Origin of the sequence: Geomonas ferrireducens (assembly GCF_004917065.1) — a bacterium.
Taxonomy (GTDB): Bacteria; Desulfobacterota; Desulfuromonadia; order Geobacterales; family Geobacteraceae; genus Geomonas; species Geomonas ferrireducens.
On sequence record NZ_SSYA01000002.1, the window covers coordinates 515,228 to 570,280 of the forward strand.

Annotated in this window: 57 protein-coding genes and 1 other RNA gene (2 of these 58 only partly in view); 32 read left to right on the forward strand and 26 right to left on the reverse strand. The window is 60.7% G+C overall.

Annotation, left to right across the window (positions count from 1 at the left end):
* Positions 1-678, forward strand: partial view of an SDR family oxidoreductase gene (locus tag E8L22_RS11070; protein ID WP_136525237.1) — the 3' portion only. Its footprint begins 171 nt before the window's first position; only the last 678 of its 849 coding nucleotides appear in the window; its start codon lies off the left edge, out of view; it ends in the stop codon at positions 676-678.
* A gap of 73 nt (positions 679-751) precedes the next feature.
* The gene (locus E8L22_RS11075) at positions 752-1,282 is read left to right on the forward strand and encodes an Hsp20/alpha crystallin family protein (RefSeq protein WP_136525238.1); all 531 of its coding nucleotides are present in this window, start codon (positions 752-754) and stop codon (positions 1,280-1,282) included.
* Between the two features lie 492 nt (positions 1,283-1,774).
* On the opposite strand, the gene ssrS is transcribed toward E8L22_RS11075, so the two are convergent.
* The 5 genes from ssrS to E8L22_RS11100 form a co-directional block, all read right to left on the reverse strand.
* Positions 1,775-1,959, reverse strand: a non-coding RNA gene (gene ssrS, locus E8L22_RS11080) — 6S RNA.
* Between the two features lie 309 nt (positions 1,960-2,268).
* The gene (locus E8L22_RS11085; protein WP_136525239.1) at positions 2,269-3,540 is read right to left on the reverse strand and encodes a Ni/Fe hydrogenase subunit alpha; all 1,272 of its coding nucleotides are present in this window, start codon (positions 3,538-3,540) and stop codon (positions 2,269-2,271) included.
* Positions 3,524-4,282 (reverse strand): NADH-quinone oxidoreductase subunit B family protein, encoded by a 759-nt coding sequence (locus E8L22_RS11090; protein ID WP_136525240.1) that lies wholly within the window; start codon positions 4,280-4,282, stop codon positions 3,524-3,526. Before E8L22_RS11090 ends, E8L22_RS11085 begins: the two co-directional genes overlap by 17 nt.
* Positions 4,279-5,127 carry an FAD/NAD(P)-binding protein gene (locus tag E8L22_RS11095; protein WP_136525241.1) on the reverse strand — a complete coding sequence of 283 codons (849 nt, stop codon included), beginning with the start codon at positions 5,125-5,127 and terminating at the stop codon, positions 4,279-4,281. The genes E8L22_RS11090 and E8L22_RS11095 overlap by 4 nt, the downstream gene beginning before the upstream one ends.
* A complete protein-coding gene (locus E8L22_RS11100) occupies positions 5,124-6,098 on the reverse strand; it encodes a 4Fe-4S dicluster domain-containing protein (protein ID WP_136525242.1) in 975 nt (324 codons plus the stop codon). The genes E8L22_RS11095 and E8L22_RS11100 overlap by 4 nt, the downstream gene beginning before the upstream one ends.
* A 158-nt stretch (positions 6,099-6,256) precedes the next feature.
* On the opposite strand from E8L22_RS11100, the gene E8L22_RS11105 reads away from it, so the two are divergent.
* From E8L22_RS11105 to modC, 3 genes are all read left to right on the forward strand, one after another.
* Positions 6,257-7,039, forward strand: a complete 783-nt coding sequence (locus E8L22_RS11105) for a tyrosine-protein phosphatase (RefSeq protein WP_136525243.1) — start codon at positions 6,257-6,259, stop codon at positions 7,037-7,039.
* A gap of 155 nt (positions 7,040-7,194) precedes the next feature.
* Entirely contained in the window at positions 7,195-7,878 is a 684-nt protein-coding gene (gene modB / locus E8L22_RS11110) for a molybdate ABC transporter permease subunit (protein WP_136525244.1), read from the forward strand.
* Positions 7,878-8,936, forward strand: a complete 1,059-nt coding sequence (modC, locus tag E8L22_RS11115) for a molybdenum ABC transporter ATP-binding protein (RefSeq protein WP_136525245.1) — start codon at positions 7,878-7,880, stop codon at positions 8,934-8,936. Before modB ends, modC begins: the two co-directional genes overlap by 1 nt.
* Before the next feature lie 3 nt (positions 8,937-8,939).
* Here modC and mnmA read toward each other — a convergent pair whose 3' ends face one another.
* Genes mnmA through E8L22_RS11150 form a run of 7 tightly spaced genes read right to left on the reverse strand, consistent with a single transcriptional unit; the run spans position 8,940 to position 13,997 of the window.
* On the reverse strand, positions 8,940-10,010 hold the full coding sequence (gene mnmA, locus E8L22_RS11120; protein ID WP_407925351.1) for a tRNA 2-thiouridine(34) synthase MnmA: 1,071 nt from the start codon (positions 10,008-10,010) through the stop codon (positions 8,940-8,942).
* 30 nt (positions 10,011-10,040) lie between these two features.
* The gene (locus tag E8L22_RS11125; protein WP_136525247.1) at positions 10,041-10,265 is read right to left on the reverse strand and encodes a sulfurtransferase TusA family protein; all 225 of its coding nucleotides are present in this window, start codon (positions 10,263-10,265) and stop codon (positions 10,041-10,043) included.
* Positions 10,266-10,286: 21 nt separating this feature from the next.
* Complete coding sequence (locus tag E8L22_RS11130; protein WP_136525248.1) at positions 10,287-11,231, reverse strand: 4Fe-4S dicluster domain-containing protein; 945 nt, start codon at positions 11,229-11,231, stop codon at positions 10,287-10,289.
* 36 nt (positions 11,232-11,267) lie between these two features.
* Positions 11,268-11,669, reverse strand: a complete 402-nt coding sequence (locus E8L22_RS11135) for a M67 family metallopeptidase (protein ID WP_136525249.1) — start codon at positions 11,667-11,669, stop codon at positions 11,268-11,270.
* Between the two features lies 1 nt (position 11,670).
* Positions 11,671-12,483 carry a HesA/MoeB/ThiF family protein gene (locus E8L22_RS11140; RefSeq protein WP_136525250.1) on the reverse strand — a complete coding sequence of 271 codons (813 nt, stop codon included), beginning with the start codon at positions 12,481-12,483 and terminating at the stop codon, positions 11,671-11,673.
* Entirely contained in the window at positions 12,480-12,695 is a 216-nt protein-coding gene (gene thiS / locus E8L22_RS11145; protein ID WP_136525251.1) for a sulfur carrier protein ThiS, read from the reverse strand. The genes E8L22_RS11140 and thiS overlap by 4 nt, the downstream gene beginning before the upstream one ends.
* 48 nt (positions 12,696-12,743) lie before the next feature.
* Complete coding sequence (locus E8L22_RS11150; RefSeq protein WP_136525252.1) at positions 12,744-13,997, reverse strand: O-acetylhomoserine aminocarboxypropyltransferase/cysteine synthase family protein; 1,254 nt, start codon at positions 13,995-13,997, stop codon at positions 12,744-12,746.
* Positions 13,998-14,455: 458 nt separating this feature from the next.
* On the opposite strand from E8L22_RS11150, the gene E8L22_RS11155 reads away from it, so the two are divergent.
* The 7 genes from E8L22_RS11155 (at position 14,456) to E8L22_RS11185 (ending at position 21,403) form a co-directional block, all read left to right on the forward strand.
* Positions 14,456-15,457: a sulfate ABC transporter substrate-binding protein gene (locus E8L22_RS11155; RefSeq protein WP_136525253.1), complete on the forward strand. Its 1,002-nt coding sequence runs from the start codon at positions 14,456-14,458 to the stop codon at positions 15,455-15,457.
* 4 nt (positions 15,458-15,461) lie between these two features.
* Positions 15,462-16,310, forward strand: a complete 849-nt coding sequence (cysT, locus tag E8L22_RS11160) for a sulfate ABC transporter permease subunit CysT (RefSeq protein ID WP_136525254.1) — start codon at positions 15,462-15,464, stop codon at positions 16,308-16,310.
* A gap of 1 nt (position 16,311) precedes the next feature.
* Positions 16,312-17,184 (forward strand): sulfate ABC transporter permease subunit CysW, encoded by an 873-nt coding sequence (gene cysW / locus E8L22_RS11165; protein WP_246044622.1) that lies wholly within the window; start codon positions 16,312-16,314, stop codon positions 17,182-17,184.
* An 11-nt stretch (positions 17,185-17,195) separates the two neighbouring features.
* Positions 17,196-18,263 carry a sulfate/molybdate ABC transporter ATP-binding protein gene (locus E8L22_RS11170; protein ID WP_136525255.1) on the forward strand — a complete coding sequence of 356 codons (1,068 nt, stop codon included), beginning with the start codon at positions 17,196-17,198 and terminating at the stop codon, positions 18,261-18,263.
* Positions 18,264-18,417: 154 nt separating this feature from the next.
* Positions 18,418-19,371 (forward strand): cysteine synthase A, encoded by a 954-nt coding sequence (gene cysK, locus E8L22_RS11175; protein ID WP_136525256.1) that lies wholly within the window; start codon positions 18,418-18,420, stop codon positions 19,369-19,371.
* 204 nt (positions 19,372-19,575) lie between these two features.
* On the forward strand, positions 19,576-20,577 hold the full coding sequence (locus E8L22_RS11180; protein ID WP_136525257.1) for a methyltransferase: 1,002 nt from the start codon (positions 19,576-19,578) through the stop codon (positions 20,575-20,577).
* A gap of 70 nt (positions 20,578-20,647) precedes the next feature.
* Positions 20,648-21,403: a DUF1499 domain-containing protein gene (locus E8L22_RS11185; protein ID WP_136525258.1), complete on the forward strand. Its 756-nt coding sequence runs from the start codon at positions 20,648-20,650 to the stop codon at positions 21,401-21,403.
* A gap of 341 nt (positions 21,404-21,744) precedes the next feature.
* On the opposite strand, the gene E8L22_RS11195 is transcribed toward E8L22_RS11185, so the two are convergent.
* Both E8L22_RS11195 and E8L22_RS11200 read right to left on the reverse strand, forming a co-directional pair.
* Entirely contained in the window at positions 21,745-22,413 is a 669-nt protein-coding gene (locus E8L22_RS11195) for an HAD family acid phosphatase (RefSeq protein WP_136525260.1), read from the reverse strand.
* Between the two features lie 27 nt (positions 22,414-22,440).
* Positions 22,441-22,818 carry a response regulator gene (locus E8L22_RS11200; RefSeq protein WP_136525261.1) on the reverse strand — a complete coding sequence of 126 codons (378 nt, stop codon included), beginning with the start codon at positions 22,816-22,818 and terminating at the stop codon, positions 22,441-22,443.
* 434 nt (positions 22,819-23,252) lie between these two features.
* On the opposite strand from E8L22_RS11200, the gene nifV reads away from it, so the two are divergent.
* The 9 genes from nifV (at position 23,253) to E8L22_RS11245 (ending at position 34,039) form a co-directional block, all read left to right on the forward strand.
* On the forward strand, positions 23,253-24,395 hold the full coding sequence (gene nifV / locus E8L22_RS11205; protein WP_136525262.1) for a homocitrate synthase: 1,143 nt from the start codon (positions 23,253-23,255) through the stop codon (positions 24,393-24,395).
* Positions 24,396-24,942: 547 nt separating this feature from the next.
* Entirely contained in the window at positions 24,943-25,812 is an 870-nt protein-coding gene (gene nifH, locus E8L22_RS11210) for a nitrogenase iron protein (RefSeq protein WP_136525263.1), read from the forward strand.
* Between the two features lie 44 nt (positions 25,813-25,856).
* Positions 25,857-27,299 (forward strand): nitrogenase molybdenum-iron protein alpha chain, encoded by a 1,443-nt coding sequence (gene nifD / locus E8L22_RS11215; protein ID WP_136525264.1) that lies wholly within the window; start codon positions 25,857-25,859, stop codon positions 27,297-27,299.
* Between the two features lie 74 nt (positions 27,300-27,373).
* Positions 27,374-28,837, forward strand: a complete 1,464-nt coding sequence (gene nifK, locus E8L22_RS11220; protein WP_136525265.1) for a nitrogenase molybdenum-iron protein subunit beta — start codon at positions 27,374-27,376, stop codon at positions 28,835-28,837.
* Positions 28,838-29,094: 257 nt separating this feature from the next.
* Complete coding sequence (locus E8L22_RS11225) at positions 29,095-31,851, forward strand: bifunctional nitrogenase iron-molybdenum cofactor biosynthesis protein NifEN (protein ID WP_136525266.1); 2,757 nt, start codon at positions 29,095-29,097, stop codon at positions 31,849-31,851.
* 126 nt (positions 31,852-31,977) lie between these two features.
* Positions 31,978-32,367 (forward strand): nitrogen fixation protein NifX, encoded by a 390-nt coding sequence (nifX, locus tag E8L22_RS11230; protein ID WP_136525267.1) that lies wholly within the window; start codon positions 31,978-31,980, stop codon positions 32,365-32,367.
* A 119-nt stretch (positions 32,368-32,486) separates the two neighbouring features.
* A complete protein-coding gene (gene fdxB, locus E8L22_RS11235; protein WP_136525268.1) occupies positions 32,487-32,750 on the forward strand; it encodes a ferredoxin III, nif-specific in 264 nt (87 codons plus the stop codon).
* A 79-nt stretch (positions 32,751-32,829) separates the two neighbouring features.
* Positions 32,830-33,159, forward strand: a complete 330-nt coding sequence (locus E8L22_RS11240; RefSeq protein WP_136525269.1) for a NifB/NifX family molybdenum-iron cluster-binding protein — start codon at positions 32,830-32,832, stop codon at positions 33,157-33,159.
* 88 nt (positions 33,160-33,247) lie between these two features.
* Positions 33,248-34,039, forward strand: coding sequence for an NAD(+)--dinitrogen-reductase ADP-D-ribosyltransferase (locus E8L22_RS11245; protein WP_136525270.1), 792 nt, complete (start codon positions 33,248-33,250; stop codon positions 34,037-34,039).
* Between the two features lie 25 nt (positions 34,040-34,064).
* Here the strand turns inward: E8L22_RS11245 and E8L22_RS22010 are convergent, their stop codons facing one another.
* Both E8L22_RS22010 and draG read right to left on the reverse strand, forming a co-directional pair.
* A complete protein-coding gene (locus E8L22_RS22010; RefSeq protein ID WP_136526093.1) occupies positions 34,065-34,352 on the reverse strand; it encodes a hypothetical protein in 288 nt (95 codons plus the stop codon).
* 163 nt (positions 34,353-34,515) lie between these two features.
* A complete protein-coding gene (draG, locus tag E8L22_RS11255) occupies positions 34,516-35,421 on the reverse strand; it encodes an ADP-ribosyl-[dinitrogen reductase] hydrolase (protein WP_136525271.1) in 906 nt (301 codons plus the stop codon).
* A gap of 497 nt (positions 35,422-35,918) precedes the next feature.
* Between draG and E8L22_RS11260 the strand changes: the two genes are divergently transcribed.
* The 5 genes from E8L22_RS11260 to E8L22_RS11280 all read left to right on the forward strand — a co-directional run bounded on the left by E8L22_RS11260 (position 35,919) and on the right by E8L22_RS11280 (position 42,091).
* The gene (locus tag E8L22_RS11260; RefSeq protein WP_136525272.1) at positions 35,919-36,773 is read left to right on the forward strand and encodes a radical SAM protein; all 855 of its coding nucleotides are present in this window, start codon (positions 35,919-35,921) and stop codon (positions 36,771-36,773) included.
* A 2-nt stretch (positions 36,774-36,775) separates the two neighbouring features.
* Complete coding sequence (locus E8L22_RS11265; RefSeq protein WP_136525273.1) at positions 36,776-37,579, forward strand: GNAT family N-acetyltransferase; 804 nt, start codon at positions 36,776-36,778, stop codon at positions 37,577-37,579.
* Positions 37,580-37,681: 102 nt separating this feature from the next.
* The gene (locus tag E8L22_RS11270; RefSeq protein WP_136525274.1) at positions 37,682-38,494 is read left to right on the forward strand and encodes an electron transfer flavoprotein subunit beta/FixA family protein; all 813 of its coding nucleotides are present in this window, start codon (positions 37,682-37,684) and stop codon (positions 38,492-38,494) included.
* A 73-nt stretch (positions 38,495-38,567) separates the two neighbouring features.
* A complete protein-coding gene (locus E8L22_RS11275; RefSeq protein ID WP_136525275.1) occupies positions 38,568-39,905 on the forward strand; it encodes an electron transfer flavoprotein subunit alpha in 1,338 nt (445 codons plus the stop codon).
* A 212-nt stretch (positions 39,906-40,117) separates the two neighbouring features.
* The gene (locus tag E8L22_RS11280) at positions 40,118-42,091 is read left to right on the forward strand and encodes a (Fe-S)-binding protein (RefSeq protein ID WP_136525276.1); all 1,974 of its coding nucleotides are present in this window, start codon (positions 40,118-40,120) and stop codon (positions 42,089-42,091) included.
* 12 nt (positions 42,092-42,103) lie between these two features.
* Here the strand turns inward: E8L22_RS11280 and E8L22_RS11285 are convergent, their stop codons facing one another.
* The gene (locus tag E8L22_RS11285) at positions 42,104-42,985 is read right to left on the reverse strand and encodes a hypothetical protein (protein WP_136525277.1); all 882 of its coding nucleotides are present in this window, start codon (positions 42,983-42,985) and stop codon (positions 42,104-42,106) included.
* A 228-nt stretch (positions 42,986-43,213) separates the two neighbouring features.
* On the opposite strand from E8L22_RS11285, the gene E8L22_RS11290 reads away from it, so the two are divergent.
* Both E8L22_RS11290 and E8L22_RS11295 read left to right on the forward strand, forming a co-directional pair.
* Positions 43,214-43,414: a hypothetical protein gene (locus tag E8L22_RS11290; protein ID WP_136525278.1), complete on the forward strand. Its 201-nt coding sequence runs from the start codon at positions 43,214-43,216 to the stop codon at positions 43,412-43,414.
* Positions 43,415-43,493: 79 nt separating this feature from the next.
* On the forward strand, positions 43,494-44,261 hold the full coding sequence (locus tag E8L22_RS11295; protein ID WP_136525279.1) for a DNA/RNA non-specific endonuclease: 768 nt from the start codon (positions 43,494-43,496) through the stop codon (positions 44,259-44,261).
* A gap of 7 nt (positions 44,262-44,268) precedes the next feature.
* Here the strand turns inward: E8L22_RS11295 and E8L22_RS11300 are convergent, their stop codons facing one another.
* From E8L22_RS11300 to E8L22_RS11315, 4 genes are all read right to left on the reverse strand, one after another.
* Positions 44,269-45,792, reverse strand: coding sequence for a S10 family peptidase (locus E8L22_RS11300; RefSeq protein ID WP_136525280.1), 1,524 nt, complete (start codon positions 45,790-45,792; stop codon positions 44,269-44,271).
* A 199-nt stretch (positions 45,793-45,991) separates the two neighbouring features.
* Complete coding sequence (locus E8L22_RS11305) at positions 45,992-47,446, reverse strand: DUF3443 family protein (RefSeq protein WP_136525281.1); 1,455 nt, start codon at positions 47,444-47,446, stop codon at positions 45,992-45,994.
* Positions 47,433-47,900: a DUF2844 domain-containing protein gene (locus E8L22_RS11310; RefSeq protein ID WP_136525282.1), complete on the reverse strand. Its 468-nt coding sequence runs from the start codon at positions 47,898-47,900 to the stop codon at positions 47,433-47,435. Before E8L22_RS11310 ends, E8L22_RS11305 begins: the two co-directional genes overlap by 14 nt.
* Before the next feature lie 201 nt (positions 47,901-48,101).
* The gene (locus tag E8L22_RS11315) at positions 48,102-48,722 is read right to left on the reverse strand and encodes an OmpH family outer membrane protein (protein ID WP_136525283.1); all 621 of its coding nucleotides are present in this window, start codon (positions 48,720-48,722) and stop codon (positions 48,102-48,104) included.
* A 203-nt stretch (positions 48,723-48,925) separates the two neighbouring features.
* On the opposite strand from E8L22_RS11315, the gene E8L22_RS11320 reads away from it, so the two are divergent.
* From E8L22_RS11320 to E8L22_RS11335, 4 genes are read left to right on the forward strand one after another with little or no spacing between them, the layout of a single operon-like run.
* On the forward strand, positions 48,926-49,216 hold the full coding sequence (locus E8L22_RS11320) for a hypothetical protein (RefSeq protein ID WP_136525284.1): 291 nt from the start codon (positions 48,926-48,928) through the stop codon (positions 49,214-49,216).
* A gap of 40 nt (positions 49,217-49,256) precedes the next feature.
* The gene (locus tag E8L22_RS11325; protein WP_129125518.1) at positions 49,257-49,523 is read left to right on the forward strand and encodes a hypothetical protein; all 267 of its coding nucleotides are present in this window, start codon (positions 49,257-49,259) and stop codon (positions 49,521-49,523) included.
* A 7-nt stretch (positions 49,524-49,530) separates the two neighbouring features.
* Entirely contained in the window at positions 49,531-50,397 is an 867-nt protein-coding gene (locus tag E8L22_RS11330) for a hypothetical protein (RefSeq protein WP_136525285.1), read from the forward strand.
* A gap of 1 nt (position 50,398) precedes the next feature.
* Positions 50,399-50,782 carry a type II toxin-antitoxin system YhaV family toxin gene (locus E8L22_RS11335; protein WP_129125516.1) on the forward strand — a complete coding sequence of 128 codons (384 nt, stop codon included), beginning with the start codon at positions 50,399-50,401 and terminating at the stop codon, positions 50,780-50,782.
* Here E8L22_RS11335 and E8L22_RS11340 read toward each other — a convergent pair.
* The 5 genes in view from E8L22_RS11340 to E8L22_RS11360 are tightly spaced (at most 20 nt apart) and all read right to left on the reverse strand, a layout consistent with a single transcriptional unit that may run on beyond the window.
* Positions 50,769-51,476 carry a 4'-phosphopantetheinyl transferase family protein gene (locus E8L22_RS11340; RefSeq protein WP_136525286.1) on the reverse strand — a complete coding sequence of 236 codons (708 nt, stop codon included), beginning with the start codon at positions 51,474-51,476 and terminating at the stop codon, positions 50,769-50,771. The two genes, E8L22_RS11335 and E8L22_RS11340, sit on opposite strands and share 14 nt — an antisense overlap.
* Complete coding sequence (locus E8L22_RS11345) at positions 51,473-52,465, reverse strand: NAD-dependent epimerase/dehydratase family protein (RefSeq protein ID WP_136525287.1); 993 nt, start codon at positions 52,463-52,465, stop codon at positions 51,473-51,475. The genes E8L22_RS11340 and E8L22_RS11345 overlap by 4 nt, the downstream gene beginning before the upstream one ends.
* A complete protein-coding gene (locus E8L22_RS11350) occupies positions 52,453-54,102 on the reverse strand; it encodes a fatty acid CoA ligase family protein (protein ID WP_136525288.1) in 1,650 nt (549 codons plus the stop codon). Before E8L22_RS11350 ends, E8L22_RS11345 begins: the two co-directional genes overlap by 13 nt.
* Positions 54,103-54,122: 20 nt before the next feature.
* On the reverse strand, positions 54,123-55,007 hold the full coding sequence (locus E8L22_RS11355) for an alpha/beta fold hydrolase (RefSeq protein WP_136525289.1): 885 nt from the start codon (positions 55,005-55,007) through the stop codon (positions 54,123-54,125).
* Positions 55,004-55,053 carry the final stretch of a 3-oxoacyl-ACP synthase III gene (locus tag E8L22_RS11360; RefSeq protein ID WP_136525290.1) on the reverse strand. The gene runs 994 nt beyond the window's last position, so 50 of the gene's 1,044 nt are visible here — the last part of the coding sequence; its start codon lies beyond the right edge, outside the window; the stop codon is at positions 55,004-55,006. The genes E8L22_RS11355 and E8L22_RS11360 overlap by 4 nt, the downstream gene beginning before the upstream one ends.

Here is a 55,053-nt window from a genome sequence, read left to right on the forward strand (position 1 = left end):
CTGACCCGCGCTGTCGGCGTCATCTACCTGGCTCCTCCGCCGGGCGGAGGGATCGAGGACACCAGGATGCGTAACTTCCTTGCCGGCATCGGCACCGGCAGCGAGCCGGCGAAGATCGTCTATATAAGCACGAGCGGTGTCTACGGGGACCACGGCAGCGAGGTGGTCACCGAGGAAACCGAGGCGGTGCCGCAGACGGCACGCGGCAAGAGACGGCTGCACGCGGAGCGCATTCTTCAACAGTGGGGCTCGGAGCACGGCGTTCCGGTGGTCGTGCTGCGCGTAACCGGAATCTACGCGCCGGACCGCCTGCCGGTGTCGCAGTTGACCACGGGCCAGCCGGTGCTGCGCGAAGAGGAGGCGCTTCCAAGCAACAGGATCCACGCCGACGATCTCTCCCGCATCTGCCTTGCCGCCCTCGACAGGGGGCCGGATGGCGCGATCTACAACGTAAGCGACGGGGCCCCAAGTTCTATGACCACCTATTTCAACGCTGCCGCCGACAAGCTGGGACTGCCGAGGCCCAGGCAGGTCACCATGGAAGAGGCGCGCAAGGTGATGACGCCGCTCATGATCTCCTATTTCTCCGAAGGGCGCATCGTCGATAACGGGAAGATGTTGAGGGAGCTCGGCATCACCCTGCTTTACCCGGATCTGGAGACGGGGCTCAAGGATTAGGTTGCTGTCTTGACTTTTGAAGCGCCCGTATTAGTGTTTCCCCATTCAAAAATAACCGGTGGGAGGTGCGGGGATGCTTGAAAAGGAAAGGGACCTGCTGAAGCGCGACGAACGTACCCAGACGGAACGGCGCCCGCTGATGGAACGGCGCGAGGACCAGGAAGAGGGGAGGCTTACCCCGATGACGCAGATGGAGCGGCTCTTCGACGAGATGTTCAAGAAGCCCTTTTTCCATCTCTGGACGCAGCGCATGTCAGGCGAGGAGCTGGAGGAACTGAACCCGCCCATCGATATCTACGAGGACGGCGATTCGGTCGTGGTGAAGGCGGAGATACCGGGCATAAGGAGAGAGGATCTCGATGTCCAGCTCTCACCGGTGAGCATCACCATCTCCGGTCAAAAGAGCAAGGAACAGCGGGTCGAGAGGAAGGACTTTTACCGGCTCGAAAGCAGCTACGGTTCCTTTATAAGAACGTGCAGGCTTCCGGTAGCGACTCTTACTGACACCGCCAAGGCGAGTTTCAGGGACGGGATCCTCGAGGGGCGCATCCTGAAGAAGACCGAGGCGACCAGCGATCGTGTGAAGAAACTTACCATCGAGTGATCGTCAAAACCATGTATGGCAAGGACGGCCGCGGCTCAACAGTCGCGGCCGTTTTCATGTCGCAGGCACGGGAAAAGGAGCTGCCTAAAAAACAGGCAAAATGCTATCATTAGCGACGGTAACGCCACTTTTTAACCTTTGGTGCAGGTTTTCCCACAGAGTTTTCCACAGGTTTTGTGGAATATCGGCAACGGCAATTGTGTTGATAATATAACTACTTATATTTATGATGCGTTGTTGCGGGGGGTGACGCATATCTTTGATTTATAAGGACTTAATAAGGAAGGCCCATGGGATCTCCATGGGCCTTTTCGTACATTGGCGTTAAAGCGGAACACTTTCTTCCGATCCGTCGGTGAAGCGTCGCGGTTGTTGCTGCGTGGTCGGTGCCGCCGCGCAGCAGGTTTCCGTTTGGCAACCCTTTTTCAAGCGGCGAACCGCCTGGCGGATGAGATAAGTCGCTTTCAGCGTTGTTCCCAGTAACGCCAATTTGGTTGCTCCGGAACACCGTGCGGGAAGACTTGGATTACTGACCTCTGTCGCAACATTCCCCGGTGAGACGCTTCAGGCTTCCCTCTGCTTGTGAGGGCTTGCTCACCACGTCTGAAACCAGAGACAGTGTGATGAAAAGGTAGTCAGGGACCCAAATGGATGCGCTACGAGTATTCCAGAGCGGCTCGCACTCTCATGCTAAAGCTTGATGGTATTGTAGCAATGCTCCAGAGAGTGTCAACACGGAGATGAAATTAATTTCATCTGATGTAAATGGCTGAAAAACTGCATTTTTTTGGGTTATGCCTGTTCCGTAAACCGGCAATTATTTCGCCGTCTTTTCCCTTTCGTCATAGCGGCTAGAGGGACCTGTCTGACCAGTTTTATTGCTTGTTGGTATGACAGTTGCCCTTTGCCGGGAAGTCAGGTTACGTGTCAGGGTGCAACAAAAGTTGCATTTTTGCAGCGCCCAGAGTCAGCACCGGTTCCCTCAGCTAGGGTGGGAAGGTGTGAACCGAACACGAGATACATGGATCGTAACAGCGGATCAGCCGTTCGAGCGCAGCGGTCATGCGCGCCGTTTCTTCACCCTCCATGCCGCGCGCGAGCGCCAATAAGTCACGAGCTAGCGCACCCTGGTTCAGGGCGGTTGGGGTGATCACATCGGCCTGCGTGCAAATGCCTGCGTCGTCGAAGGTATAGCTGTGAATCAGCACCCCGCGTGGTGCTTCGCAGGCCGCGGTTCCTGTGCCGCTGCGCGGCGCCGCAGCGACGCCTGCTTCTGGGCCAGGTTCCAGCTCCAATAGACGCTCGACGAGTTGAAGGGCGCGCTCGGCAGCGTCGTAGAGTTCGATGGCCTGGGCCAGGTTGTTGCCCCGTATGTCCTTCCCGATCAGTTCATGCCTGTGTGCCTTGAAAATCTCACCTGCGCCTTCGCTCAAGGTGGGCGCATGATGCAAGCGGGCCAAGGCCCCCACGGTCGCCTCCACCCCCATCACCTTTGAAAGCTTCGCGTTTGAGTACGCAAGAAACGTTTCCTCGACATGTTCCCGGTATTCCCCTACGGCGAAGGATCGGTCACGACTGAGGCGCAAGCGCCGCGAGCCCAGCGGGACCGACGACGGCTCAAGGGCGAGAAAGGCGGGCTCCGGGAGTTTGGGGAAGGGAAACGGGGTACAGAAGAGCCGGCAGACGTCCTGGCAGGCGGGAAGCGCCAGGCGCAGCTCGTCTCTCAGTTGCGTAAGTTCAGGCTTTGGGATCACGCGTCCAAGCCCGCCAAGGCGGATGTTCACCGGATGGATCAGGCGCCCCCCAACCGTCTCCTGGATGAGGCTCCCGACCTTCTTGATGGCAAGCCCCTGCTTGACGAGTTCCGGCGCGACGCCGGCAAGCTCCGCGACGCCCTGAACGCCGAGCAGGTCGGGGAGCACCAGGAAATACAGGTGCAGCGCATGGTCCTGGACCGTGGCGCCGTTCAGCATGAGCTCCCTCGTGAGCGAGGTCCGCTCGGAGACCTCGATGCCGAGGACGTCCTCGACGGCGAGCAGCGCCGTGACCTTGTGCACCGTCGAGCAAAGCGAGCAGATGCGGCACACGATGTCGGGTACCTCTGCGTAGCTCTTCCCGACCAGGAGGGCCTCGAAGAGGCGAGGGGACTCGCTCAGGTGCAGCTCCACCCGCTCGACGCGGGCACCATCAAGGAAGACCTTGACGCTGCCGTGCCCTTCGAGTCTCGTCAACGGGTTTATCTCAACGACGCTGCTCATAGTCCCACCCCGGCTTGAACCTGTTCATCCTGCGGTCGATCTCCTCGCGGCCGAAGCCGCGCTCGAGCAGAAGCTCCAGTTCCTGTGCCACGTTCGCCTCTCGCACCGGGCCGCGGCACCCTTCGCAGGCTATGCCCGTTGCCGGGCAGCGCGCGTTGCATCCCCCCTGTATGACCGGCCCAAGGCACAACTCACCTTTTTCCAGAAGGAGGCAGAGGTTTTCCCTGCTGCGGCACTCGGTGCAGACCGGGTAGGACCGGACCGGCGGGAGGGTCCCGGCAAGAAGAGCGGCGAGCAGTTCTACGACCTCCTCCTTCTCGGGAGGACAGCCGCGTATGGTCCAGTCAACACTCACGAAATTGCCGAAGGGGGCCGGCGCGAAGCTCTCAGGCAGGCTCTCATGGCCCCCGTACACGGTCCGGAGCAGTTCCTGTCTCTGTGACTGGCCGTTGTTCATGGCTGCAACGCCGCCGAAAGCTGCGCAGGTTCCGACCGCAACGAGAAGGCGGCTCGCGTTTCTCAGGCTGAAGAGCATATCAAGATCTGCCGGTGTTGAAACGGCACCCTCGACGAGGGCGGCGTCGAACGGCCCTTCGCGGTGGCCGCCGCTTTGTGCCATCGGGAAATAAACGAGCTCGAAACGCCGCAGCACATCCGGGAGTTCGTCCTCGCAGTTAAGTAGGGTGAGCTGACAACCGGAGCAGGCGGTGAGCCCAGCTATGGCAAGCCTTACAGGTTTCACAGCGCCTCCGGTATGTCTTTTAATTCACCGGCCCGAAAGACCGGACCGTCCACGCAGCAGAGTTTCTGGCCGATGGCGCAGTGGCAACAGCGCCCCACGCCGCAGCGCATCCTGCGTTCGAGACTCAGCATGATACGCCCCGGCGCCACCCCAGCCTGCTCGAGATCGGCGATTAGGCAGCGATACAGGGGAGGGGGACCGCACACCGCAGCGTAGGTCGCCGGTGCGTCGAAACGGAATCCTTTCAGGAGATCCGGCAGCAGCCCCACCGCACAAGACTGGATGCCGTTCGTTTCCGGTGCGAAATCGACGGTGAGGTACAGTCGCATCTCCCCGCGTGCGGCGAGCGCCGCCATCTCCTCGCGAAACAGCATGAGCTTTGGCTGGCGGGCTCCGTACATCAGGGTGATCTCGCCGAAACGGTCGCGGTGCCTGAGAAGATGCATGAGGAGGGAGCGCAGCGGAGCAATGCCGAGCCCACCGGCGAGCAAGAGAACGGGATGGTCGGACATTTCCTCCATAGGAAATCCGTTGCCGAAAGGACCGCGGATGCCGAGCGGTGCACCCGGGAGCTGTTGGTGCAACAGCTCGGTCACGTGTCCCACGCGGCGCACGCATAGTTCAAGCGCTCCGTCTCCTCCCGGGAGGTCGGCTGGCGAAATCGGGACTTCTCCCGCGCCGGGAACGGAGATCTGAACGAACTGACCCGGGACGAAACGGGACAGCTGCGGGAGGGCCGCCTCCTCGGGGGCGATGCGGAAGAGTGCCGTATCCTCGGTGAGCTCATGCCGCTCCAAAAGCCGCGCAGCGAACGGCAGGTGCATGTCTCTTACCCTTTCGCTCATGGCGACATCTCCCCACCTGCCACACTGAAGAGCTCGCGCAGGTCGATGCCGACGGGACAAACGGCCTTGCAGCGTCCGCAGCCGACGCACGAGGTGATTCCCTGCAGCGGTGTGAAGCCGCAGTATTTGTGCAGGAAACGGTAGCGCAGACGGTCGAGACGCGTGGGGCGGAAGTTTGCGCCTGCCACCTCTCCGTGCGACGCGAAGAAGCAGTTGTCCCACTCCCTGATGCGTACTCCCCCGCCGTTAAGAGCGGGATACTCACGCACGTCGAAACAGTAACAGGTGGGACAGCAGACGGAACAGGCGCCGCAAGAGACGCAGGTGTCGGCGAACTTCTGCCAGAGCGGGTTGTCCGAGAAGCGCAGTTCAGGGTCCTGGGGGGCGACGCCCGTTCCGGGATGCAGCGCTGCCAACGACTGAGGGACGTCGGCTGCGCTGAACAGATCAGCTGCCGCCGCGGCGATCTCTTCCCCCCGCGCGGTAACCGCAGAGAAGATGTAACCGCCCTTAATTGTCGTGAGGAATGCGTCGCAGTTCGCTTCGGAATTCGGTGCAGAGCAGAAACAGAAATCGTCAGGCTCGCAGGAGATGCCGACTAAGGTGAGCCGCGCCCTGCGCGCCGCATACCCCGGATCGGTGTTCTCGCCGAGGAAAACGAGGTCCAGGTAGGCGATCCCGGCCAGGTCGCACGGATGAAGGGCGAAAAGGACGATGGCGGGGGGGGCTTCGGCTGGCTCGGCGTAGCGTCCCTCCCGGTAGCTCAAGAGTTGTTCCCGGAAGGGGAGTAGGTATTTCTTCGGGGGGATCTGGGTTCTGCGGTAATCGATCCGCAGTTGCGAGGGGGCCGCGATGGGTGCGAAGGTGGTGACTCCGGCGTCGGTCACGGTCGGACCGTGCAGTTCGCCGAACAGCCTTAGCGTCTCAAGGAAACTGCTTAGCTGTGTCGCTTCGAGGAAGGACTTCTCCATTTTTACCCCCTTGCACAAGGCTCAATTTTATCGGCGGAGAAGGCAAAGGCAAGTGCAGTACTGAGACGGCAAGCGTTACAGGGTCTGATTGTGAGGTGAAACGGTATTTTTCACTGCTGTTTTTTGACTTCGACCGGCTTAGGTGCTACAGAAACTATATGGAGAAAGATTTTACTGACTATCACTGCCATATCCTGCCTGCCGTTGACGACGGTGCGACCGATCTTGAAGAGTCCATTGCCATCGCTAGGATCCTCAGTGAGTTCGGATTCGGTACCGTAGTCTGCACCCCGCACATGATCCGTGGTTGCTTTGAGAATAATCCGGCCCGCGTTACCAGCGCGGTGAACGTGCTGCAGGGGCATATAAGCGACGCCGGCATCCCCCTTCAACTCGTGCCGGGTTGCGAACACTATCTCGACGAGTATCTGCCTGAGTTGCTGCTCGAATCGGTTCATGCCCGGCCGGAGGATAGGAGGATGCTGGTGGAGGTCCCCTTTCGGGACGGCCCGGAACTACTGCACCCCATGGTGGAGAGATTCTTCCGGCTCGGCCTTGAACCCTTGATAGCACATCCGGAGCGGTGCCACGCTTTCGAACCGCAGGTGCGTGAGCAAGGCCTGCACGGAGCGCTTTGCTCCGTTATGGGATGGCAGAAAACGCCCGAACTGTCGGACGACTCGACGATCATGGCTATGAAACGAGCGGGTTGCGTGTTTCAGGGGAACCTCGGCAGCTTCGCCGGACGTTACGGGAACGAGGTCCGGGAGCGTGCCCTGCTGTTTCTGCGTCACGGTCTATATTCCTGCATCGGCAGCGACGCTCATCGTCCCGAAGGTCTCGCCGAGATGCTGCAAAAAGGGAAGGAGGCCATAACGGCCGAGTTGGGGGTGGAGCCCGCCAGAGCGCTATTGCGTGGCGCCCTCCTGCAGTCACAGTAGGGTGCGGCACTGCCGCAAAAAACAGCAAATGACCGCTGCGCTGGGCCGGGCTCGCTTGCCACTGTTTCAATAAACACGGAGAAACACGCCTTTTTCGCGTTTACCACATCTGGAACGGAACCTGCTAGAAGATGGCCATCACAGCGAGGTGAGCCATGCCCCTTCTGAGCAGTGCCGATTGCGACGCCATCATCCTCTCCATCAAGGTAGCCTTTACGGCGACCCTTATCAGTCTCCCGCTGGGCTTTCTCTATGCCTACCTGATGACCTTCTTCCGCTTCCGGGCCAAGGTACTGCTCGAGGTGTTGGTCAACCTTCCGCTCACCCTGCCTCCCGTGGTCATGGGTTACCTGCTGCTCGTCTCCCTCGGCAGAAACGGGTGGCTTGCGCCTCTGCTCGATCTTTTCGGCGTGCGCCTCATCTTCACCTGGAAGGCCGCGGTTCTTGCGTCGGCCATCGTCGGCTTTCCGCTTCTGGTCAGATCCATCAGGATAGCCATGGAGGGGATCGACGGGAGGCTGGTGCAGGCATCGCGCACCTTGGGCGCCGGGCCCATTGACACGCTCCTCTCCGTGATCCTACCCATGTCCGTCTCCGGCGTCGTCTCCGGGGCGTCGCTCATGTTCGCGAGAAGCCTCGGCGAATTCGGCGCCACCATCATCGTCGCCGGGAACATGCCCGGCAGCACCCAGACCATTCCCCTCGCCATCTACGACTACGCCTCCTCGCCGGGCGGAGAGCGGGCCGCCCTTTCTTTGTGCGCCGTCGCAGTCGGCATTTCCGTGTTCGTCCTTAGCGGGCACGAGGCGCTCGTCAAGCGCCTGGCAAGGAGGACCTGATGGAGCTGAGTCTCACTCTCCGTAAGAGTTTCGGAGGTCCCTTCAACCTCGATCTCGACTGCACGGCGTCCGGGAGCCAGGTCGGCATCTTCGGCGCCTCCGGTAGCGGCAAGTCCACCCTGGTGAAGATGATCGCCGGACTCGAGAGGCCCGAAGAGGGGGAGATATGGCTGGATGGCGAGTGCCTGTTCAGCAGCAAAAGGGGGATAAACGTACCGCCGCAGCGGCGCTGCATCTCGCTCGTCTTCCAGGATGCCTGCCTGTTCCCGCACTTAAGCGTCGAGGCGAACTTAAGGTACGGGTACAAAAGGAGCGGGGTGGGGCGGCGCTACGTCGATTTCGCCACGCTGGTGTCGGTGCTCCAGCTCGGGGAACTTCTGGGGCGCGGCGTGAACCGCCTCTCGGGAGGGGAACGTCAGCGCGTGGCGCTCGGGCGCGCTATTCTGGCCAATCCGCGCCTCCTGCTCATGGACGAGCCCCTCTCCGCGCTCGATGACGGCCTCAAGCTGCAGATCATTCATTACCTGAAACGTGCCGGTGAAAGGTTCGGGATTCCTTACCTTTTCATCTCGCACTCGCTCCTTGAAATCCGGCTCATGACGGACCGGGTCATCTCGATGGCGGGCGGCCGCGTGCTGGCTCAGACGACGCCGGAAGAGCTCGCGCGTGAGCGGATGGGGGGAAGCCAGGTAGGTTACATCAACGTGCTGCAGCTGGAGAAACTGCGCAAGATGGGTGGGCTGTACGTGTACCGGTGGGGGCTGGAGGAGCTCTTCATCTCTGCCGGGGACGAGGAGCCTATGGCGGTCTTCGAGCTATCCTCGCGCGACATCATCCTGTTCACGCGCCACCCAGAGGCGGTGAGCGCCAGGAACCTTTTGAAATGCACCGTGGTTGACACCTTCCCGTCCGGGAACAAGGTGGGGGTGGAACTGCGCTGCGGCCACGAGACCCTGATTGCCGAGGTAGTGGTCCAGGCCGCGGACGACCTGGCCATCCAGGCGCGCAACGAGGTGTACGCCGTGATCAAGGCGGCCTCTTTCAGGCGCCTCAGCTGAGCGTCAGAGGATCCAGCCGCCGCCTACGACCCGGTCGCCGTCGTAGAGGACCGCGGCCTGTCCAGGAGTGACGCCGGATTGCGGGGTGTCGAAGGTGATCCTGAGCCTGCCGTCCGCCTGCAGCTCGGCGCGGCAAGGAACCGGCTGCTGCCGGTAACGGATGCTGCAGGCACCGCGGAATACCCCGGAGATGGGGGTGCCGGTCCAGGTGAGCTGGTCGGCGAGCAGTTCTGTCTTTAAAAGCTCTTCTTTCGGCCCCACCACGACCCGTGCGTTTTCGGCATCAAGGGCCGTCACGTAGAGAGGCTCCTTCCAGGCGATGCCGAGCCCGCGCCGCTGCCCCACCGTGTAGTGGTGGATGCCGTCGTGGCCTGCCAGCCTCTTTCCCTCGCGGTCGACGATGTCGCCGCCGGGGTTTGTGACGCCACGCTCCTCGAGAAAGCGGACGTAGTCGTTGTCAGGGATGAAGCAGATCTCCTGGCTTTCCTGCTTGCTTGCCACCGGGAGGCCGAAGCGTGCCGCCAGGGCGCGCACCTCGGGTTTTTCCATCCTCCCCACCGGGAAGATGGTGCGCGAGAGCTGCTCCTGGTTCATGGCGAAGAGGAAATAGGTCTGGTCCTTGCGGGGATCGTGTCCCTTGCACAGCTGGAACACGCCGTCCTCGTCCTGCTCGATCCGGGCGTAGTGGCCGGTGGCGAGAAGGTCTGCATTCAGGGCGTCGGCCGTCTCGAGGAGCAGGCCGAACTTTATCCTTTCGTTGCAGCGTGCGCAGGGGTTCGGGGTGCGCCCGGACGCGTACTCGGCGACGAAGTCGTCGATGACAAGTTCCTGGAAGCGACCGCGCATGTCGATCACCTGGAAGGGAATGCCGAGCTTCTTGGCGACCCGCGCCGCGTCCATGACGTCGGTGAGCGAGCAGCAGGTCTTGCCGCCTGACGGGCTGTGCTCGGGACGGTCGTAGAGCTGCAGCGACACGCCGATCACATCGTAACCCTGTTCCTTCAAAAGAGCGGCGGTCACCGAGGAATCGACGCCGCCGCTCATCGCCACTAATACCCTTTTTCTGTCTGACATCTCTTTCATTCCCGCTGAAGCGCCTGCCTCTTAATCCGAACCCTTTTCCAAGAGGAGGGTGTAGTAGCCCTCCTGCTCCTTCAGCCCGAGCAGCTTGTGCCCCTCGTCCTTCAGGCTTCGCGGTACGTTCTTGACCGGCTCCCCGTCATCGAGCAGAAACTCGACGGTGGTCCCCGCCTCGATGTCCTCGAGCTCGAGTTTGGCCATGACGAAGTTGGTCGGGCAGGTAACGCCCCTTAAATCGATGGTTTGCATGATGTTTCCTTTACGGATGCTTCAGGCCTGGCCCGGAAGCGGTATCTGGTTGACGATGACCTGGGGAGCGGTGGTCTCGGCTACGACGAAGTCGGCGAAGTCGCGGCGCAGATGGTCGAGCAGCGACTGCCACCCCTCGCGGATGATGATGTCGCCCAGACGCACCCGTCCGGCCCCTTCCGCCTTCTCCTGGTACCAGGCGAGCACTGCGGCGATGAAGTCTACGGCACGCTCTTCCGGAACGAAGGTGGCGTAAAGCGTTCCCACCAAGGGGCGGCGCCCCCACTTCCCGCCGATGCGGACCGTGTACCCTTTTTTCGCCGCGCTCCAGGCGCTGGTGGGGCAGACCTTGATGCAGTCGCCGCAGTAGATGCATTTTTTTGCGTCGAATACCGGCTTGCCGTCCGCCATGGCGAGGGCGCCCTCGGTGCACGACTTAGCACACAGCCCGCAGCCGATGCAGGCGTCCGCCTCAAGCCTCGGCCAGACCGCACCCTGGAACCCGACGTCGTTGGTGGCCGACTTGGGACAGTCGAAGGGGCAACCGGCGAAACATACCTTGAACTTGTGATGGCCGGTGGCGGTGCCGAAGAGCTTGTCGTCCACCTCGAGCGCCGACTTCTGGGTGTCCACGAGGCCGTTGGGGTTGTACTCGCAGCCGCCGCAGGCGGTCGGAACGCGCACCCGGGCGCCGCAGGAGGCGACCTTCTGCTGCTCTTCGCCCAGTTCCGCGACCACCGCGTCGAAATCGGCGAAGTTCACGTTGATGAGCTCGATGGACTGGCGCACCGACAGGTGCACGTAACCCTTGCCGTACTTCTGTGCAACTTCCGCGATCTTCGCCAGACGGTCCACCGAAAGCCTCCCGCCAGGGACGCGCAGGCGCACCGTGAACAAATCTTTGCCGCGCTCCTTGATGAAGCCGCCTGCCTTCAGGTTCCTCAGATCTATCTTCTGTTCTGCCAAAACGCTCTCCTGTTCGATAGCAAAGGGTAGGGGGACCTACCCTGCGATAGTAAGTTGTACGGGCTCCACGACCCCGGCGGTGATCCGGAACGCCTTAGCCACCGGCTTGTCCGGCTGCTCGAGCGAGACGATCAGGTGGCAGACGTTCGGGGTGAGGGCGAGCCGGATGTCCTCCTGGGAGGGGCGGGGCGGCGACTCGGGGTGCGAGTGGTAGATGACCAGCATCTCCTCGCCCGCGGCGCGCATCGCCTTCACTACGGCGAATTGCTCCTTCGGGTCCATGGTGAAGTGTTCGTTGCTCGCGTCGGTGTTGGTCATGGGGTAGCGCGTGGTGATGCGGTGTCCGATCCCACCCATCATGCCGCATACCTCGAGGGGGAAACCCTCGCGCGCCTGGACGATGGTCGACTCCAGTATCTCCCTGGGGATCTCCAGCATGCTAGTGCCCCAGGTCGCAGACCGTCAGGGCGTCGAGCTCGTCCTTCACCTCGGTGATGGTGGGGTGCTCGCCGCAGATCGGGCATTTCGGGCTCTTGCGGATGGGAACCTCGCGGAAGCGCATGCGCAGGGCGTTGTAGGTGAGGAGCCTGCCGTGCAGAAGGTCCCCGATGCCCAGGAGGTACTTGATCGCCTCGGTCGCCTGCAGGGTTCCGATGATGCCGGGGAGGACGCCGATGACCCCCGCCCTGGAGCAGGTGGGGATGACGTCTTTGGGGGGAGGTTCCGGGAAGACGCAGCGGTAGCAGGGAGATTCACCCGGGGCCACCGTGAAGGTCTGCCCGTCGAACTGCAGGATCCCCCCGTGCGAGTAGGGCTTGCCGGCAAGCACGCAGGCGTCGTTGATGAGGAACTTCGCCGCGAAATTGTCGGTGCCGTCGATGACGAAGTCGTACCCCTCGATCATGGAGATGATGTTGTCCGCGTTGACCCAGGTCTCATAGGTGACCACGTTCAGATCCGGGTTGATGGCGAGCATCTTCTCCTTGGCCGAAAGGACCTTGGCCTTGCCGACGTCCGGGGTGCTGTGGATGATCTGGCGCTGCAGGTTGGAGAGGTCGACCTGGTCGGCGTCCGCGATGCCGATGGTCCCGACGCCTGCTGCGGCGAGATACAGCGCGATCGGGGAGCCGAGGCCGCCGGCGCCGATCACCAGCACCTTGCCGTTCATAAGCTTCAGCTGTCCCTTGCCGCCGACCTCTTTAAGAAGGATGTGACGCGAATAGCGGTTGATCTGCTCTTCGGTGAGCTTCACGGTCTACCTCCACCCATAAAATATAGAAACTCTACGTTATCGCCGTCCTTCACCGTGGTCCCGTCGAACTGCGCGCGGTCCATGATGTCGCCGTTCAGTTCCACGGTGACATATTCGCGCTGTTCCACCTGCAGCGCTTCCAGCAGGCAAGTGATGGAGACGGGTTGTTCTTCGGTGATACTGGCTGGTTTGCCGTTGACCATAAGGTTCATTAGATGCACTCCTCGTTTGATAGCATAGATATTGGGCAAAAAACAGCGTTAAACCTGTTCCAAAGCGGTGGCGAAGTCGTCCTGGATATCCTCTGGCGCCTCGATTCCAACCGATACCCGTACCAGCTCTTCTGAGACACCCATGAGCGCCTTCACCTCCGGCGTGTAATCGGCGCAGATGGTGGAGGCCGGGTGAATGACGAGGGTTTTCGTGTCCCCGATGTTGGCAAGGTTCTTCGCGAGCGTGAGGCCGTTGATGAACCGAAAGGCGGCTGCCCGGTCGGCAAGGCCGAAGGTGAGGAGCCCGCCGAAGCGCCCATTGAACTGGCGTCTCGCAACGTTGTGGAACGGCGAATCGGCAAGCCCCGGGTAGTTCACCCAGGCGACCTTCGGGTGCGCATGCAGAAAGGCTGCAAGCTTCATGGCGTTGGAGCAGTGACGCTCCATCCTGAGCGCCAGCGTCTCGAGTCCCTCACCGGAGAGAAAGGCGTTGAGTGGCGCGGCGCATGCCCCGAAGTCCTTGTGGATCAGCTTTCTCACCCGGGCCGTGAAGGCGAAGTTGCGATACTTCTTGTAAAAGGGCTCGAAATGCGGGAAGAGGGCGCTGTTCCAGTTGAAGCTGCCGGCATCGACGATCGCCCCTCCGATGGAGTTCGCCGTGCCGTTAATGTACTTGCTGGTCGAGTGGACGATGATGTTGGCGCCGAGCTCGCGCATGCGCGCAAGGTAGGGCGTCGAGACGGTCGCGTCCACCATGAGCGGGATGCCGTGCTTCTTCGCCACCGCAGAGAACGCCGCTATGTCGGGCACGTCCATCTTCGGGTTGCCTATGGTCTCCACGAAGATGAGTCTCGTCCGCTCGCTGATTCCCGCCTCCAGCGCCCACAGGTCGACAGGGTCGAAAAAGCGCGTGGTGATGCCGTAGTTGGCGAGGGTGTCGTGGAACAGTGAGTAGGTGCCGCCGAAGAGCGACGAGGAAGAAAGGATCTCGTCGCCGCTGCGGACCACGGCCATTACCGCGGTGGTGATGGCCGACATCCCCGAGGAGGTGATGACGGCGGCGATGCCGTCTTCCACCGCGGCGAGGCGCTTTTCCAGGCTATCCAGCGTCGGGTTGCCGATTCTCGTGTATACCTGCCCGACCGCTCTTCCCCTGAAGACGTCTTCCAGTTCCTCGGCGGTCTGGTAGGCGAAGGCCGACGCCTGAACGATCGGCGTCTTGGTGGCGCCGGAAGCGTCCCGGCTTGTCCCGCCATGAATCAGCTTCGTATCAAGCCTCAATTTGCCGTCAACTACTCCCACGGTCACTCCTTCATCCAATCTAAATGACACCGGCTAAACCACTACTCGGCGCAAAGGTTGTGCGAGGGTAGTTTTAGTTACTCGTTTTGTCAAGAAATTTATTTGATAACTACGGCGTACAGGTGTGGAAACCATTTGGATGAAATACCCTGCGAGATCAACTAAACCATATACCAATGGTGATTTTATTAAGTGGTGCAGTGACTGGCCTATCTCGCTGTTATCGTACGGTTTTAGATGTGTTTGTTGAGTATTTAGTGCTGCAATATATCTACTTTTATTACAAAATAACTTGACTAATAAATTCGGGTAATGTTAAGCATATGTCCACTTGTTTGGTAGAGTAGATAGTGTCGGGCGCGCCGCAACCATCTCTCGTCATTGTCATGTAATTTTCATCAACCCGCGAGCCGCTTTGCACTGGATAGGTGCTGCGGCCGCCCAAAAGGAGGGAGTAAATGTACCGTATTATCTCGCTGTTTCTGGTCGTAACGCTCTTTCACGCGTCCCAGGTCTTCGCCGCCACCGAACTGCTCAACGTTTCTTACGATCCGACCCGGGAGCTTTACCAGGATTACAACAAGGCCTTCGCCCGGCACTGGAAACAGAAGACCGGCCAGGATGTCACCGTGAAACAGTCGCACGGCGGGTCGGGGAAGCAGGCGAGGGCGGTCATCGACGGCCTTGACGCCGACGTGGTCACGCTCGCCCTTGCCTACGACGTGGACGAGATTCACAACAAGGCGAAGCTCATCCCGAAGGACTGGCAGAAACGCCTGCCTAAAAACAGCTCCCCTTACAGCTCCACCATCGTCTTCCTGGTCCGCAAGGGTAACCCGAAGCAGATCAGGGATTGGAACGATCTGGTGCGCCCGGGGGTAAGCGTCATCACACCAAACCCGAAGACCTCCGGCGGCGCGAGGTGGAATTACCTCGCCGCGTGGGCCTATGCCCTGAAACAGAAAGGGGGCAACGAGGCTTCGGCCCGCGAGTTCGTCGGCAAGCTCTTCCGCAACGTTCCCGTGCTTGATTCAGGTGCCCGAGGGGCTACCACCACCTTCGTGCAGCGCGGGCAGGGTGACGTCCTTATCGCCTGGGAAAACGAGGCCTTTCTTGCTGTGAACGAGCTGGGCAAAGATCGGTTCGAGATCGTGGTTCCTTCGCTCAGCATCCTGGCGGAACCGCCTGTCGCCCTGGTGGACAGGGTTGTCGACCGCAAAGGAACCCGCGCTGTCGCACAGGAGTATCTGAAATACCTGTATTCGCAGGAAGGTCAGGAAATCGCGGCACAGAACTACTACCGCCCCTCGGACCGCAAGGTGGCAGCCAAATACGCGAAGTTATTTCCCAAGCTCAGGCTCGTGACGGTAGATCAGACCTTCGGCGGGTGGACCAGGGCCCAGAAGACGCATTTTGCCGACGGCGGAACCTTCGACCAGATCTACCGGCCGGGCAGGTGATGTCATGGCAAGAAGTTTGAAGAAAAGTCACGCCGCCGGGTGGGGAAACCTGCCCGGCTTCGCCCCCACCATGGGGTACACGCTCCTCTGCTTGCTCGTGGTCGTTCTCGTCCCGCTGTCCACCCTGTTTTTCAAGGCGGCCACCCTGACGTGGGACGAATTTGTAGGCGCCGTAGCCGCCCCGCGCGTGTTGGCCTCCTACCGTGTCACCTTCGGTGCCGCACTCCTCGCGGCCTTGACCAACGCCTTTTTCGGCGTCATCGTCGCTTGGGCCCTGGTCCGCTACCGGTTTCCCGGAAGGAGGATCCTCGATGCACTCGTCGATCTTCCCTTCGCACTTCCGACCGCGGTTGCGGGCATCACCCTGGCCGGCATCTTCGCCTCCAACGGCTGGCTTGGAAATGTGCTGGAACCGCTGGGCATCAAGGTTGCCTTCACGCCGGTGGGCATCTGGTTGGCCATGGTGTTCATAGGTCTCCCCTTCGTGGTGCGGACCGTACAGCCGGTGCTGGAGGAGTTCGATCGCGAGGTGGAGGAGGCGGCGGCGTGCCTCGGCGGGAACCGGTGGCAGATCTTCACGAGGGTCGTATTCCCTCTGATGTTTCCCGCGGTCCTCACCGGCTTCACCCTGGCTTTCGCGCGTGCGGTGGGCGAGTACGGCTCCATCGTCTTCATTGCAGGGAATATGCCAATGGTGTCCGAGATCACGCCGCTGCTGATCATCACCAAACTGGAGCAGTACGATTACGCAGGCGCAACGGCGGTAGCCGTGGTGATGCTGCTGGTCTCCTTTATGCTGCTTCTGGTACTGAACCTGCTGCAGAAATGGAGCAGGCGCTATGCGGAGCAATGACATGAACAGTTCCCGTTATCCGAGCGCCTTCCGCGTCCAAAGAATGGCGGCTCTCGCCGAGCCCCTCGGCGTCCGGCTGCTCCTGGTCGGCGCCACTGTGCTCTTTCTCGCTCTATTTCTGCTGTTACCTCTCGGAGCCCTTTTTTCTGAAGCGCTCTCGAAGGGGTGGCAGGAGTACCGTGCGGCGCTTCTCGAACCTGATGCGCTGTCCGCGATGAGGCTCACCCTTGTCACGGCGGTCCTCTGCGTGCCGTTCAACCTGTTTTTCGGCATCGTTGCCTCCTGGTGCACCGCGAAGTTCACCTTTCCGGGCAAAAGCCTGCTCGTGACCCTGATCGATCTTCCGTTCTCGGTCTCTCCTGTGGTGTCCGGGCTGGTCTACGTCCTCGTCTTCGGGTTGCAGGGGTGGCTGGGCCCTTGGCTCCAGGCGCACGACATCAAGATCATCTTCGCCGTGCCCGGCATCGTGCTCGCCACTGTGTTCGTCACCTTTCCCTTCGTGGCGCGGGAGCTGATTCCGCTCATGGAGTCGCAGGGGCGCGAAGAAGAGGAGGCCGCGCTCACCCTCGGGGCGGGGGGGCTGCAAACTTTCTTCCGGGTCACCCTGCCCAACGTCAAGTGGGGACTTCTGTACGGGGTGATCCTCTGCAACGCGCGGGCAATGGGTGAGTTCGGTGCGGTCTCCGTCGTCTCAGGGCACGTGCGCGGCGCGACCAACACCGTTCCGCTGCAGGTGGAGATCCTTTACAACGAGTACAATTTCGTCGCCGCCTTCGCGGTGGCCTCGCTGCTTGCGCTGCTCGCGCTGGTTTCCCTGGCGCTCAAGACTTTCACCGAGTGGAAGATGCGCCAGCTGCAGAAAACCGTGGCATGAAAGGAGAAAAGATGAGCATCGAAATAGAAAAGGTAAGCAAACGTTTCGGCACGTTCGCCGCATTGGACGACGTCAGCCTCTCGGTACCCTCCGGGGAGCTGGTCGCCCTCCTCGGTCCCTCAGGGTCGGGGAAGACGACGCTGCTGCGCATCATCGCCGGGCTGGAGAGCGTCGACGAGGGGCGGGTCCTTCTCAACGGGGAGGACGCGAGCCTGCACTCCCCTCGGCACCGCAAAGTCGGCTTCGTCTTCCAACATTACGCCCTTTTCAGGCATATGAACGTGTTCGACAACGTCGCCTTCGGGCTCTCGGTGAAACATAAAAGGACCCGGCCGGGCAAGGAGGCGATCCGGAGCAAGGTCTTCGAACTGCTGAAACTCATCCAGATGGAGCATCTGGGGGACCGCTACCCGTCGCAGCTCTCCGGGGGACAGAGGCAGCGGGTCGCCCTGGCTCGTGCGCTTGCCGTGGAGCCTCAGGTGCTTCTGCTCGATGAACCGTTCGGCGCCCTTGATGCGAAGGTGCGCCAGGAACTGCGCCGCTGGCTGCGGCAACTGCACGACGAGATCCATGTCACGAGCGTCTTCGTGACCCACGACCAGGAGGAGGCGCTCGAAGTCGCCGACCGGATCGTGGTGATGAACCGGGGCAAGGTCGAGCAGGAGGGGGCGCCGAGTGAGGTCTACGACCACCCGGCGAACCCCTTCGTCTTCGATTTCCTCGGCAAAGTCAATCTGTTCCACGGCCGTATCGACAACGGCGTGGCTCAACTGGGCGGGGTGCAGCTTGCCACCTCCGGTTCCATCGCCGGTGCAGATGGCCCCGCGGTCGGCTACGTGCGCTCGCACGATATCGACATCTCACGCCACGGTAGCGGTAGTGATGCGATCACGGCCCAGGTGCGTGGCGTACTGCGGGTGGGGCCTCTGGTGCGGGTCGACCTGCTGCATGCCGGAGGCGAGCAGCTCGAGGTCGATCTCTCCCGTGATGCGGCGGAGCGACTGGCCTTGCAGGTGGGGGAGCAGGTCTTCGCCCGTCCGCGCAATGTTCGTTTTTTTGTCAATGATTATCAGATATAACGGCACCCTTGATCAAAGTACAGTCTGTCTATCAAGAATAAAAATAAAATAGTTGACAACGTTGCAGGTTAAATATAAAAATACAAACGCCTGCAAGAAACCCATGCGTCCGGCACCGTGCGCCGGGATCCAAACAAAAAGGAGAGCAACCGCCATGTCACGTATCTATCTGGATAACTCCCAATCCATCGGTAACACGCCGCTTGTGCGTCTGAACCATGTGACCAAGGGGGCCAAGGCAACCGTTCTGGCCAAGGTCGAGGGGCGCAATCCCGCCTACTCGGTCAAGTGCCGCATCGGCGCCAACATGATCTGGGATGCCGAGGAACGTGGCGTGCTCAAGCCCGGCGTCGAGATCGTGGAGCCGACCAGCGGAAACACCGGCATCGCGCTGGCGTACGTCGCCGCTGCCCGCGGCTACAAGCTGACCCTCACCATGCCCGAAACCATGAGCATCGAGCGCCGCAGGGTACTGGCGGCACTCGGGGTGAACCTCATCCTTACCCCCGGTTCCGCCGGGATGAAGGGGGCCATCGCCAAGGCAGAGGAGATTGTGGCCTCCGATCCGGCGCGTTACTTCCTGCCGCAGCAGTTCAAGAACCCGGCCAACCCGGCCATTCACGAGAAAACGACCGGTCCCGAGATCTGGGCCGATACCGACGGTGCCGTCGACGTCATCGTCTCCGGCGTAGGCACCGGCGGCACCATTTCCGGCATCACGCGCTACCTTAAGCACACCAAGGGTAAGAACGTCGTCGCCGTGGCGGTCGAGCCTAAGGAGAGCGCGGTGATCACGCAGAAACTAGCCGGTCAGGAACTGCGTCCCGGCCCGCACAAGATCCAGGGGATTGGTGCCGGCTTCATCCCCGACACACTCGATCTCTCGCTGATCGACCGCGTAGAGCAGGTCGAGAGCAACGAGGCGATCGAATTCGCCAAGCGACTCACCAAGGAAGAGGGGCTCCTGGTCGGGATCTCCAGCGGTGCCGCAGCGGCAGCCGCCGTTCGCCTCGCCAACCTGGACGAGTTCGCCGGAAAGACCATCGTGGTGATCCTTCCCGACCTCGCCGAGCGTTACCTCTCCACCGCGCTCTTCGACGAAGCGTAAGCCAACTTTGCTTCTCCCTTTAAAAAAGCCCCGGGTCCTCCCGGGGCTTTTTTGTTTTTTCGCGATGGGCACGTCGGAAGAAATCCCGGGGCGGCTTTGCTTGACGCTGATGTCGCAGCCGGGTAGACTTGCCGGGTTCAATGATTTCAGCACGATGGTCGTCTTGGCACCTACGAAGACGACCTTGGCTCTTCAGGGGGGAGTGTGGAAAAGAAAGAATGGTCGCCCGCGACACTGCTTGAGACTTCCGGTAGCTACTGGAGTACCTGTACCCTTCACGCCGGTGTGAAACTGAACGTCTTCACGCCCTTATCCGCTGCGCCGTCATCCGCTCTCCGGCTTGCTGAAGAGATCGGATGCGACGGCCGCGGTCTCGCCATGCTGCTCGATGCCCTGGCGGCACTGGGGCTTATCGAAAAGAGGGGAGGGGAGTATCTCGCCACCCCCTTCGCGGCAAAATTCCTGTCCCGCACCTCACCCGATTACCTCGGGCACATCATCATGCATCACCATCACCTGGTTAACGGGTGGAGCAGGCTTGACGAAGCCGTTCAGACCGGCCATCCCGTGCGGGAACGCGCCTCCCACGAGGACGCCGAGAACGCGAGGGAAAGCTTCCTCATGGGGATGTTCAACTTGGCCCAGATGATCGCCCCGAAGATCGTGCCGCAGATCGATCTCACCGGGCGCAGGCGCCTCATGGATCTGGGCGGCGGCCCCGGCACCTACGCGATACATTTCTGCAGGCAAAACCCGGGACTTGACGCGGTCATCTGCGATCTTCCGACCACGCGCGGTTTCGCAGAGCAGACCGTCGCCCGCTTCGACCTTTCCGAGCGCATCGGCTTCATCGCCGTCGATTTCGAGCAGGACGACCTGCCCGGCGGGTTTGACGTCGCCTGGCTTTCCCATGTGCTGCACGGCATCGGTCCCGAAGCCTGCCAGAGCGTGCTGAAAAAGGCGGTCGCGGCGCTTGAACCGGGAGGGATGATCCTGGTTCAGGAGTTTATCCTCGACGATACGAGGGACGCCCCGGTTTTCCCTGCACTGTTCTCACTGAACATGCTGCTCGGCACCCCGGACGGGCAATCCTACAGCGAGAGCGAACTCTTCGGTATGCTCGAGTCGGCTGGAGCGAAGGGCGTGCGCCGCCTGCCCATCGAGCTTCCCAACGGTGCCGGCGTGGTCGCCGGTATCGTCTCCTGACGGGTCCTCGGCTCAGGGTGCCGGTGTAACGTCTTGGTGGACTCGGGGTGACGTCCCGAATGGAGGGTGTATGGAAGAGAAGAAACCTTCATCAGCCGCCGGAACAAGTCTGATTCTGCCTTTTTTCGCCGCTGCATGCGCCGCCTGCGCCTTCTTGCTGCTATTCACGTCCGGCCCTGGCGCAAGGCTGAACCTGTGGAACTTCAGGACCGGGTTCGCCATGATAAAAGCCGCCGGCTACATCGGTTTCGGCTGCGCCGTGCTCGCCCTGGCGTCCTCCGTCGTGTCGGTCCGGCGGCGGCACTTCAAGGGGATCTTCATCTCCCTGCTGGCCCTCATCGTGGCGTTGTTCGCCTTCGCCATTCCGCTTTACTGGAATTTCCAGGCGCAAAGCTACCCGCGCATCCACGACATCAGCACCGATCTCAGCAACCCGCCTCATTTCGTGGCCATCAGCAGCGCGCGTGGCGCTGGGGTCCGGTATGGGGGAATCGACGTAGCGACGCAGCAGTTGAAGGCCTATCCCGATCTTAAGACCGTGGTGCTGTCGATGCCTGCGGACGAGGCCTACAAAAGGGCGCTTTTGATCGCGCGGGAGTTGAAGTGGACCGTGGTGGCCGAGCGTCCGGCGGAGTGGATCATCGAGGCAACCGACACGACGCGCTGGTTCGGGTTCAAGGACGATGTCGCGATAAGGATCGTACCGGCCGGCGACCGTTGCCTGCTCGACGTCCGCTCCGTTTCCAGGGTCGGCATCAGCGATGTCGGGACCAACGCGAAAAGGATCAGGACCTTTTTGGCGAAGATGGTTCCCGGGCGCACCTGAGGGGACTGGTACTAGAAGAAACGCGCCATCCAGACGAAGGCGGGAGAGTGGAGTTGAAGTTGACTGGAAGAGATTGGTTCATGGTGGCGGCTTGTTTGGGGCTGGTCGCCGTCCTGTCCATTGGGGTCGGTAAAGGTAAGGGAAAAGCCGTCCCGCGGGACGAGCGGCATAAACCGCTTTACCTGGCGGTAAAGGGTGGGCAGGGACAGCCAAAAACCGAGGCTCTCTGCGCCACCTGTCATGGCCAAAGCATGAGGCCGCTGCCAAGAAACCACCCGCCGAAAGAGCAGTGTCTGATTTGTCACCCTATGCTGGCTAACTGAGTCCTAACCCCACTTTGCCTAGTTCTCGGAATCGGCAAGGATCTCCTCGCCGTATTTCCCCGGGTGGTATCCCCCCTTGTTGGTCGACATCCTGCTCCTCTCTACCCTGATCGGTCTTACCTTGTCGCCTTTGACCTGCATCGAATATTCGATGTCGGTGTCGGCATCCCCGTAATAGATCCTCGCTCCGGTTTTCTCCAGGTACGGAGTTTTTGACTGCTCGTTGGTGCAAAAGACTTGCGAGCTGAGCGCGAACAGCCTGTTAAGGCGCTTCCGGATCACCTCCGCATCGTCGTCATAACAGTTACGCTTGGTGATGAAAACGATGGTGTCACCGCGACGCTTGTGCATGGCGATCAGCTCATCACCGGCTTTCTTCTTCATGCTGAACTTGTCCAGGTCCTGGTTCAGGTCCTTGCGGAATTGCGGGTTCGCAAGATAATCGGAGCCGTAGCGGTTCGTCCCGCCGGGACCTTCCCCGTTGTTGGCCCCGTAGTAGTAGGCAGGGGTGGAAAAGAGCACGGTGTCGTCGATGTCGAAACCGGCGACGATGGGAGTGGACGGGAGGCTCTGTGCGAGACCCTCGAGGGTGATGTACTTAACCGGTAGGGAGCTTGTGCTTGGTCCGGCTGCGAGGCCGGCGCCTGCCGTCATGGTGAGTATAAGAATGGCAAGGACTGTTTTCATCTCCGGTCTCCGCTTTGCTGCAAGATGTTATCGGCCGCACAGCACGGTCTTGATGGTGTCGTAGATTTCTCTCGCTTCAAACGGTTTCTTTAGAACACCCTTCGCGCCAACCTTTAACACGGCCTGGGTGTCGCTGGCGCAGTCGGATGCGCTGCTTGTCAGGACATTCGCACCCCGGTCGATGGCGATGATCTCACGCGTGGCGTCGATGCCGTTTTTCTCAGGCATGTAGACGTCCATGATGGTGATGTGCGGTCGGTGGGTGAGGTATTGTCGCACCGCCTGTCTGCCATCTACCGCCTCCCCAACCACTGTGAAGCCGATTCTCTCGAGCGTCTCCCGCAGTGAATCACGGAAAAAGGATTCATCGTCAACGATGAGTATCCGCACGTCTTTCAAAGCCATGGCATATGCCTCCGTTCTGGACAATTGAAAACCGCAATATTTAGATGTGGTATGGCTGGCCGGATGATAACACTTGGGTTAATGTGGAACAACGAAAAAGTTCAAAGAGAGTACTTCTGTGACCAAACTCCCTCCTAATCAAGGAGCGCTTCTGTCGCTGGACGACCCATTGTGCCGCTATTTTAAGCGCGCCGCATAATGCGAGGTCAGTTCCCGCCAAGACCTAGTGTTCCAAGTGGTACAACTGCGATCCTACGAAAAATCTTGTACTTTCTGTTGCTTACAAAGTTGTCTGAGTCCGTATACCGAAGTCTCGCGTTCGTCTGGCACAGCTCCTGCTGAAGGCTTGCTCAGGCTGCGGGTGAAGCAGCTTCCGGGCAACGGCGCCCGTCACGCTTTAACAAGGGGGCGCATGTTCCCCGGAAGGAGGCGACATGGGTGAGGAAGTGAAGGTACGTATCGGCGACACTACACTGCGCGACGGCGAGCAGACCGCGGGTGTTGTGTTCAGCGCTCGCGAGAAGATTGCCATCGCCCGGCATCTGGACGCCATGGGGGTCCACGAACTGGAATGCGGCATTCCTGCAATGGGGGAAGAAGAGAGGGCGTCGATCAGGGCGCTCGTAGAACTGGGGCTGTCGGCGCGTCTCATCACCTGGAACCGTGCTGTGATCCCGGACATCGAGGCGAGCATTGCCTGCGGTGTCGAAGCCGTCGACATCTCCCTTTCCGTCTCGGACATCATGATCGAGCACAAGATCAACAAATCCAGGGCGTGGGTGAAGGAGCAGTTGAAGCGGGCTCTAGATTTCGCCAAAGGAAAGGGGCTCTACGTCTGCGTGGGAGGAGAGGATGCAAGCCGCGCCGACGGTGATTTCCTGATCGAGCTTCTCTCCATCGCCCGTGCGCACGGCGCCGACCGATTCCGCTTTTGCGACACCCTCGGCGTCCTGGAACCGTTCGGGATGTACGAGAAGGTTGCGCGGCTCACGGCGGCGGTGCCGGAGCTGGAGATCGAGGTGCACACCCACAACGATCTGGGGCTTGCCACCGCGAACGCCCTGGCCGGAGTTAGGGGGGGGGCGCGCAGCATCAGCACCACGGTGAACGGTCTCGGAGAGCGGGCGGGGAATGCCGCTTTAGAGGAGGTGGTGATGGCGCTTAAAGTCGCCTGCGGCATAGACGTCGGTATCGACACGAGACGCTTTCGTGGCGTCTCGCGGCTCGTCGGGCGCGCCTCGAACCGTGAGGTCCCGGCTTGGAAAGCGGTGGTGGGGGAGAAGGTGTTTGCGCACGAATCCGGGCTGCACGCGGACGGGGTTTTGAAGGATCCCCGAAACTACGAGCTCTTCGCACCAGAGGAGGTGGGGCTCACGCGGTACATCGTCGCCGGGAAACATTCCGGCACGAACGGGATCGTGGAGAGTTACCGCCAGATCGGCGTCCCGATTTCTAGGGAGGAGGCGCAGGAACTCATGGAACAGGTGCGCAGCACTGCGCAGCGCATCAAGGGCCCCCTGGCCCCCCGGGACCTGTTGAAGCTGCACGAGGGGCGCGCCGTCTCACTGGCGGCGTGACTGCTTGCAAGGTCGGACCAAGGCAAATCCCCCCTGTCCCCCCTTCGCAAAGGGGGGAACGCCCGGTGCTTATGCCTCGCTTCGTAGGAGCAGCCCCCACTTACAGCAGTCCGAGAAGTCCGAGAAGTCCGAGAAGTCCGAGAAGTCCGAGAAGTCCGAGAAGTCGCCACCGAAGGGTGCACAATAGTTAGGCAGCTGCCCTGGTATACAACTTCGAAGTCAGCAGAAGAAGCACAAGGCAATCAGTAAAACCATGTAACAACTGATGGTTAGAGCTTGGCACGATAGCTGCTAAGAGTAAGACAACAACCGAATAAAGGATACGACGTCGTATCCCGTCGAGAGTTTTGGCAAAGGCGCCCACGTTAGCAGTAACGGAGCGCCTTTTTTATTTAGGCCCCCGCAAATCAAACGAGCCCTGCACCGCAACCCGCCCCGAAAGGAGCATGCCAGGTGCCATGTTCGCCGGATAGGCCGGCGACGGTGACTAAGCGCTCCAGCCTGAGGGCGGCGGCGGTCGGCGGGGCAAACAAAAGGAGAGGAAGACATGAGACAGATCGCGATTTACGGCAAGGGCGGCATCGGCAAATCCACTACCACCCAGAACACCGTGGCAGGCCTCGCCTCCATCGGCAAGAAGGTAATGATCGTAGGCTGCGATCCCAAGGCGGACTCGACCCGCCTGATCCTGCACGCGAAGGCGCAGTCCACCGTCATGGACCTCGTGCGTGAGCTCGGCACGGTGGAGGATCTGGAGCTTGAGGACGTGATGAAGGTCGGCTACGGCGACGTGAAATGTGTCGAGTCCGGCGGGCCGGAGCCGGGTGTCGGCTGTGCAGGGCGCGGCGTCATCACCGCCATCAACTTCCTCGAGGAGAACGGGGCCTACACTCCGGACCTCGACTTCGTGTTCTACGACGTTCTGGGCGACGTCGTCTGCGGCGGGTTCGCGATGCCGATCCGCGAAGGGAAGGCGGAAGAGATCTACATCGTCTGCTCCGGCGAGATGATGGCCATGTACGCCGCCAACAACATCGCCAAGGGGATCCTGAAATACGCCTCCTCCGGCAAGGTGAGGCTCGCCGGACTGATCTGCAACGCGAGAAAGACGGACAAGGAGTACGAGCTGATCGACGCCCTGGCCAAGAAGCTTGGCACCCAGATGATCCACTTCGTTCCCCGCGACAACCAGGTGCAGCGCGCTGAACTGCGCAGGATGACCGTCATCGAGTATTCCCCGGATCACCCGCAGGCCAACGAGTACCGCACCCTTGCCCAGAAGATCGCGGACAACAAGATGCTGGTGGTCCCGACCCCGCTCGAGATGGAGGAGTTGGAAGACCTCCTCATGGAGTTCGGCATCATGGAGGCCGAGGACGAGAGCATCGTGGGCGTGGCCGAGGCGGCAGCGGTCTAATTCGGGAGGGGGCGGCCGGCGCCGCCCCTTAAAAGGAGCCAGATATGTCTGAGGAAACAAAGAAGAAGTTAGACGGCATCACCATGGAGTCGACGCAGGCGATGATCGACGCCGCCATGGAGATCTATCCCGATAAGGCGAAGAAGAAGAGGGCGCCGCACTTGGCCCCGAACGCGGGGGAGGGGGCGTGCGTCAAGAGCAACCGCAAGACGGTCCCCGGCATCATGAGCGCCCGTGGCTGCGCCTATGCCGGCGCCAAGGGGGTCGTCTGGGGCCCGATCCGAGACATGGTGCACGTCTCGCACGGCCCGGTCGGCTGCGGCTGGTACTCCTGGGGAACGCGCAGAAACCTCGTCACCGGCGTGAACGGCGTCTCCCAGTTCGCCATGCAGTTCACCTCCGACTTCCAGGAGAAGGACATCGTCTACGGCGGCGACAAGAAGCTCAGGACCCTTCTCGAGGAAGCCCACGAGCTCTTCCCGCTCGCCAAGGGGATCTCGGTCCTCTCCGAGTGCCCGGTAGGCCTCATCGGTGACGACATCAACTCGGTGGCGAAGACTGCCTCGAAGGATCTCGACATCCCGGTCATCCCCTGCAACTGCGAGGGGTTCCGCGGCGTGTCCCAGTCGCTTGGCCACCACATCTCCAACGACACCATCCGCGACCACATCATCGGCACCCGCGAGTTCCGCGAGCCGGCGAGCCCGTACGACATCGCCCTGATCGGCGACTACAACATCGGCGGCGACGTCTGGAGCGTTAAACCTCTGCTTGAGGAAATAGGGCTCAACGTCAAGGCGGTGTGGACTGGTGACGGCGAACTCGAAAAGATCGCGGCGACCCACACGGTGAAGCTGAACCTGATCCACTGCTACCGCTCCATGAACTACATGTGCCGCGTCATGGAAGAGAAGTACGGCATCCCCTGGGTCGAGTTCAACTTCTTCGGCCCGACCAAGATCCGCGAGAGCCTGAGAAAGATCGCCGAGTACTTCGACGACTACATCAAGGAGAGGGTGGAGGCGGTGATCGCCAAGTACGATCCGATCATGCAGGCGGTCATCGACGAGTACCGGCCGCGCCTGGAAGGTAAGACGGTAATGCTCTACGTCGGCGGCCTGCGCCCCCGCCACACCGTGAACGCCTACGCGGACCTCGGCATGACCGTGGTCGGCTCCGGTTACGAGTTCGCCCACGGCGACGACTACGAGAGGACCTCCCCCGAGATGCCCGAGGCGACCGTCATCTACGACGACGCCTCCGAACACGAACTCGAGCAGTTCGTAAACGAGCTGCGCCCCGACCTGGTCGGCTCCGGCATCAAGGAGAAGTACCTGTTCCAGAAGATGGGCATCCCGTTCCGCCAGATGCACTCCTGGGACTACTCAGGCCCGTACCATGCCTACAACGGCTTCCCGATCTTCGCCCGCGACATCGACATGGCGGTGAACAGCCCGACCTGGAAGCTCGTCAACGCGCCTTTCTAGTGCGTCCCGAACCTCAACCCTGTTTTTACTTCCGCCGTGTGACGGATTAGTCTCCGGCCGAAAGGAGCAATACTATGACTGCAGAAGCTGCCGTGAAATATGTCACCGAGATACCCGAAGAGGAAGTGACGCGGGTTTCCGAGTGGATCAATAGCGAGGAGTACAAGGAGAAGAACTTCGCCCGCCAGGCGCTGGTGATCAACCCGGCCCACGCCTGTCAGCCGCTGGGTGCGGAGCTTGCCGCGCACGGTTTCGAAGGGACGCTCCCCTTCGTGCACGGCTCCCAGGGGTGCGCCTCCTATTACCGCTCCACTTTCAACCGTCACTTCCGCGAGCCGGCGCCGGCCGTGTCCGATTCCATGACTGAGGACGGCGCGGTGTTCGGGGGGCAGAACAACCTGCACGAAGGGCTGGAAAACGCCTACACCATCTATAAGCCGAAGATGATGGCGATCTTCACCTCGTGCATGCCGGAGGTCATCGGCGACGACCTGACCGCGTTCATCAAGAACGCGAGGAACAAGGGAATCGTGCCGCAGCACTACCCGCTCCCCTACGCAAACACCCCGAGCTTCAACGGCTCGCACGTTCACGGCTACGATGCCATGCTCCTTTCCATCCTGCAGACCCTCACCGAGGGTAAGAAGATCGAGGGGCGCTGCACCGGCAAGTTGAACCTCATCGCCGGGTTCGACGCCAACACCGGCAACTACCGCGAGTACAAGAGGATCCTTAAGGAGATCGGCATCCCGTACACGCTTCTTGCCGACATCTCCGAATCCTTCGATTCCCCGCTCGACGGCACCTATCGCGCATACCCGGGCGGCACGCCGCTCGAGGACGCGGCCGACTCCATCAACGGGAAGGTGACCCTGACCGTCGCCCCCTACGCGAGCGCCAAGACCTTCAACTGGATCAAGGACAACTTCTCCGGCAAGCACATCTCCATGCCGACCCCGTTCGGCGTCGAGAAGACAGACCAGTTCCTGATGACCCTCGCCAAGGAATTCGGCAAGCCGATCCCCGAATCCCTGAAGGCGGAGAGGGGGCGCGCCGTCGACGCCATGACTGACGCGCACCAGTACATCCACGGCAAGAAGTTCGCCCTTTACGGCGACCCCGACTACCTGACCGGGTACGTCACCTTCCTCCTGGAGATGGGTGCGCGTCCGTACCACATCCTCTGCAGCAAGGGGACTAAGAAGCTCGAAAAAGAGCTGCAGGCGCTCCTCGACGGCTCCCCCTACGGCGCCGGGTGCAAGATCTACATCAACAAGGACCTCTGGCACATGAGGAGCCTCCTCATGACCGATCCGGTTGACGCCGTCATCGGCGACACCCACGGCAAGTTCATGGCCCGCGATGCCAAGGTGCCGCTGTTCCGCTTCGGCTTCCCGATCTTCGATCGCGTGAACCTGCACCGTGCGCCGCTCATAGGCTATCAGGGCGCCATCAACATGCTGACCGCCATCTGCAACAAGTTCATCGACATCCGTGATGAGACCTGTGACGACCGTAACTTCGAGATGATGAGGTAACCAGGTATCTCTCCCGGCCCTCTCCCTTCAGTGGCCTGCGACAACGTTTCGGTTCGCGAAGGGAGGGGGCTTCAGGCAATTACGGGGAATGAGGATACAGCCGTCCATGAAGCTCTGAATGGGCCCCAACGTTACCCCCTTTGCGAAGGGGGAGCCTGCCCCCCGTAGCCTTGGCGAAGGGGGGACAGGGGGGATTTGCCTTGGTTGCACCACAACCACCCCGCACATCTCAAACCGCACACATAAAGGAGGCTCCAATGGCGAAGCCGGATTGGTACGACACGACAGATTGCGAGACACACGACGCCGGGGCTCCCAAGTTCTGCAAGAAATCCGAACCGGGCGAAGGGACCGAGCGCAGCTGCGCCTACGACGGTGCGCGCGTCGTCCTCATGCCCATAACTGATGTCATTCACCTGGTGCACGGCCCCATCGCCTGCGCCGGAAACTCCTGGGACAACCGCGGCGCGCGTTCCTCCGACTCTCAGATCTACCGCCGCGGCTTCACCACAGAGATGCTGCAAAATGACGTGATCTTCGGCGGCGAGAAGAAGCTCTATCGCGCCATCCAGGAACTCGCGGCGCGCTACCCCGAGGCGAAGGCGATCTTCGTCTACGCTACCTGCGTTACCTCCATGACCGGCGATGACATCGAGGCGGTCTGCAAGGCGGCCCGCGACAAGGTGAGCGTACCGGTGATCCCGGTGAACACCCCCGGTTTCATCGGCGACAAGAACATCGGCAACCGCCTCGCGGGCGAGACACTCTTCAAATACGTGATCGGCACGGCTGAGCCCGAATACACCACCGACTACGACATAAACCTGATCGGCGAGTACAACATAGCCGGAGATCTCTGGGGCATGCTGCCGCTCTTCGAGCGGCTCGGCATCCGTGTCCTTTCCTGCATCAGCGGGGACGCCAAGTTCGAGGACCTGCGCTACGCACACCGTGCGAAGCTGAACGTCATCGTATGTTCGAAGAGCCTCACCAACCTAGCCAAGAAGATGCAGAAGAATTACGGCATCCCGTACCTGGAAGAATCCTTTTACGGCATGACCGACGTGGCGAAGGCGCTGCGCGACATCGCCCGCGAACTGGACGACCAGGTGAACGGCCTGGAGAAGCGGGTCATGCAGGAGCGGGTCGAGGCGCTTATCGCCGAATGCGAGGAGGCCTGCCGCGCTGAATTGGCGCCATACCGCGAGCGGCTCGTCGGGAAGAGGGCGGTTCTCTTCACCGGCGGCGTTAAGACCTGGTCCATGGTTAACGCGCTGGCCGAACTTGGTGTCGACATCCTCGCGGCCGGAACGCAGAACTCCACGCTTGAGGACTTCTACCGGATGAAGGCGCTCATGCACGAAGACGCCTCCATCATCGCGGACACCAGCACGGCGGGGCTTTTATCCGTCATGTACGACAAGCTTCCCGACCTGATCGTGGCCGGAGGGAAGACCAAGTACCTGGCCCTCAAGACTAAGACGCCGTTTCTGGACATCAACCACGGTCGCAGCCACCCATACGCCGGTTATTCAGGCATGGTCACCTTTGCAAAGCAGCTCGACCTGACCGTGAACAACCCGATCTGGTCCGCGCTGAACTTGAAGGCACCCTGGGAGAAGGATGCCGCCTCGCTTGAAGCGGATCTCGCGTTTGCCGCGGGACACGCAGCGCGTCTTGCCGGCCTCGACATGAAAGCTTCCCGCGTGAAGGTCCCGACGAAGCACGCGACGGTGAACCCGCAGAAGAACTCTCCGGCCCTCGGCGCGACACTTGCCTACCTGGGCATCGACGGCATGCTGGGTCTTTTGCACGGCGCCCAGGGATGCTCAACCTTCATAAGGCTGCAGCTCTCGCGTCACTTCAAGGAGTCCATCGCGCTCAACTCGACCAGCATGAGCGAGGAGGCCGCCATCTTCGGTGGGTGGGAGAATCTGAAGCTGGGGCTGAACCGCGTCATGGAGAAGTTCAAGCCTGAGGTGGTCGGCGTGATGACCACCGGTCTCACCGAGACCATGGGGGATGACGTGAGAAGCGCGATCGTGAAGTTCCGCGAGGCGCATCCAGAGCACGATAACATCCCGGTGATCCACGCCTCCACGCCTGACTACTGCGGCTCGATGCAGGAGGGATACGCCGCCGCGGTCGAGGCGATCCTCGCCACCATCCCGGAAGGGGATATCCCTGTACCTGGACAGGTAAGTATTCTGCCCGGGTGTCATCTGACACCGGCGGAAGTGGAGGAAATCGCAGAGTTGTGCCGGGCTTTCGGGCTCGACCCTATCGTCGTTCCCGACATCTCCAACGCGCTTGACGGACACATCGACGCGACGGTCTCGGCCCTATCCGTAGGTGGGATCGCCGTCGAACGGATCAAGGCTGCGGGCAGAAGCCAAGCGACGCTCTATTTTGGAGATTCGCTGGCCGATGCCGCCGCAGTTCTGAAGGACAAGTATGGCATCCCGAGTTACGGCTTCACCTCGATTACGGGCCTCGTCGAGTCCGACCTCCTGATGGCGACGCTTGCCAAGGTTTCCGGGCGCCCCGTTCCCGAGAGGCTCAGGCGCTGGCGGAGCCGTCTCATGGACGCCATGGTCGACTGCCATTACCAGTTCGGTCAGAAGAAGATCGCTCTGGCGCTGGAGGCCGACCACCTGAAGGGGATGACCTCTTTCCTGGCGAGCCTTGGCTGCGACATCCAGGTGGCCATCGCCGCGACGAGGACGCGTGGGCTGGACCAGTTGCCAGTGGAGAATCTCTTCGTGGGAGATCTGGAGGATCTGGAAAAGAGTGCGGCCGGCGCAGACCTTCTGGTCGCGAACTCGAATGGCAGGCAGGCCGCGAAGAAACTGGGTATAGGGGCGCACCTGAGGACCGGGATGCCGGTGTTCGATCGGCTCGGCTCGCATCACAAGATGTGGGTCGGTTACCAGGGAACGCTGAACCTCATCTTCGAGCTTGCCAACATCTTCCAGGCAAATGCGAAAGAAGCGCAGAAGCTGGCGCACAACTAAAACAGTCCCCTCTCCCACGGGCCTTCGACCACCGTAGGGCTCCGGTCCTCAGATGGGAGAGGGGGAGGGGGAGGGGGAGGGTGTCGGCAGATGCAAAATCCTGTATCGCCTTCAAAGGAGACCGCTATGAAGATCGCTTTTACGAGTAAAACCGGTGAATCCATCGACATGCATTTCGGGCAGGCTGATTCGTTCCACGTGTGGGAAGTTGGGCCGGACGAAGCGCACTACGTTCAGACCCTCACCGTCGGCGAAAGCGGCAGCGACGAGGAGGACCGCATCGCCGCGAGGGCGAATCTCCTCACCGACTGCGCCATCGTCTATACCATGCAGATCGGAGGACCGGCTGCGGCCAAGCTCGTCGCTAAACGCATCCATCCCATGAAGACCAACGTGGAGGTTGGGCTCAAGGAATCGATCGAACGGATGCAAGAGGTGCTTAGGGGAAACCCGCCGCCCTGGTTGCGTAAGGCGATGAACAAGGACCTCGCGACTTCTTTCCTCGACGAAGAGTAGCCAACTCCTCCCCCTGGGGGGGGAAGGGGAAGAAGTCATGGCGCCCTTGCAGGAGTATTAAAAGTTCAAGCAATGAATCGATAATCAGCAGTCAATATACCGAAAAAAGGAGATTTATCATGGCTTACATCACCGGTTTGACCAAGAACAAGAAGGAGTGGACCCCGCAGTTCATCACCGCAATCGACGAAGAGACTTGCATCGGCTGCGGTCGCTGTTTCAAGGTCTGCGCCCATGACGTGCTCAACTTCGAAGAGGTTGATGAGGACGATTCGGCCAAGATGTTCATGAAAGTCGAGAATCCCGGCAACTGTATCGGCTGCCAGGCGTGCGGCAGAACCTGCTCGAAGAAGTGTTTCACCTTCGAGCCGGTGGTGGCGTAAGGGTAAGGGGACTGGCTCCGCAGGTGCCTGTCCCCTTCTCGCGTGTGCCCCAAACCTAACCAGTCTTTAGGAGGTACCCATGCTTTTTGCAGTCGCGTCCAGAGATGGCAAGGAAATCAACCAGCACTTCGGGCATGTTGAGCGCTTCCTGATCTACCGCGTGGAGGACGATACGGTGAGTTTCGTAGAGGAGCGTCCGGTCGAGAAGTACTGCCGCTTCGACCCGGAGCACCCGCTCAGGGCTCACACGCTGAAGGACACCGCCGACGCCCTCAAAGGATGCCGCGCCGTGGTCTGTTCCATGATTGGTGAAGCCCCGAAGGGTGAGTTAGAGCGCCTCGGCGTCGAGCCGTACGTGATAGAAGGCGAGATAGAGCCTGTCTTGAAGGATCTTGCCAAAGTACTGTAGAAAGCCCGTACTTGCTGGAAACTCGGCAAGCCGTGTCGGCCCCACGATCTCATCCTCAACCTTAATCCGTAACACTAGTGGCGATTCAATGGAGAATTCATTCAACCACTGCAACCTTCCCCCGTGGGTCATCGCTTCCCGCCACTTCAACGACCACCCGCAAACCCTCGAGATCCAGGGGGTGCGCGCGGTGAACCGTTTCCTCTTCGACAAGCTCGACGGCATAGATTCCGCCGAAGAGCGCGCGTCAGTCTTCAACGACTACATGTCGGTGAAATTCCAGTTGCATCAATGGCAGCAGGAAACCGCTGTTGCGCGAAAGAGTCTCAAGAACAGCTACCTCCGCTTTCTCCGGGGGTGGATGATGGATTCCAACTCGGTGGAGGGGGCCGTGCTGAAAGGATGGGTGGAGAGCCGGATGGGGCTTGCGCCTACCTTCCACAACGTGCGCATCGCCGGTATCCACGACCAAAATTACCTGCAGTACGCCATCGACCGCACCAAGGGGAGTGCACGCACTTCTGCCATCAATTCTCAGCTGGACCTGCTCTACGAATACTGCCAGTACGAACTCGCCAAGCGCTATCCCGACCGCAAGCACCTCACCCTGTACCGCGGAACCTTCGAGCGCTCCGAACACGACAAACTCGAGACCGTCTCGAAGCGAGAAGAGATCGTGCGCCTCAACAACCTGAATTCGTTCACGACCGACGAGGAACGGGCGTGGGAATTCGGCTTCATCGTTTGGGAGGTCCGGGTCCCACTCGCCAAGATCTTCTTTTTCAGTGAGCTTCTGCCCAATTCCATCTTGAAAGGTGAGGGAGAGTGCCTCGTAGTCGGCGGGGAGTTCCGGGTCAAACGGCTCATGTGTACCGTGTAGGTGTCTGAAGTACAGCCATAACTTCTCAATCGTGATGCAGAAATTGGGGTGAGCGGTTCCGAAGTTTGGGAGAGCCGTTCTGAAGTTCGAGAGAGCCGTTCTGAAGTTCGGGAGAGCCGTTCTGAAGTTCGGGAGAGCCGTTCTGAAGTTCGGGAGAGCAGTTCAGAAGTTCGAAAGAGCAGTTCAGAAGTTCGAAAGAGCAGTTCAGAAGTTCGGAAGAGCAGTTCAGAAGTTCGGAAGAGCAGTTCAGAAGTTCGGAAGAGCAGTTCAGACGTTCGGGAGAGCGGTTCAGAAGTTCGGAAGAGCAGTTCAGAAGTTCGGGAGAGCGGTTCGGAAGTTCGGCATAGCAGTTCCGAAGTTTGGGAGAGCAGTGCGGAAGTTATGGAGAGCAGTTCTGAAGTTTGGAAGAGCGGTTCGGAAGTTCTGAAGAGCGGTTAGGAAGTTCTGAAGAGCGGTTAGGAAGTTCAGAAGAGCGGTTAAGAAGTTCGGAATAGCGACGAAAGCTGCACCAGCTGCTCGGACAGCTCCATGATTTCGCTCGCAAGTCCCTTGGAAAGCTTCTTCTTCCACCGTGCCGGGATCGCTTCCTCGCCGTAGTAAGCACCGGCTAGTGCGCCGGCTATGGCGCCAGTCGTGTCGGCGTCTCCTCCCTGGTTTACCGTTTCCGTCACACATCCTTCGAAAGAACGCGATCTGAAGAAGCAGTGGAAGACGGTCTGCATAGTGTCGACCACGTAGCCTGAGGCAAGCCCTTTGTACGGCTCGAAATTGAAATTCGGGTAGAGGGAAACCAGGTCGGCAGCTTCGCGTCTCATGCGCTGCATGGAACGGCCGGTAAGGGCCAGATGCAGCAAGCGGCCGAGGTAAAGGGTGGCCGCGTCGGAGAGAGGATGGTTATGGGTCAGATGGGCATGGTCGATGGTGCAGGTCTCGAGAAGGGTGGCGTCGCCAACGGTAAAGAGGGCGACGGGAAGGGTTCGCATAGCGGCGCCGTTGCCTCCGTCCCATTCGTTCGGCGGGGTCTCGGTCGTGCCATGCAGCATGTAGTTCCGAATGCCGCGGCGGCAGGTGTCTCCGACGTCTATCGGCTTGGACCTAAGCCAAGCGGCGAGGTTGTCGGCGGCATCCCTTAGGCTCCAACCTCCGGCACTGTTGATGGCTCGTGCGAGGCAGAGCGACATCTCCGTGTCGTCGGTCACTTGTCCCGGTTTGAGCCTAAGCCATCCGCCTCCCACCATTTCTCTTAAGACACCGTACTTCCCCTTTATCTCGCCACGTGTCATGAATTCCACCGGAGCCCCGAGCGCGTCACCGACCGCAAGACCAATGAAGGCCCCGCGTGCCCTGGACACTAACTCGCTATGGAAGGAATGGACGGTCATGCAGGTTCCGCTGCAATATCCACTCCGGCTGTCTCGAAATCGCTCTTGCCGTGACAGAAGCGCGCGAAGCAACTGATTGAGCTTCCTTTCGACGCGAGTTCAAGACGGTCATGCCGCGCCCGCGTGCACAAAAAATAGTCTCATGGGTACCTGATAGGCATCACAGCCTGCAGCCGACGTTGCAACCGCCCATTTACGACTGGCGCTGTCAGTCGCAATCAGGTGCTGTGGTGGCTATGAAGGACAAAAGCCCCTAAACCCTTTTGCCGCAATGGATGCGGAGGCGTTGAGGGCACTATGAACCGGCTTGGCCGCCGTGTCGTGAGGTTGTGTAGACGTGTTCAGTCCGGAAGCTGGCACGCTAAATGCTAAACGAGGATCAACAGATACAAAGAGGTATCTCACATTGACGGCAACGATGCCCGGCGGAGAACATTATCCGACCGGGCATCTTTCGTTTTCAGGGCCAGCCTGGAGCGAGGATCAAGGAGGATATCATGGCAACGGCGTGCAAAAAGATGGAGAAGATCCAGGGGCATCCCTGCTTTGGCGGCAACCACCACAAAAACGGCCGGATGCATCTCGCCGTGGCTCCAAAATGCAACATCAAGTGCGGTTACTGCACCAGGCGGCACGACTGCGCCAATGAATCGCGCCCCGGCGTGACCAGCCGGTTGCTTTCCCCCGAAGAGGCGATCGTCAGAGTGCGCGAGGTGATGGCGAGCCCCATCACCGGCCCGATCATCAAGGTGATCGGCATAGCCGGTCCGGGTGATCCGCTTTTCAACGATGAAACCTTCCGGACCTTCCAGCTCGTGGACCAGGAATTCCCGCACCTCATCAAGTGCATGAGCACCAACGGTCTGCTGTTGCCTGATAAGATGCCGGTTCTGCATGCGCTTGGGCTGCACAGCCTCACCGTAACGCTCAATACCCTCGATCCCAAGGTGGGGGGCAGGATCTACTCTCATGTGCATTACAACGGCACCACCTACACAGGCGAAGAAGGTGGCGAGATCCTGGTGAGGAACCAGTTGGAGGGGATCAGGCTGGCGGCCGAACTCGGGATGACCATAAAGATCAACACGGTGCTCATCCCTGGAATAAATGACGAGCAGATACCGCTCATCTCAAAAAAGGTCAAGGAACTCGGCGCCTTCGTGATGAACATCATGCCCCTCATACCGCAGGCCGACTTCGCCCACATCGAAGCCCCTTCGGTGGAAAGGCTCGATGCCTTGCGCCGCGACAACGAGAAAACGATCGGGCAGTTCAAACACTGCAAGCAGTGCCGGGCCGACGCGGTCGGGCTCATCGGCGAGAACCTGCAGCTTGCCACGGCGCCCCTCTGACCATGACAACACCTTTTCGCAACGAGGATATAGCCCCTTTTATCGCTTTGGCTACCGCCGAGGGGTGGATCTGCGGCGAATGGGAACTGAAGTTCCTGCTGCAGAGCTTCCCGCAGGGGTGTCTGGTGAAGCGGGACGGAAGCGAGGTTCTTGGTTATGTAACCTCGTTGCGCCACGCGGAAAGCGGCTGGATCGGCAACCTGCTCGTTGCCCCGCAACACCGCAGGCGCGGCATAGGGGTGGAGCTGATGCACGGCGCTATCGACGCGCTGCTTCATGCGGGTGTGAAAACGGTGTGGCTTACCGCCTCGGCGAAAGGTGTGGATCTTTACCGCAAGCTCGGTTTCGTGACCATCGATAGCATCAACCGCTGGGTGGGGGAGGGGGGTGTCGTGCGCACACCCTTTTCCGCAGCTCCCATTGACCGGAGTGTCATCGGGAAGGTGGATGCTTACGGCTGGGGTGACCGGCGCGAAGCCTTGCTCCAGGTAACCAGCAGCAGGGGGCGGGTGTTCTGTGGGGACTCCTCCTTTCTTTGCACGCAGCATTGGGAGGGGGGGATGCAAGTGGGACCGTGGGGTGCGCTCGGAGATGAGCAGGCGGCAGTTCTTTTTGAACTCGCTCTGTGTAGTACCGCCGAGCCTATCTTTCTGGATGTTCCAGCCGGCAATGTTGCGGCAGCCTCGCTGCTCGCACGCAAAGGTTTCTCGATCCGGGGCAACAATACACTGATGTATCTTGGCGCCGTTCCCGCTTACCATCCTCAAGGCGTATATGCCTTGGCAAGTATGGGAAGTATGGGGTGATTGGTGATACTTGGGTATAAGTTGGTAATTTGATATGTTGATACAGTTGTAAAGCGGTAAGTACAATGCTCAACCCGATGCTATGCCAATAATGGAGGGCGTATGATAGTCGTCGCCTGTATCAAGCAGGTTCCCGATACGACGCAGGTACAGATCGATCCGGTGACCAACACGCTGGTGAGAGACGGGATTCCGTTCATCATCAACCCCTATGACGGTCACGCCCTGGAGGAGAGTCTGCGCCTCAAGGACAGCCATGGCTTCAAGGCGGTGGCGCTTTCCATGGGGCCGCCCAACGCGGAAGCCACACTCAGAAAGGCGCTCGCACTCGGAGCCGACCGGAGCATCCTTCTCTCCGACCGGGTCTTCGGCGGTGCGGATACCTTGTCCACCAGCAACGTGCTTTCCGCTGCCATCGACAAGCTCCGTGAAGATGAAGAAGTGGGGATCGTTTTTTGCGGCAAGCAGACCATCGACGGTGACACCGCCCAGGTCGGCCCCGGTATCGCAGTGCGCCTTGGCTTTTCCCAGCTGACCCTTGTCGATCGGATCGAGAAGATAGATCTGGTGGAGAGGACGATCACGGTAAGGCGGAAGCTGGAGGGGCGCTACGAGATCGTGGAAGCGCGACTGCCGGCGATGATCACCGTGGTGCGGGAATTGAATCGCCCGCGTTACCCGACCGTCCCCATGCGGCTTGCTTCAGCTAAGGCCGAAGTAGAGGTTTGGAGCAACGAGCAGTTGCAGCTCGATGTGAACAGCGTCGGACTCAAGGGCTCCCCCACCTGGGTAAGCCGGATCTTCTCTCCTGAGAGGAAAGAGGGGGAAATCGTCGGTGACGGCATGAACGACCCCGCGGGAGCCGCCCGCCTGCTGCTCGAGCGGCTGATCGAGGGGGATATGCTGGCGGTGTGACGACAGGCCGCTCGCTTCTAGGTCGGACCAGTCGGACCAGTCGGACTGGCACTAAAACAAACAGGGCGAACCCATGACTGAACCCCAAAAGTTAAAAAAACCGCGCGGCAAGGCGCGGGTGATAAGCGGCAAGTGCATCGCCTGCGGCGCACGCTGCCAGAGTGTTTGCCCGGTTAATGGCGTAGATATGAGCGAACAGGGCGAACCGATCATCTCTGCCGACAAATGCATCGGCTGCGTGAAGTGCGTTAAGGCGTGCCCGGCAGGCGCACTGGAGATGTTCTACACCCCGGAAGAGCTGGCCATCATCGCGAGCTTCGAGAAACACGGCGGCGAAGAGGTGGACGAGGAGGAACTCGAGCGCCGGCGCAGGATCTCGGCCTACAAGGGAGTCTGGGTCTTCATCGAACAAAACGACGGCGAAGCGGCCAAGGTCTCCTGGGAACTCACCGGCGTCGGGCGAGAACTCGCAGATAAGCTCGGCGTCCCGCTCTCGGCGGTGATCATCGGCAGCGGCATCCAGCCTCTTGCCGACCTCGCTTTCAGCTACGGGGCCGACCAAGCCTATCTCATCAACGATCCCGTGTTCCGCCAGTACCGCACCGAGCCCTTCCTCGAGGCGATGTGCTACCTCATCGGCAAGCATAAGCCCGAGGTTGTGCTGATGGGGGCGACCGGGATGGGACGTGATCTCGCAGGCGCCGTGGCGACACGGGTGAAGACCGGGCTCACCGCCGACTGCACCGGTCTTGGCATCGATCAGAAAGGGAACCTGATGCAGACCCGCCCGGCCTTCGGCGGCAACATCATGGCCACCATCATGTGCGACCGATTCCGTCCTCAGATGGCGACGGTCCGTCCGCACGTGATGTCCATGCCAGCGCAGCGCGCAGGCGCCACCGGAACCATCATCAAGGAGAGCTGTCCCGTATCGGAGGCGTCGATCTTCACGCGCGTACTCGAGGTCATAACAGAAAAGGGGGGCAAGGAGAGGGTGGACGTGGCGGGAGCGGAATTCATCGTCTCCGGCGGCCGCGGCCTCATGGCCAAGGAGAACTTCGCCATGCTCGAGGAACTTGCCGATGAACTGGGTGGTGTGGTGGGGGGCTCGCGCAGCGCTGTCGACGCAGGTTGGCTCCCGCAAGACCGACAGGTTGGACAGACCGGGAAGACGGTGCGTCCGAAGATCTACATAGCCTGCGGCATCTCGGGCGCCATCCAACACCTGGTCGGGATGCAGGACTCAGACGTCATCATCGCCATCAACCGCGACGCCGAAGCGCCCATCTTCGAGGTGGCGACCTTCGGCATCGTCGGCGACCTCTTCGAAGTGGTGCCGGCACTCACCGCCGGGATTAGGGACATGAAAGGAAATGCCGGGGAAGCATGTGCGCTAGTCTCAAAGCAGTGAGCACGGCAGCACGCTCCCCCCTTCGCAAAGGGGGGAACGCGAGGTCAGCTGCGGCGCGTCGTGGGCAACCGCAGCCTCTCGGCGACGTACATGCTGAGGTCGAGGTCGTTTCCTTTTTCGCGATCCCCGGAATTTCCGTATGAACCTCCCGCTAGGGGAGGGGGCAAAGGCAGCATCTTCCAAATTCTTCCTGCAACTTTAACGGAGCACCCATGGAACAGACTCTATTCATCTCCTTTTTGACTCTTTCCCTTGCCGCTTTCGCGGTGAGCTGTTATCGCCGCCTGGCGCTGGTCGCCGTCGGCGCCAGTGACAACCGCTTCGACCGGCCGGTCGCCCGCTTCAAGGAGATGCTCATCTACGCCGTGGGACAGAAACGAGTGGTGAGCCGCCCCTTCGGCGTGAACCACGGCGTCATCTTCTGGGCCTTCCTGGTTCTCGCTGCGGCCAACTTGGAGTTTCTCGTTTCCGGCGTTGTTCCCTCGCTCTCCTTCGACCTCTTCCCCGCGCCGTTCCATACCGCCCTGCTGTTTCTGTTCGACGTCTGCTCGCTCGCCGCGTTGGTCGCGGTGTCCCTGGCCGCGGTGCGCCGCACCGTGAACCCGCCCTTTGAAGGTGCCAGGACCTTCGAGGCGTACCTTATCCTTTCGATGATCGCGTCCCTGATGCTCGCTTATTTCGGCCTGAACGGCGTGCGCATCGCGCAGGGGGCACTTGCGACGTCCGCGGCAACACCCGTATCCAACCTCGCCGCGCACCTGCTCAGGATCTCGCCCCTGGCCGCCAAGCATGATCTCGCCGGGCGGCTATTCTGGTGGATCCACGCCGTGGTGCTGCTCGGCTTCATGAACTTCCTGCCGTACAGCAAGCACATGCACATACTTACCGCCATACCGAACGTCTTCTTGCGCACCATGGGGAAGAGCAACACCCAGGAGCGCGAGGAGTTCAGCGATAACGGCAGTTTTGGCGCCGCCACCGTGGACCGGCTTTCCTGGAAGGACCTGCTCGACTCCTTCTCCTGCACCGAGTGCGGGCGCTGCCAGCAGTCATGTCCAGCGGCGGCGACCGGCAAGGCGCTGAACCCGCGTGAGGTGATCCATGCCATCAAGGAGAACCTGCTGCGAAACGGCGCCGTTATGGAGAAACTTGCGGGCGATGCAGAAGCCGAGCGCTGCGTCTCGCTCATCGGGGCGAAGGGCAAGGATGCGACGAGCGAAGCCGCCCTCTGGAGTTGCACGTCTTGCGGCGCTTGCATGGAGGCGTGTCCGGTCTTCATCGAGCACCTGCCGAAGATCGTAAAGATGCGGCGTCACCTTGTGCAGATGGAGGCGCGGTTTCCGGAGGAATTGCTCAACCTCTTCGAGAACATGGAGCAGCGTTCGAACCCTTGGGGGATGGCCCCTTCGGAGCGGGGCAAGTGGAGTTCGCAGCTGGAGTTGCACCCGTTCGAAGCGGGAAAGACGGAGTATCTTCTCTATGTCGGTTGCTCAGGGGCCTTCGATGCGCGCAACAAGCAGGTGAGCGTCGCACTCACCCGGGTGCTCGACGCGGCGGGCGTCTCCTACGGAGTGCTTGGTAGGGAGGAAAAATGCTGTGGTGACAGCGTGCGGCGCCTCGGCAACGAATACCTCTTCGACATGATGGCGCGGGAGAACGTCCAGCAGTTCCGGGAAAAGGGGGTCGTGAAGATCATCACCCAATGTCCGCACTGTTTCACCACGCTCAAGAACGACTATCGTCAGTACGGGATTGTGCTGGAGGTGATGCACCACAGCGAGCTGATCAGGGACCTCATACAGTGTGGAAGGCTCAACTTATCGCAGGCCGTCGATCTCGGGAAGGTGGTCTTCCACGACTCATGCTATCTCGGGCGTCACAACGACGTGTACGAGGCGCCGCGTGAGGTGCTGCGGGAAAGCACCGGAGCGGAGGTGGTGGAGATGGAGCGCAGCCGCGAGAACGCCTTCTGCTGCGGCGCAGGTGGCGGTAGAATGTGGCTCGAAGAGCACGAGGGGACGCCGATCAACCGAAACAGGGTTGGGGAAGCGCTGGCGCAAAGCCCGGCTATCGTCTGTGTCAGTTGTCCGTTTTGCATGACCATGTTCGAGGACGGCATCAAGGAAGTCGCAGGAAGCACGACTCAGGTGAAGGACATCGCCGAGGTCGTCGCTCTTGCGCTTTAGTGCCCGAGGGTTTCATGTCGAAGGTTGTCGTCCTTCCTCGAGCCACTTCATAAGGGCGACCGCCTGCTCCTCAGTCATGTGCAGGTTCGAATACAGGTATTCAGCCTCGGTCTCCGGGTGCACCAGCTTTCTTATGTCTGCGAATTCAGTCGCATTGAGCACCCGTACGATGCATGGCTGGAGCGTCGTTGGAGGGATGTCGTAGACCTGACTTGTGAAGGCGGAGACTTTCGTCGGTCTCGGGTAGAGGCGTGACTCTTCCCGTACCGTATCGACTATGGTCTGGCAGGCGTCGCTGACTGCGGATCTAGCCAGCATCGTCGCGTATTTGTCCGTTACATGCACGTCGCAGTATAGGTAAAGTTCGCCGCTTGTGGAAGAGACCGTCTTTATGTCCCGGTAGTGCGCCTGTGTCTGCATCTCGTTCAGCATGGAGCAGACTTTCACCGGAGTGATCTCGGGGAACTGCGCGAACATGGCATTCAGTGGCGTGAGCGCCGTGGCGATGCGTGAATCTCGGCGGATCCTTTCCGCCATGGCGAACTTTACTTCCTCTAGTTGTCCCTTGGTCGCGGCATCTTCGATGCTCATATGGGCGATCGAGTAGAAGAAGAGCTGCCCGGACGGGGTCAAAAGCGTGCGGATGTCACTGCAGAGCGGGTCGTGTGAGATGGATTCCAGAAGCGGGCGATGAAAGTCGGCGGGTAGATCCTGGGCGAGGACGGTCAGGATGTGTGAGGAAGTAAGAACGCCGTGCCTTTTGGAGTTTCGTCGGACATTGTGAATCAGCTTTGCTTTTACCTCGGCGGCCTGTCCGGAGATAGAGGTACGATGAAACGCTTGCGCTGCGGGACTGTGGCTGTGGTTGCCCAGGAAATCCTCGTGCATTGTCATTGACACCTCGCAGTGAGATTGGCATTTAAAGGCAATGGCTATGATAGATGATTTTGTCCCTGTGTAAATGAGGGCTGTTAATTTTTTTTCATAGATACTCGGCCAGCCCGGGAACCCGCCCAGAACAGGAGGTCATGCGCCACATTAATGGTCGGCACTCTTGACATTAATTTGGACTAATATATATTTGCCACGCTGGATCCTGAGATCACAACGAAGGAGGTCGGCGTGGGATATTCCGGGGTCATTCTGGTGCTTGGGTGCGTGCTCCCATGTCTGGGACTGGGACTGTTTTGTTACCTGTTCAAGTTGTACCTCGATTACCTGTCCGAATTGCGCGGGCTCTCCAAGACGGAACCTGAGTACGTTCGGGAAATCAACAAAAAGCTCTATATGAACAACGTCGAGACGGAACGCGATCTGCTGTAGGGTGTTGCTTCTGTAGCGTTCCTCCTGTTAAACTGCCGCCTGCATTCTCCGCCGTGAGCGGATACAAGGCGGTCCTTCCATGCTTCGAACCGGTTTATTCAACGTCATCCTTATCGTTTTTCTGAGTGCCGGCGCTGCCTTTGGCGATGCCCTCGATGACTGCGGCGAGTACGCGGCCTTCGGCGTCCCCGGCCATTCCGGTGATCTACTGTGCCGCAAGGGGTACCTGTTGAGCCATGATGCCGGCAGGAAGACCCCGGTCTGGGTCGCCGAGCGCATGACGCGTGAGCGCTTGCTTGCAAAGCTGAAAAGGGGAAACAACTTCCGGCCCGACGTCGATCTCCCGAGGGGGAGTCGCGCCGAGCTTTCCGATTACAAGGGTTCGGGGTACGACAGGGGGCACATGGCGCCTGCGGCGGATATGGCGTGGGACGAGCAGGCCATGTCCGAGAGTTTCTACCTCTCGAACATGGTGCCCCAGGCGGGTGAGGGGATGAATCGGGGCATCTGGGCTGAGCTGGAAGGGAAGGTGCGCGCGTGGGTCCAAAAGCGCGGCGAGCTTTTCATCTACAGCGGCCCGATCTATCCGGTTACCGGCGGAAAGACCATCGGTCGCAACCGGGTGGCGGTTCCAGAGGCGCTATACAAGGTCATTCTCGATCCGAAGCGGCACGAGGCGATCGCCGTCATCATGCCGAACGAGCCGCTCGAAACGGAGGACATGCCCAAGTATCTGGTCCCGGTGCGCGAGGTCGAGAAACGGACCGGGCTCGACTTCTTCTCGGTCCTGCCGCGTGAGGAGCAGGACCGGATCGAAACGGCGCAACCTACAGGGCTTTGGCAGTAGAGGCGCTCTAGCGCTTCACGGCCGAGCCGATGAACTTCGCGGCGTCCTTTTTGAGCTGCGCCAGCGCTTCCGCCTCTAGGTACATCATGTGTCCCGAGCGGTAACGCCTGATGGTCACGTTCTCCCGCAATTTTTCGCCGATCCCCAGGTGGGACATGGTGTACTCGGCTGCGTAGTGCGGCGTGGCTAGGTCGAAGAGGCCGGAGGCGACCCAGACCTTCAGGTACGGATTCTTCACCATGGCGTTGCGCAGGTTTTCCGCCGTATCGGCATAGCTGTTCTTCGCCTCCCAATCCCACCGCCCGATACCGCCCCCCAGGGTGAAATACTCCTGATCCGACTGGTAGCCGAGTTCCTCGCGCAGGTACGTATTGATCGCCGCGGTGAAGGGTGGGCGGATCGTGGTGATCGTCGCATCGAAACCGGCAGATTTCGCCGGTTCGGGGTTCTCGGCGTTGAGCCTGCTGTCCATGAACCCGACCATCCGTCCCTCTTTGCGCAAAATTTCCCGCGCGAAATCCCTGTTGTCGATACGCAGGTTTCGGTTCAGTACGAATGCCGGATCCAGTCCGGTAAACCTGGCGAACTCCGTCGCCACCTTCTTTTTCCCTTCCGCGTCAAGCCGGTCGCCTCGTTCCAGCGCCTGCGCGTAATCCGTCGACGCCCAGTGCTCCGCCTGCGCGAGGGTCCGGTCCAGGTCAGCCATAAGCTCAGGTGCGAGCTTTTTGTGATAAAAGGCGGTTGCCGTGTAGCTCGGGAGGATGAGCTGGTAGGGGAGGTCGTTGCCGTAGTCGAAAGCGATGGTCTGAAAGTTCAGAATGCTGGAGATGAGGATGACGCCGTTTAGCGCTATGCCGTGCTCGACCAACAGGTCGGAGAGCCCGGCGCAGCGGAAGGTGCCGTAGCTTTCCCCGACCAGGAAGAGCGGTGCGCTCCACGCCTGGTTGCGGGTCAGGTAGAGCCTGATGAAGCGCTGCAGGGAGTCGATGTCCGGCTGTACCGCGGAGAACTTCTTGGTGAGCTCCGGTTTGGTGCCGCGGCTGTAGCCGGTTCCTACCGGGTCCACGAAGACGAGATCGCCGAGGTCGAGCCAGCTTGAGGCGTTTTCGGTGAGTTTGAATGGAGGGGCCGGCATGTTGCCGTCGGGAAGCATTTGCACCCGTTTCGGCCCGAGCGCGCCGAGGTGCAGCCACACCGACGCGGCGCCGGGGCCGCCGTTGAAGATGAAGAGCAGTGGGCGTGGAGGTGCCGTTTTCGCCTGCGGGACGCGGTACGAGACGTAGAAGATCTCCGCTTCGGTTTCCCCCGCGTCGTTTTGCACCGGGAGTGTGCCGGCACTCGCCTCGTAGGCGATCTCCCTACCGTCGATGCGCACCTTGTGCTTGGTGACCACTGCGGTTGCGGCGGAGGGATGTTGTTGCGGCTCCTGGCGGGCTGCGGACTCCTGTTTGGTATCGGGTGCCGCCGCGGCGAAAGAGGGTACGGAGAGCGAGGCTGCAAACAGGGCAAAGAGAAGGACGAGCGGTTTCATTTGGGGAGCGCCTCCTTGACGGCAAATACATGACATCACAAGGAGTCATAGTAGCGGAAGGCGCTCGAAGGGTCAAACGCGCATTTAGACTGTCGGAGACTCAGACCCTAATAATCATTCGCCTACGGGGGGCAGTGTGCCTTGGGTCCTCATCTTCCAGCCGCCCCTCCTTTCGGGGGAAGGGCGGCTTCTAGATTTCTCAATATGCGACATATGGGCCGATGCCGAGCGGCGAGGTCTCGCTCTCGATGCCGAAGGCGACGCTGCGGCCCATGAAGAATGGAAGTCCCCAGTCGAAGCCGAAACTTGATGGACCGCCGATGTCGACGAAAACGTTATTCGATGTGTTGAGCAGCGTTTCAAGACTGGAGATGCTGAAATTGACGGTAGAGGAGGGTGAGCCGGTCGCCGCGGTGTTGGTCGCGGAAAGCGTCCTGGTTGCCGGTGGGCAGTACCAGTCCGTGTTCGGGGAGGGGCAGACCGGCAGCAGCGACGAGTCCGGGTTTGGGAAGAACAGCGCATTGGAGCCGGTATCGAAGAAACCAAAGGAACTGATGCTGTCGATCACTGTGGTCACGTCCCCGGTGGAATCGGTACGCAGCACGGTCGGGGAGGTGAGCGTGTTGTTGCTCCTGGTGCCGATCCCGAGGATGAGCGAACCGTCGATGGAGGAGGCGCCGCCAAGCGGTACCGACGGTAGTTGGACGATAACACCGTTGCCGTCAGTGGACAGGGCGGCCACCGGGTTTTGCACCTGGTCCGAGAGCGGTACCGCAGCGCCGGTGCAGGATGTCCCGATGCAGCTGTAGTAGACCCCGTTTGCGGCGGTAAAGGCACAGTCGAGACCGCTGTCCTCCTTGAAGAGGCCGACCCCGAGGATGCCGGTGAAGCCGGAAGATACCGGCGTGGGGTCAGCGTTGGAGCAGGGGAGGGGGAGCGACCCGAAGCTGGAGTTGATTACCTGGATCGGCACTGAGACGTACGGCTCGTCGCCAAGTTTCACCATCGCCCTGCGGATCGGTCCCCAAAGCGAGCTCCCGTCAGCAAATTCTACGCATCCGGTGAGGGCTCCTTCGCCGCTTGCGACCGGCGGCAGGGTGAGTGTTGGGATGGCCTGCTGGAAAATGCGCAGACCGAAGCTGCCTGTGTCGAGCAGGATGTCGTTCACGGTCTGACATGCGGAGAGGTCGGGGTTGCAGATGGTGACGCTGACGCAGGGCTTGTTGATGTAGCTTCCGGCGGCACAGAGCGATCCGTTCACCGTAACCTTCATGACGTTTGCCGCATTGGCGGATGGTATCGTAGTGAGTGCGGTGGAATCGGAAACATCCCCAAGCGACGCGGTGATGGTTACCGCCCCTTGGGAGATGACGGTGACCACCCCCTTGCTCCCCTGCGTGTTGCTTACCGTCGCCGTGCCTGCGGCAGACGAACTCCAGGTAACGTCGTTTGTGATGTTCCTGGTGCTGTCGTCGGAATAGGTGCCTGTCGCGGTGAGCTGTGTTGTTGAGCCGACGGTGAGCGTGGAGGCGTCAGGCGTGATCGTGATTGAGGTCAGGGAGGGGTGCGAACCACCGCCACCCCCGCCGCCGCACCCGGTCATGATGAAGAGGTAACAGATGGTGAGCAACGCCGATAGGTTAACGTATCTCATCGATCTTCACTCCTTCGGGGAGCAGTGCCGGAAGGTATGCCCGCCCTTGCAGATTGCGCATGTGTCCCCACGTCTCCACGACCAGCCGTTTCGACGCTAGTTTCATCTCCCTGCGCCCAGGATTGCGAGTCCGGCGCGAGAGCGCCTTTCGGTAGTCGTCGTGGTAGGAGCCGAGTAGCACCTTGAGATCCGGGTGAACGAGTCCGTTCCAAGCCACCGCGAAGACGACGCCGGTGGGAGACACGTACTCCCTTATCGCGGTCCTGGTCGTTCCGGATGCCAATTGCTGCACCCGGAAACGCGCGCTGCTGAATGACTTTTGGGACACAGCCGCCAACGCCTTTTTGTCCTTTGCGATCGTGTCGGCCGGCTCACCGAGAGTTGCTTCTGCCCGGCCGTGACAGAAGCAGATGGTGGCCGCAAGGCAGAGCGGCATGAGGCAACGCAGGTTCATGATTTCCCCCCTTTATGTCGTGGAAATTCCTTCCTGACGCAAACAAGGGGGGATTCTATCATGCATGGGGGAGGTTTGTTGGAATTTGTTAATTTTTTGCAAACTGAAGGGGGGGATGCAGAACGCTAGGGAGGCGGGACAAAAAAAGAGCCGCCCCTTTGGTAAAGTGGGACGGCTCGTGTTTCTCGTATGAAATGCGGGTTACTTGGACTTAGCCATGAAGGCTATGATCTCGTCAGTGAGGTCCTTCGGTTTCACCTTGTCGTCGAGGAAGAGCACGGCTTTCTCCTCGGCAACGAGAAGGTACCCGTTCGCCTTGGCGTAGTCGGATGCCGCCTTCTTGATGACCCCGCCGACCTCCTTGGTCAGCCTGTCCTGCAGTTTGTTCACCTCGAGCTCGCTGGCGCGCACCGTTTTCTGGTACTCGTCGACTTTTTTCTCGAACTCCTTCCCTTTGGCGGCACGCTCTTTCGGAGTCATGCTCGGAAGCTTCGCCTGGATGGCCTCTTTCTGCTTCTCCAACTGCTTCTGCTGAGCCTCGATCTTCTTACGGAGCTTCTCGGACTTCGTCTTCAACGCGTTGGTGGCGGCTTTTCCCTCTGCACTTTCCTCTGCGATCTTGCTCATGTCGACGAAGCCGATTTTGATTGCTGCCAGGGGGGCATCGACAGATGCTGCGGGAGCGGCAGGAGCGACGGCGGCCGGAGCGGCAGGTGTTGCAGCGGGCTTTGCCGCTTCAGGTGCGGACTCGGCGGCGAAACCATAGGCGGCGACAAGCGAGCTGAGGGCGGAGCCGATGAGTAACGTTGCGAACCTGTTCATGTAATCGTCCTTTTATCTGTGTAGTGGTGACTGCGATGGGAGAGCATAGAACCTTTATCGCGGTTTGGCAATTAAAAGAAACGCTCTTATTATGCGTGGAAAGACCCATTAAGCTGTGAAAACAGCAGCCCCGTGTGCAGATAAAGGCTGTTGACTCGTATACGGCACGCTGCTAGGATGCCTCCACTCAAGAGGAGCGATCCATGACCGATATACTACAGAAGCTGCAGTCGGCGATCGAAAGTCAAAGCGCAGAGACGGAGTTGTTGCAGGAGGCACTGCAGGAGATCCGTGAGCTGAGAGAGCAAAGGGATGCCCTTGAGGAGATCCTCATACTGCTTGCCCGCACCAAGCTTCCCTGGGATGACGAAGAGGACCCCGCCGAGACTCTGCCGCACTTCAAGGAGCGTTACCTGAACGCGATGCACGAAGCGTCCAGGCTGCTCGGTCTCGACGTGCGCAGCACCATCACCAGGACCGAACCAAAGACCTGACGCCGCCGGTACGGAAAGGCGGCCACCATACGGAGCAGACATGCCTAAAGAGATCATGGAGTGGGGCTACATCGGCGTCTTTTTCCTGTTGCCCGGGCTTATCGGTGCCTGGGTCGCCTACACCAAGGGGAGAAACCCCCTTCTGTGGTTCCTGCTTAACTTCTGCTTTCCCCCCACCGTGATGGTGACCTTCTTCCAGCGCCCGCTGCGCCCGGTAGACGGGCACTATCGCCAGTGCCCGAAGTGCCGCGAGTTCTCCAAATGGCGCGAGACCTCGTGCCGTTTCTGCGGCACCGAGCTTTCCTGAGTTCTACATGCTCTTCTGGAAACAGCCTGATTTTGCCCAGTTGCTCCGCGAGCTGGGGGGCTTCACCCGTCGGGACGTCACCCAAGGGCTGAAGCTTGCCCGGTATCGGAAGGCGGCGCATTCCCTGCTCAAGAAGGACCCGGTCTCGGCGCATGCCCTCCTCGGCATGGTTGCCTGTCTCGAACATAACATCGAGGCGATGACGGCCGAATACGCCCAGGCTATCGAGCTTTCCCCGTCCCACCTGGGCCTCATGTATTACGCCTTCTCCCTCGAAACGTCCTGCCTGTGGAACGAGTCTGCCAAGTACACCCTGTTAGCGCTCGACCGTGCGCCGAAAGACCAGAAGCTTCTGAACGCGGCGATCGGAATCGCACCGCTCACCGGCCGCTTTTCCCTCTTGAACAAGCTCCTCTCCCAGTGGCAGGAAAGCCACGAGGGGGTGCACCACCCTAGGCAGGGTGACTTCGAGAGGGTGACGGCGATACTAGCCGCCCAAGGGCTCGCGGAACAGGACCTCAAGGTCGTTTTGGCAGCGATAGGCGCAGCATTTTCAGAGACCGACGTGATCCTGTCCAGCTACCGTTACGAACTGGTCACCGGCAGGGCTTCCTCCTTCATTCATTATCGATTCGTGCTTCCGGACAACCTGGTCGCCACCTATTACGAGGATCTGATCGCCGAGAGGCTCGCGACCGTTGCCTGTCATCCCCGCATTTTCGATGTCTTCTCCTTCTCCGTCGAGAACGGGACCATATACGAGCTCTATGACTACATGGAGCGTGAGCTGGCCGGCAGCGCCGACAACATTAAGGTGCCGGACCCGGACAAGATGAAGCTGATCGAGGAACTGGTGCGGGGCGTGGAGGTCTGACATGGTGAGCAACGAGTCGCGCATCCGGTTTCACGCCGCGTTCGAGCAGGTGCTGGATGAGCTGATAAACGTGGTGGCGAAGGAGCGGGAGAGGAACCCGCAAACGTACATGAATTCGCCGCAGGCGAAGCTTCTGGCGCGGGTCTATCGGGCGATCAAGGACGAGATACCGGCGGACCCGCAGCACGCCTCATATTACCAGGGTGAGGCGGAGGGGCATGCCTACCGGCAGTGGCGCAGGGCGAAGCCGACCAAGGAGCACCGGCTCTTCTTCAAGTGGGACAAGGAGACCAACGCGATCATCTACGCGTGGCTGAACAGCGAGGTGAGCCTCACCAAGTACAAGAGCCACATGGATGCGTACCGGGCGTTCAGGATGAAGTAGAGGGGGAAGGAGAAAAGACCGCCAGCGCGGCGCAGTAGCCGGGACCGGCGTCGAGATCGACGATGCTCCATCTTTGAACCTCTCCCGGATCCCCACGATGCCCCAGCAGGGCCGGCGGCGCGCCGGGAAGAAGCGAGACGTCGAAACCGGTGGAAGGCTGCGAAAAGCCGCTTCCAGTCCCCTTCATGTACGCTTCCTTCCTGGTCCAGCAGCGGTAGAAGGCCTCCAACTGCTCCGCGGGGTCCAGCCCAAAAAGCTCCTCTTTCTCCCGCAAAGAAAAATAGCGCTCCGCCATAGGGCGAAACGCCAGATCCTCCCTGATCTCTTCCAGGTCGACGCCGATCTCGCAGCTGCGAGTTGCCGCTAAAAGCAGCTTTCCACCTGAGTGCGAAGCGTTGAAGCGCAGCCCGTCTTGAAGCTCCTCCTGCCCGCGCAGGTACGGCTTCCCGAACTCTCCTTCGCAAAACTCGACTGCACGCGGCTCCACGCACAGAAGCTCCGCAAGCACTTCCCGGACCAAGCCGCGCCCGACCATGAACTCATCACGTTTTACAGTGTCCAGAAGCCTCGAACCGCGGCGCAACTCCGCATCGGACAGAAAGCTTTCCAGACGCGCCCGCTCGGCCGCCGTGCGTTCGAGGGAAAGAAGACGGTAGCTTACCTCCGCGCCTTCCAGTCCCGCTACCTCTCTCACCGTCCGCTCCCGAAGGAGCGGCGCAGAAGCTCCATTCCCTCGTCGATGCTCACGCGCGGGACGTAGCCAAGATCCCTGCGTGCGGCGGAGATGTCGAACCAGTGCGCGGTGGTGAGTTCCTTCGCGACGAACCGGGTCATGGGTGGTTCACCGGAGAGCTTCAGGTTTTTCCAGAGGAACTCGCAGACAACACCAGCCGCGTAGGCCACGGCGGAAGGTATGGTGCGGGTCACCGGGGGGACGCCTGCGGCGTCGAGGATGCGGTTCACCATGTCCCAAAGCGGGATCGGTTCGCCGTTGGAGATGAAATAGGCCTTTCCTGAGAGGGGAGCGCCGGGGGCGAGGCGGTCGGCGGCGTTCAGGTGCGCCTCGGCTGCGTTCTCAACGAAGACGGTGTCTACGAGGCAGGGCCTCTTGCCGATGCGCCGGAGGGCGCCTGCGCGCCCCTTGGCAACGATGCGGGGCACAAGATGGTTGTCGCCGGGGCCCCAGATCAGGTGCGGGCGCAAAGAGACGGTCGCTAGTTCAGGGGAGTTGGCGGCCAGCACGGCTCTCTCGGCGAGCGCCTTGGTCTGAGGGTAGGGGGCCTCGAAGTGGGCGGGGTAGGGGAGCGCTTCGTCCGCACCCTCGACGTCCGAGCCGTCGAAGACCACGCTCGGCGAGCTGGTGTAGACAAGGCGCCTGATGCCGAGCGCGCGGCAGGCGGCGATGACGTTCTCCGTCCCGGTCACATTGGCGCGGAAATATTCGTCGAAATTGCCCCAGATCCCGGCCTTGGCGGCTACGTGGAAGACGATGTCGCACCCGGCGGCGGCCTGCAAAACGGCCTGCGCGTCGGCCAAATCGCCGTGACGCTGCTCGACGCCCAGCTCAGCGAGCTCGGGATAGTCGCCACGCGAGAAGCTGATCACCTCGTCGCCGCGGGCGCGCAGTTGCCGAACGATGGCCGAGCCGAGAAACCCGCCTCCGCCGGTGACTAATGCGCGCATTTAAGCCTCAAAGCGGCCCAGACCGCGAGCTTCTCGCGGAAGATCTTCGCGTTGTGTCGGATGTCCACCGGGAAGGCGGGGTGGAAGAGGAAGGTGTCGATGGAGCTCGTGTGGATGTGTTCCTGCGCAAGCTCCTCGAGCTCCTTGCGCACCTTTTCCTGGTCGACCTGGAGCCCTTTCTCAAGCTCGATACAGATGACCGGACGCTGGCTGCCGGGCTCGCCCACGCCGACGAGCGCGCTCCTGAAGACGGCCGGGTGCGTGTTGAAGACCGCCTCGCATGGGATGGTGTAGATGGGGCCGGTTTCGGTCTCGACGCGGTGCGCCTTGCGGCCGCAGAACCAGACACGTCCCTCCTCGTCCATCCCGCCCAGATCCCCCATGCGGTGGAAGAAGGAATCGGTGGCCGGGTCGGCAATCTTCGAGATGTGGTCAGATTCCGGGCGGTTGTAGTAGCCGCGCGTCACCTGTTCGCCCTGCACGACGATCTCACCGATCGTCCCGGTTGGCACGCGCAGCGATTCGTCCCAGCCGCAGATCGGGTTGTCGGTGATCTGGACGATCTCGAGGCGGATACCCTCGACCGGACGTCCCACGCAGACCCCGCCCCCTGCATCGGTGATCTGGCGCGTCTCCTCGAGAATCTCCCTGCTGCCGATGGAGCAGACCGGGAGCGCCTCGGTGGCGCCGTAGGGGGTGAAGACCTGGACGCCCGGGTTCAGCATGCTGGTGAAGCGCTCGAGTACCGAGGCGGGAACCGGTGCTCCTGCAGAGATGGCGCGGCGCAGGGTCGGCAGCTTCACCCCGTGCTCGACGCCGTAGCGTCCGACGCGGTTGATGAGGGCCGGGGAGCCGAACATGGTGGTCACGCCGTACTCGTTGATCGGTCCCACGATCTTTCTCGGATTGACGGAACCGGGGCGGGTGAAGTCCATCTCCGGGATCACCGCGGTCATGCCGAGTGCTGGGGCGAAGAGGGCGAAGAGTGGGAAGGTCGGCAGGTCGATCTCGCCCGGCTCGATGCCGTAGACCTGTTTGAGCGCCTGCACCTGGGCGGCGAAGTTGCCGTGGCTGTAGACGGCCCCCTTGGGGACGCCGGTGCTGCCGCTCGTGAAGAGGATCGCGGCGACGTCCTCTTTCATGGTCGGCGCCAGGGTGAAGGGGGAATCGTCCTTTTGTCCCTCGATGATGGCGGCGAGCGTGGTCCCCTCCCAGAAGAGGCGCGGCCCGACGGTGATGCAGGTGCGGATGGTTTCCTTGCCCCAGGAGAAGAGTTTTCGGGCAACGTGCGCCTTCGGGATGCCGATGAAGGCGTGCGGCTGCGCCTCGGCGAAGCACTGCTTGAGGTTCTTGATCCCCAGCCCCGGGTCGATGAGCACCGGCACCGCGCCCACCTTGAAGAGGGCGAAGGTGAGGGCGAAAAACTCTGGGCTTGGCGTCACCATGAGCACGGTGCGCACGCCGCGGCAGATGCCGTTTTCGAGCAGACCGCGTGCGATCCGGTCGCTCAGCCGGTTCAGCTCCGAGAAGGAAAGGCTGCGCTTTCCCTTCGGAAAGATGATCGCCCTGGTATCGGGCTGGCGGCGGGACATCTCCGGCAGGTGCGCGGCGATATTGACGAGTTCGGTCTCTGCCATGGTCTCAGGTGCTCTCCGGGTCAGGTGCGTTTCAGGAAGTCGGCGATGAGCGGCACCACCTCATCCTTCATGTCTTCGAGGATGTAGTGTCCGGCGTCGGGGTAGCTGTGTAACTCGGCTTTCGGAAAACGGCGCTGCCACTCGGCCAGGAAGGTCGTGTCGAAGACGAAATCTAGCTCACCCCAGAAGATCGCCATCGGGATGTCGGCGAAGCGCGGCAGGCCGTCCGCGATCTCGCTCACGAGCGCGTAGTTGCGGTCGCCGGGTGCGAGTGGGATGTCCTGCACGAAGCGCAGCGTCGCGATGCGGTTCGCCCAGGAGTCGTACGGCGCGCGGTACGCCTGCATCAGCTCGTTCGACATCGGGTTCTTCTTGCACCCGACGATGGAGGCGCCGACGCTGAAGGCGTTGAAGCCGCGCACGAGCAGGGTTCCGAGCAGGGTGTCGCGGCAGATCTTGAGCCCGAGCGGGAAGGTCTTCTCCTTGGGGAGATGGAAGGCCGCCGTGTTGAGGATGACGATGCGGCCGATGCGCTCCGGGTGGCGGCTCGCGTAACCCATGCCGATCATCCCGCCCCAGTCGTGCACCACGAGGTTGATCTTCCCCTCGAGGTTGAGGGAGTCGATCAGGCGCTCGAGGTCGTCGATGCGGCGCGAGAGGGTGTAGTCGTAGCGGTCGTCGCCGGGCTTGTCCGAGAAGCCGCAGCCGATGTGGTCCGGAACGATGCAGCGGTAGCGGTCCCTGAGCGCGAGGACGAGGTTTCGGTAATAGAAGGACCACGACGGGTTGCCGTGCACCATGACCACCGGCTCGCCGGTACCCTCGTCGAGGTAGTGGTAGGAGAGTCCGTCGAGGTTGAGGGTGCGGCCGGTGAAGGGGTAGTGCTTGCTCACTTCGTCTCTCACCAGTCGACCCCCAGCATGAGGCAGTTCAGGCCGCTGCCGATTCCGA

What these genes read in the sequence shown, in the direction of transcription:
- E8L22_RS11075 (WP_136525238.1), top strand. Translation starts at nt 752, where the DNA reads ATGCTTGAAAAGGAAAGGGACCTGCTGAAGCGCGACGAACGTACCCAG.
- E8L22_RS11085 (WP_136525239.1), bottom strand. Translation starts at nt 3,540, where the DNA reads ATGAGCAGCGTCGTTGAGATAAACCCGTTGACGAGACTCGAAGGGCAC.
- E8L22_RS11095 (WP_136525241.1), bottom strand. Translation starts at nt 5,127, where the DNA reads ATGAGCGAAAGGGTAAGAGACATGCACCTGCCGTTCGCTGCGCGGCTT.
- E8L22_RS11100 (WP_136525242.1), bottom strand. Translation starts at nt 6,098, where the DNA reads ATGGAGAAGTCCTTCCTCGAAGCGACACAGCTAAGCAGTTTCCTTGAG.
- E8L22_RS11105 (WP_136525243.1), top strand. Translation starts at nt 6,257, where the DNA reads ATGGAGAAAGATTTTACTGACTATCACTGCCATATCCTGCCTGCCGTT.
- modB (WP_136525244.1), top strand. Translation starts at nt 7,195, where the DNA reads ATGCCCCTTCTGAGCAGTGCCGATTGCGACGCCATCATCCTCTCCATC.
- modC (WP_136525245.1), top strand. Translation starts at nt 7,878, where the DNA reads ATGGAGCTGAGTCTCACTCTCCGTAAGAGTTTCGGAGGTCCCTTCAAC.
- mnmA (WP_407925351.1), bottom strand. Translation starts at nt 10,010, where the DNA reads ATGTCAGACAGAAAAAGGGTATTAGTGGCGATGAGCGGCGGCGTCGAT.
- E8L22_RS11125 (WP_136525247.1), bottom strand. Translation starts at nt 10,265, where the DNA reads ATGCAAACCATCGATTTAAGGGGCGTTACCTGCCCGACCAACTTCGTC.
- E8L22_RS11135 (WP_136525249.1), bottom strand. Translation starts at nt 11,669, where the DNA reads ATGCTGGAGATCCCCAGGGAGATACTGGAGTCGACCATCGTCCAGGCG.
- thiS (WP_136525251.1), bottom strand. Translation starts at nt 12,695, where the DNA reads ATGAACCTTATGGTCAACGGCAAACCAGCCAGTATCACCGAAGAACAA.
- E8L22_RS11155 (WP_136525253.1), top strand. Translation starts at nt 14,456, where the DNA reads ATGTACCGTATTATCTCGCTGTTTCTGGTCGTAACGCTCTTTCACGCG.
- cysT (WP_136525254.1), top strand. Translation starts at nt 15,462, where the DNA reads ATGGCAAGAAGTTTGAAGAAAAGTCACGCCGCCGGGTGGGGAAACCTG.
- cysW (WP_246044622.1), top strand. Translation starts at nt 16,312, where the DNA reads ATGAACAGTTCCCGTTATCCGAGCGCCTTCCGCGTCCAAAGAATGGCG.
- E8L22_RS11170 (WP_136525255.1), top strand. Translation starts at nt 17,196, where the DNA reads ATGAGCATCGAAATAGAAAAGGTAAGCAAACGTTTCGGCACGTTCGCC.
- cysK (WP_136525256.1), top strand. Translation starts at nt 18,418, where the DNA reads ATGTCACGTATCTATCTGGATAACTCCCAATCCATCGGTAACACGCCG.
- E8L22_RS11185 (WP_136525258.1), top strand. Translation starts at nt 20,648, where the DNA reads ATGGAAGAGAAGAAACCTTCATCAGCCGCCGGAACAAGTCTGATTCTG.
- E8L22_RS11195 (WP_136525260.1), bottom strand. Translation starts at nt 22,413, where the DNA reads ATGAAAACAGTCCTTGCCATTCTTATACTCACCATGACGGCAGGCGCC.
- E8L22_RS11200 (WP_136525261.1), bottom strand. Translation starts at nt 22,818, where the DNA reads ATGGCTTTGAAAGACGTGCGGATACTCATCGTTGACGATGAATCCTTT.
- nifV (WP_136525262.1), top strand. Translation starts at nt 23,253, where the DNA reads ATGGGTGAGGAAGTGAAGGTACGTATCGGCGACACTACACTGCGCGAC.
- nifH (WP_136525263.1), top strand. Translation starts at nt 24,943, where the DNA reads ATGAGACAGATCGCGATTTACGGCAAGGGCGGCATCGGCAAATCCACT.
- nifD (WP_136525264.1), top strand. Translation starts at nt 25,857, where the DNA reads ATGTCTGAGGAAACAAAGAAGAAGTTAGACGGCATCACCATGGAGTCG.
- nifK (WP_136525265.1), top strand. Translation starts at nt 27,374, where the DNA reads ATGACTGCAGAAGCTGCCGTGAAATATGTCACCGAGATACCCGAAGAG.
- E8L22_RS11225 (WP_136525266.1), top strand. Translation starts at nt 29,095, where the DNA reads ATGGCGAAGCCGGATTGGTACGACACGACAGATTGCGAGACACACGAC.
- nifX (WP_136525267.1), top strand. Translation starts at nt 31,978, where the DNA reads ATGAAGATCGCTTTTACGAGTAAAACCGGTGAATCCATCGACATGCAT.
- fdxB (WP_136525268.1), top strand. Translation starts at nt 32,487, where the DNA reads ATGGCTTACATCACCGGTTTGACCAAGAACAAGAAGGAGTGGACCCCG.
- E8L22_RS11240 (WP_136525269.1), top strand. Translation starts at nt 32,830, where the DNA reads ATGCTTTTTGCAGTCGCGTCCAGAGATGGCAAGGAAATCAACCAGCAC.
- E8L22_RS11245 (WP_136525270.1), top strand. Translation starts at nt 33,248, where the DNA reads ATGGAGAATTCATTCAACCACTGCAACCTTCCCCCGTGGGTCATCGCT.
- draG (WP_136525271.1), bottom strand. Translation starts at nt 35,421, where the DNA reads ATGACCGTCCATTCCTTCCATAGCGAGTTAGTGTCCAGGGCACGCGGG.
- E8L22_RS11260 (WP_136525272.1), top strand. Translation starts at nt 35,919, where the DNA reads ATGGCAACGGCGTGCAAAAAGATGGAGAAGATCCAGGGGCATCCCTGC.
- E8L22_RS11265 (WP_136525273.1), top strand. Translation starts at nt 36,776, where the DNA reads ATGACAACACCTTTTCGCAACGAGGATATAGCCCCTTTTATCGCTTTG.
- E8L22_RS11270 (WP_136525274.1), top strand. Translation starts at nt 37,682, where the DNA reads ATGATAGTCGTCGCCTGTATCAAGCAGGTTCCCGATACGACGCAGGTA.
- E8L22_RS11275 (WP_136525275.1), top strand. Translation starts at nt 38,568, where the DNA reads ATGACTGAACCCCAAAAGTTAAAAAAACCGCGCGGCAAGGCGCGGGTG.
- E8L22_RS11280 (WP_136525276.1), top strand. Translation starts at nt 40,118, where the DNA reads ATGGAACAGACTCTATTCATCTCCTTTTTGACTCTTTCCCTTGCCGCT.
- E8L22_RS11285 (WP_136525277.1), bottom strand. Translation starts at nt 42,985, where the DNA reads ATGACAATGCACGAGGATTTCCTGGGCAACCACAGCCACAGTCCCGCA.
- E8L22_RS11295 (WP_136525279.1), top strand. Translation starts at nt 43,494, where the DNA reads ATGCTTCGAACCGGTTTATTCAACGTCATCCTTATCGTTTTTCTGAGT.
- E8L22_RS11300 (WP_136525280.1), bottom strand. Translation starts at nt 45,792, where the DNA reads ATGAAACCGCTCGTCCTTCTCTTTGCCCTGTTTGCAGCCTCGCTCTCC.
- E8L22_RS11305 (WP_136525281.1), bottom strand. Translation starts at nt 47,446, where the DNA reads ATGAGATACGTTAACCTATCGGCGTTGCTCACCATCTGTTACCTCTTC.
- E8L22_RS11310 (WP_136525282.1), bottom strand. Translation starts at nt 47,900, where the DNA reads ATGAACCTGCGTTGCCTCATGCCGCTCTGCCTTGCGGCCACCATCTGC.
- E8L22_RS11315 (WP_136525283.1), bottom strand. Translation starts at nt 48,722, where the DNA reads ATGAACAGGTTCGCAACGTTACTCATCGGCTCCGCCCTCAGCTCGCTT.
- E8L22_RS11320 (WP_136525284.1), top strand. Translation starts at nt 48,926, where the DNA reads ATGACCGATATACTACAGAAGCTGCAGTCGGCGATCGAAAGTCAAAGC.
- E8L22_RS11325 (WP_129125518.1), top strand. Translation starts at nt 49,257, where the DNA reads ATGCCTAAAGAGATCATGGAGTGGGGCTACATCGGCGTCTTTTTCCTG.
- E8L22_RS11330 (WP_136525285.1), top strand. Translation starts at nt 49,531, where the DNA reads ATGCTCTTCTGGAAACAGCCTGATTTTGCCCAGTTGCTCCGCGAGCTG.
- E8L22_RS11335 (WP_129125516.1), top strand. Translation starts at nt 50,399, where the DNA reads ATGGTGAGCAACGAGTCGCGCATCCGGTTTCACGCCGCGTTCGAGCAG.
- E8L22_RS11345 (WP_136525287.1), bottom strand. Translation starts at nt 52,465, where the DNA reads ATGCGCGCATTAGTCACCGGCGGAGGCGGGTTTCTCGGCTCGGCCATC.
- E8L22_RS11350 (WP_136525288.1), bottom strand. Translation starts at nt 54,102, where the DNA reads ATGGCAGAGACCGAACTCGTCAATATCGCCGCGCACCTGCCGGAGATG.